The sequence below is a fragment of the Pandoraea sp. ISTKB genome (assembly GCF_001721285.1).
Taxonomy (GTDB): domain Bacteria; phylum Pseudomonadota; class Gammaproteobacteria; order Burkholderiales; family Burkholderiaceae; genus Pandoraea; species Pandoraea capi.
Window position 1 is genome coordinate 1 of sequence record NZ_MAOS01000013.1, and the last position, 56,324, is coordinate 56,324.

54 protein-coding genes (1 of these 54 running past the window's edge) are annotated in these 56,324 nt (G+C 64.6%); 26 read left to right on the forward strand and 28 right to left on the reverse strand.

The window, feature by feature from the left end; translation table 11 throughout:
• Positions 1-15: 15 nt before the first annotated feature.
• The 4 genes from A9762_RS03215 to ribBA form a co-directional block, all read right to left on the reverse strand.
• Positions 16-1,218 (reverse strand): pyridoxal phosphate-dependent aminotransferase, encoded by a 1,203-nt coding sequence (locus A9762_RS03215; RefSeq protein WP_069340617.1) that lies wholly within the window; start codon positions 1,216-1,218, stop codon positions 16-18.
• A gap of 41 nt (positions 1,219-1,259) precedes the next feature.
• Positions 1,260-1,712, reverse strand: coding sequence for a transcription antitermination factor NusB (gene nusB, locus A9762_RS03220; RefSeq protein ID WP_069340618.1), 453 nt, complete (start codon positions 1,710-1,712; stop codon positions 1,260-1,262).
• The gene (gene ribH / locus A9762_RS03225; RefSeq protein WP_069340619.1) at positions 1,712-2,227 is read right to left on the reverse strand and encodes a 6,7-dimethyl-8-ribityllumazine synthase; all 516 of its coding nucleotides are present in this window, start codon (positions 2,225-2,227) and stop codon (positions 1,712-1,714) included. The genes nusB and ribH overlap by 1 nt, the downstream gene beginning before the upstream one ends.
• 129 nt (positions 2,228-2,356) lie before the next feature.
• Entirely contained in the window at positions 2,357-3,478 is a 1,122-nt protein-coding gene (gene ribBA, locus A9762_RS03230; RefSeq protein ID WP_069340620.1) for a bifunctional 3,4-dihydroxy-2-butanone-4-phosphate synthase/GTP cyclohydrolase II, read from the reverse strand.
• Positions 3,479-3,623: 145 nt separating this feature from the next.
• On the opposite strand from ribBA, the gene A9762_RS03235 reads away from it, so the two are divergent.
• Positions 3,624-3,956, forward strand: coding sequence for a helix-turn-helix transcriptional regulator (locus tag A9762_RS03235; protein WP_069340621.1), 333 nt, complete (start codon positions 3,624-3,626; stop codon positions 3,954-3,956).
• 2 nt (positions 3,957-3,958) lie between these two features.
• Complete coding sequence (locus tag A9762_RS03240; RefSeq protein WP_069340622.1) at positions 3,959-4,465, forward strand: SRPBCC family protein; 507 nt, start codon at positions 3,959-3,961, stop codon at positions 4,463-4,465.
• A 178-nt stretch (positions 4,466-4,643) separates the two neighbouring features.
• On the opposite strand, the gene A9762_RS03245 is transcribed toward A9762_RS03240, so the two are convergent.
• The 6 genes from A9762_RS03245 to A9762_RS03270 form a co-directional block, all read right to left on the reverse strand.
• A complete protein-coding gene (locus A9762_RS03245; RefSeq protein ID WP_069340623.1) occupies positions 4,644-5,345 on the reverse strand; it encodes an ABC transporter ATP-binding protein in 702 nt (233 codons plus the stop codon).
• Positions 5,345-6,112 (reverse strand): high-affinity branched-chain amino acid ABC transporter ATP-binding protein LivG, encoded by a 768-nt coding sequence (gene livG, locus A9762_RS03250; RefSeq protein ID WP_069340624.1) that lies wholly within the window; start codon positions 6,110-6,112, stop codon positions 5,345-5,347. The genes A9762_RS03245 and livG overlap by 1 nt, the downstream gene beginning before the upstream one ends.
• Entirely contained in the window at positions 6,109-7,383 is a 1,275-nt protein-coding gene (locus A9762_RS03255) for a high-affinity branched-chain amino acid ABC transporter permease LivM (RefSeq protein WP_069340625.1), read from the reverse strand. The genes livG and A9762_RS03255 overlap by 4 nt, the downstream gene beginning before the upstream one ends.
• Positions 7,384-7,391: 8 nt before the next feature.
• The gene (gene livH / locus A9762_RS03260; RefSeq protein ID WP_042114893.1) at positions 7,392-8,315 is read right to left on the reverse strand and encodes a high-affinity branched-chain amino acid ABC transporter permease LivH; all 924 of its coding nucleotides are present in this window, start codon (positions 8,313-8,315) and stop codon (positions 7,392-7,394) included.
• A gap of 104 nt (positions 8,316-8,419) precedes the next feature.
• Positions 8,420-9,532: a branched-chain amino acid ABC transporter substrate-binding protein gene (locus A9762_RS03265; RefSeq protein WP_139133043.1), complete on the reverse strand. Its 1,113-nt coding sequence runs from the start codon at positions 9,530-9,532 to the stop codon at positions 8,420-8,422.
• A 430-nt stretch (positions 9,533-9,962) separates the two neighbouring features.
• Positions 9,963-10,868, reverse strand: coding sequence for a LysR substrate-binding domain-containing protein (locus A9762_RS03270; protein WP_069340627.1), 906 nt, complete (start codon positions 10,866-10,868; stop codon positions 9,963-9,965).
• Between the two features lie 139 nt (positions 10,869-11,007).
• On the opposite strand from A9762_RS03270, the gene A9762_RS03275 reads away from it, so the two are divergent.
• Genes A9762_RS03275 through A9762_RS03285 form a run of 3 tightly spaced genes read left to right on the forward strand, consistent with a single transcriptional unit; the run spans position 11,008 to position 12,826 of the window.
• Entirely contained in the window at positions 11,008-11,217 is a 210-nt protein-coding gene (locus A9762_RS03275) for a tautomerase family protein (RefSeq protein ID WP_042114897.1), read from the forward strand.
• Positions 11,217-12,068, forward strand: a complete 852-nt coding sequence (locus A9762_RS03280; protein WP_069340628.1) for a 2-keto-4-pentenoate hydratase — start codon at positions 11,217-11,219, stop codon at positions 12,066-12,068. The genes A9762_RS03275 and A9762_RS03280 overlap by 1 nt, the downstream gene beginning before the upstream one ends.
• Complete coding sequence (locus A9762_RS03285) at positions 12,065-12,826, forward strand: 2-keto-4-pentenoate hydratase (RefSeq protein ID WP_069340629.1); 762 nt, start codon at positions 12,065-12,067, stop codon at positions 12,824-12,826. Before A9762_RS03280 ends, A9762_RS03285 begins: the two co-directional genes overlap by 4 nt.
• A gap of 152 nt (positions 12,827-12,978) precedes the next feature.
• Here A9762_RS03285 and ribD read toward each other — a convergent pair whose 3' ends face one another.
• From ribD to hemL, 5 genes are all read right to left on the reverse strand, one after another.
• Complete coding sequence (gene ribD / locus A9762_RS03290; RefSeq protein ID WP_069340630.1) at positions 12,979-14,073, reverse strand: bifunctional diaminohydroxyphosphoribosylaminopyrimidine deaminase/5-amino-6-(5-phosphoribosylamino)uracil reductase RibD; 1,095 nt, start codon at positions 14,071-14,073, stop codon at positions 12,979-12,981.
• 14 nt (positions 14,074-14,087) lie between these two features.
• The gene (locus A9762_RS03295) at positions 14,088-14,606 is read right to left on the reverse strand and encodes a TPM domain-containing protein (protein WP_069340631.1); all 519 of its coding nucleotides are present in this window, start codon (positions 14,604-14,606) and stop codon (positions 14,088-14,090) included.
• A 35-nt stretch (positions 14,607-14,641) separates the two neighbouring features.
• Positions 14,642-15,541: a YgcG family protein gene (locus A9762_RS03300; RefSeq protein WP_083253592.1), complete on the reverse strand. Its 900-nt coding sequence runs from the start codon at positions 15,539-15,541 to the stop codon at positions 14,642-14,644.
• 10 nt (positions 15,542-15,551) lie between these two features.
• Positions 15,552-16,166 carry a LemA family protein gene (locus A9762_RS03305; protein ID WP_069340632.1) on the reverse strand — a complete coding sequence of 205 codons (615 nt, stop codon included), beginning with the start codon at positions 16,164-16,166 and terminating at the stop codon, positions 15,552-15,554.
• Positions 16,167-16,262: 96 nt separating this feature from the next.
• Positions 16,263-17,567 carry a glutamate-1-semialdehyde 2,1-aminomutase gene (gene hemL / locus A9762_RS03310; RefSeq protein ID WP_069340633.1) on the reverse strand — a complete coding sequence of 435 codons (1,305 nt, stop codon included), beginning with the start codon at positions 17,565-17,567 and terminating at the stop codon, positions 16,263-16,265.
• A 149-nt stretch (positions 17,568-17,716) separates the two neighbouring features.
• On the opposite strand from hemL, the gene rnk reads away from it, so the two are divergent.
• Entirely contained in the window at positions 17,717-18,142 is a 426-nt protein-coding gene (rnk, locus tag A9762_RS03315) for a nucleoside diphosphate kinase regulator (RefSeq protein ID WP_069340634.1), read from the forward strand.
• Between the two features lie 167 nt (positions 18,143-18,309).
• On the opposite strand, the gene A9762_RS03320 is transcribed toward rnk, so the two are convergent.
• The gene (locus tag A9762_RS03320; protein WP_069340635.1) at positions 18,310-18,912 is read right to left on the reverse strand and encodes a phosphatase PAP2 family protein; all 603 of its coding nucleotides are present in this window, start codon (positions 18,910-18,912) and stop codon (positions 18,310-18,312) included.
• Positions 18,913-19,506: 594 nt separating this feature from the next.
• Here A9762_RS03320 and A9762_RS03325 point away from each other — a divergent pair.
• Both A9762_RS03325 and mgtA read left to right on the forward strand, forming a co-directional pair.
• Complete coding sequence (locus tag A9762_RS03325) at positions 19,507-19,710, forward strand: hypothetical protein (protein ID WP_139133045.1); 204 nt, start codon at positions 19,507-19,509, stop codon at positions 19,708-19,710.
• 73 nt (positions 19,711-19,783) lie between these two features.
• Entirely contained in the window at positions 19,784-22,543 is a 2,760-nt protein-coding gene (mgtA, locus tag A9762_RS03330) for a magnesium-translocating P-type ATPase (RefSeq protein WP_069340637.1), read from the forward strand.
• A gap of 108 nt (positions 22,544-22,651) precedes the next feature.
• Here the strand turns inward: mgtA and A9762_RS03335 are convergent, their stop codons facing one another.
• The 5 genes from A9762_RS03335 to edd all read right to left on the reverse strand — a co-directional run bounded on the left by A9762_RS03335 (position 22,652) and on the right by edd (position 27,393).
• Positions 22,652-23,155 carry a hypothetical protein gene (locus A9762_RS03335; RefSeq protein WP_069340638.1) on the reverse strand — a complete coding sequence of 168 codons (504 nt, stop codon included), beginning with the start codon at positions 23,153-23,155 and terminating at the stop codon, positions 22,652-22,654.
• A gap of 149 nt (positions 23,156-23,304) precedes the next feature.
• Entirely contained in the window at positions 23,305-23,859 is a 555-nt protein-coding gene (locus tag A9762_RS03340; RefSeq protein ID WP_069340639.1) for a hypothetical protein, read from the reverse strand.
• Positions 23,860-23,932: 73 nt separating this feature from the next.
• Positions 23,933-24,814: a 4-hydroxy-tetrahydrodipicolinate synthase gene (gene dapA, locus A9762_RS03345; protein WP_069340640.1), complete on the reverse strand. Its 882-nt coding sequence runs from the start codon at positions 24,812-24,814 to the stop codon at positions 23,933-23,935.
• A gap of 96 nt (positions 24,815-24,910) precedes the next feature.
• Positions 24,911-25,390, reverse strand: coding sequence for a hypothetical protein (locus tag A9762_RS03350; RefSeq protein WP_069340641.1), 480 nt, complete (start codon positions 25,388-25,390; stop codon positions 24,911-24,913).
• Between the two features lie 155 nt (positions 25,391-25,545).
• Positions 25,546-27,393, reverse strand: a complete 1,848-nt coding sequence (gene edd / locus A9762_RS03355; RefSeq protein ID WP_170836171.1) for a phosphogluconate dehydratase — start codon at positions 27,391-27,393, stop codon at positions 25,546-25,548.
• A 137-nt stretch (positions 27,394-27,530) separates the two neighbouring features.
• On the opposite strand from edd, the gene zwf reads away from it, so the two are divergent.
• From zwf to A9762_RS03385, 6 genes are all read left to right on the forward strand, one after another.
• Positions 27,531-29,030, forward strand: a complete 1,500-nt coding sequence (gene zwf / locus A9762_RS03360; RefSeq protein WP_069340642.1) for a glucose-6-phosphate dehydrogenase — start codon at positions 27,531-27,533, stop codon at positions 29,028-29,030.
• 35 nt (positions 29,031-29,065) lie between these two features.
• On the forward strand, positions 29,066-29,743 hold the full coding sequence (gene pgl, locus A9762_RS03365) for a 6-phosphogluconolactonase (protein WP_069340643.1): 678 nt from the start codon (positions 29,066-29,068) through the stop codon (positions 29,741-29,743).
• Positions 29,721-31,592, forward strand: coding sequence for a bifunctional transcriptional regulator/glucokinase (locus A9762_RS03370; protein WP_069340644.1), 1,872 nt, complete (start codon positions 29,721-29,723; stop codon positions 31,590-31,592). The genes pgl and A9762_RS03370 overlap by 23 nt, the downstream gene beginning before the upstream one ends.
• 162 nt (positions 31,593-31,754) lie before the next feature.
• On the forward strand, positions 31,755-32,360 hold the full coding sequence (locus tag A9762_RS03375; RefSeq protein WP_069340645.1) for a MarR family winged helix-turn-helix transcriptional regulator: 606 nt from the start codon (positions 31,755-31,757) through the stop codon (positions 32,358-32,360).
• 235 nt (positions 32,361-32,595) lie between these two features.
• Complete coding sequence (locus A9762_RS03380) at positions 32,596-34,095, forward strand: AMP nucleosidase (RefSeq protein ID WP_069340646.1); 1,500 nt, start codon at positions 32,596-32,598, stop codon at positions 34,093-34,095.
• Positions 34,096-34,274: 179 nt separating this feature from the next.
• Positions 34,275-35,651, forward strand: a complete 1,377-nt coding sequence (locus A9762_RS03385; RefSeq protein ID WP_083253593.1) for a gluconate:H+ symporter — start codon at positions 34,275-34,277, stop codon at positions 35,649-35,651.
• A gap of 110 nt (positions 35,652-35,761) precedes the next feature.
• On the opposite strand, the gene A9762_RS03390 is transcribed toward A9762_RS03385, so the two are convergent.
• The 3 genes from A9762_RS03390 to A9762_RS03400 form a co-directional block, all read right to left on the reverse strand.
• Complete coding sequence (locus A9762_RS03390; RefSeq protein ID WP_069340647.1) at positions 35,762-37,015, reverse strand: Hsp70 family protein; 1,254 nt, start codon at positions 37,013-37,015, stop codon at positions 35,762-35,764.
• Between the two features lie 78 nt (positions 37,016-37,093).
• Positions 37,094-38,488 (reverse strand): MFS transporter, encoded by a 1,395-nt coding sequence (locus A9762_RS03395; protein ID WP_069340738.1) that lies wholly within the window; start codon positions 38,486-38,488, stop codon positions 37,094-37,096.
• A gap of 238 nt (positions 38,489-38,726) precedes the next feature.
• Positions 38,727-39,956, reverse strand: coding sequence for a hypothetical protein (locus A9762_RS03400; protein ID WP_069340648.1), 1,230 nt, complete (start codon positions 39,954-39,956; stop codon positions 38,727-38,729).
• Positions 39,957-40,066: 110 nt separating this feature from the next.
• On the opposite strand from A9762_RS03400, the gene A9762_RS03405 reads away from it, so the two are divergent.
• A complete protein-coding gene (locus A9762_RS03405; RefSeq protein WP_069340649.1) occupies positions 40,067-40,795 on the forward strand; it encodes a helix-turn-helix transcriptional regulator in 729 nt (242 codons plus the stop codon).
• Between the two features lie 86 nt (positions 40,796-40,881).
• On the opposite strand, the gene A9762_RS03410 is transcribed toward A9762_RS03405, so the two are convergent.
• The 4 genes from A9762_RS03410 to A9762_RS03425 all read right to left on the reverse strand — a co-directional run bounded on the left by A9762_RS03410 (position 40,882) and on the right by A9762_RS03425 (position 44,795).
• The gene (locus A9762_RS03410) at positions 40,882-41,184 is read right to left on the reverse strand and encodes a DUF4148 domain-containing protein (RefSeq protein ID WP_069340650.1); all 303 of its coding nucleotides are present in this window, start codon (positions 41,182-41,184) and stop codon (positions 40,882-40,884) included.
• A 262-nt stretch (positions 41,185-41,446) separates the two neighbouring features.
• Positions 41,447-42,442: a hypothetical protein gene (locus tag A9762_RS03415; protein WP_069340651.1), complete on the reverse strand. Its 996-nt coding sequence runs from the start codon at positions 42,440-42,442 to the stop codon at positions 41,447-41,449.
• Between the two features lie 271 nt (positions 42,443-42,713).
• Positions 42,714-43,583: an IclR family transcriptional regulator gene (locus A9762_RS03420; RefSeq protein WP_069340652.1), complete on the reverse strand. Its 870-nt coding sequence runs from the start codon at positions 43,581-43,583 to the stop codon at positions 42,714-42,716.
• 54 nt (positions 43,584-43,637) lie between these two features.
• The gene (locus A9762_RS03425; protein WP_069340653.1) at positions 43,638-44,795 is read right to left on the reverse strand and encodes an FAD-dependent monooxygenase; all 1,158 of its coding nucleotides are present in this window, start codon (positions 44,793-44,795) and stop codon (positions 43,638-43,640) included.
• Positions 44,796-45,315: 520 nt separating this feature from the next.
• Between A9762_RS03425 and A9762_RS03430 the strand changes: the two genes are divergently transcribed.
• The 11 genes from A9762_RS03430 to A9762_RS03480 all read left to right on the forward strand — a co-directional run.
• Positions 45,316-46,392 (forward strand): porin, encoded by a 1,077-nt coding sequence (locus A9762_RS03430; RefSeq protein WP_069340739.1) that lies wholly within the window; start codon positions 45,316-45,318, stop codon positions 46,390-46,392.
• Positions 46,393-46,692: 300 nt separating this feature from the next.
• Positions 46,693-47,562: an ABC transporter ATP-binding protein gene (locus A9762_RS03435; RefSeq protein WP_139133047.1), complete on the forward strand. Its 870-nt coding sequence runs from the start codon at positions 46,693-46,695 to the stop codon at positions 47,560-47,562.
• A gap of 53 nt (positions 47,563-47,615) precedes the next feature.
• Positions 47,616-48,398 (forward strand): ABC transporter permease, encoded by a 783-nt coding sequence (locus A9762_RS03440; RefSeq protein ID WP_069340654.1) that lies wholly within the window; start codon positions 47,616-47,618, stop codon positions 48,396-48,398.
• 26 nt (positions 48,399-48,424) lie between these two features.
• Positions 48,425-49,216 carry an SDR family oxidoreductase gene (locus tag A9762_RS03445; RefSeq protein ID WP_083253594.1) on the forward strand — a complete coding sequence of 264 codons (792 nt, stop codon included), beginning with the start codon at positions 48,425-48,427 and terminating at the stop codon, positions 49,214-49,216.
• Positions 49,217-49,267: 51 nt separating this feature from the next.
• Entirely contained in the window at positions 49,268-49,825 is a 558-nt protein-coding gene (locus A9762_RS03450) for a cupin domain-containing protein (RefSeq protein WP_069340655.1), read from the forward strand.
• Between the two features lie 133 nt (positions 49,826-49,958).
• Complete coding sequence (locus A9762_RS03455; RefSeq protein ID WP_069340742.1) at positions 49,959-50,840, forward strand: alpha/beta hydrolase; 882 nt, start codon at positions 49,959-49,961, stop codon at positions 50,838-50,840.
• 1 nt (position 50,841) lies between these two features.
• Positions 50,842-51,777 (forward strand): IclR family transcriptional regulator, encoded by a 936-nt coding sequence (locus A9762_RS03460; RefSeq protein WP_170836172.1) that lies wholly within the window; start codon positions 50,842-50,844, stop codon positions 51,775-51,777.
• Positions 51,774-52,580, forward strand: coding sequence for an SDR family oxidoreductase (locus A9762_RS03465; RefSeq protein WP_069340656.1), 807 nt, complete (start codon positions 51,774-51,776; stop codon positions 52,578-52,580). Before A9762_RS03460 ends, A9762_RS03465 begins: the two co-directional genes overlap by 4 nt.
• Positions 52,573-54,225 carry a thiamine pyrophosphate-binding protein gene (locus tag A9762_RS03470; protein ID WP_069340657.1) on the forward strand — a complete coding sequence of 551 codons (1,653 nt, stop codon included), beginning with the start codon at positions 52,573-52,575 and terminating at the stop codon, positions 54,223-54,225. The genes A9762_RS03465 and A9762_RS03470 overlap by 8 nt, the downstream gene beginning before the upstream one ends.
• Positions 54,218-55,036, forward strand: a complete 819-nt coding sequence (locus A9762_RS03475; protein ID WP_069340658.1) for an aspartate dehydrogenase — start codon at positions 54,218-54,220, stop codon at positions 55,034-55,036. Before A9762_RS03470 ends, A9762_RS03475 begins: the two co-directional genes overlap by 8 nt.
• Positions 55,037-55,049: 13 nt before the next feature.
• A protein-coding gene (locus A9762_RS03480; RefSeq protein WP_069340659.1) for an aldehyde dehydrogenase crosses the window boundary here: on the forward strand, positions 55,050-56,324 show its 5' portion. The gene runs 222 nt beyond the window's last position; 1,275 of the gene's 1,497 nt are visible here — the first part of the coding sequence; its start codon is at positions 55,050-55,052; the stop codon falls past the right edge of the window.

Genomic DNA, 56,324 nt, shown 5'->3' on the forward strand with positions numbered 1-56,324 from the left:
CTCGACAGCGCGGGTTCAGCCCGCCGCGAACACCTTGCCGATCCGGTCCATGGCCTCGTGCAGCTGTTCGAGCGACGTGGCGTACGACAGGCGGATGTACTGACGCGGCTCGGCAAAGCCGAAGTCGAGGCCCGGCACGAGCACGACGTCTGCCTGTTGCAGCAGCGATTGTGTCAGGCGATCGCTGTCACCGGCATCGCGGTGAGCGACGCCCGTGCAGTCGGCGTACACGTAGAACGCGCCATCCGGCATGACCGGTACCTTGAACCCGAGCTGCTCCAGCGCCGGCACCACGTAGTCGCGACGCTGACGGAACGCTTCCTTGCGCTCCTCGTAGATCGCCAGGGTTTCCGGGAGAAAACACGCCGTTGCCGCATGTTGTGCCACGGCAGACGGACAGATGAACAGGTTCTGCGCGAGCTTCTCGAACGTCGGCACCATGGCCGGCGGCACCACCAGCCAGCCCAGACGCCAGCCGGTCATGTTGAAGTACTTCGAAAAGCTGCTCACGACCAGCACGTCGTCGCCGAAGCTCAGTGCCGTGGTGGGCTTCCCGTCGTATGAGAGCCCCTGATAGATCTCGTCGACGAGCGTGAAGCCGCCGCGAGCACGTACCGTCTTGACGATACGTGCCAACTCGTCCGTCTCGATGGACGTGCCCGTCGGGTTCGACGGCGAGGCAAGCAGCACGCCCTTCGTCTTCGCACCCCAGTGCGACTCGATGCGCTCGGCCGTCAGTTGAAACCGTTCCGCGGGGCCCGACGGAATCAGCACGGGCTTGCCGTCGAACGTCGAGACGAAGTGACGATTGCACGGATAGCAGGGATCCGGCATCAGGACTTCGTCGCCGACACCCACCAGCGCCGCACAGGCCAGCACGAGCGCGGCCGATGCACCGGCCGTCACGACGATGCGCGACGGATCGACATCCACACCGTAGAAACTACGGTAGTAGCCGGAGATCGCTTCACGCAGCGCGGGAATGCCCATCGCGCCGGTGTACTGCGTCCGGCCGTCGCGCATGGCCTTCGCGGCCGCTTCGATGACGGCTTCGGGCGCCGTAAAGTCCGGCTCGCCGATCCCCATGTGAATCACCCGATGCCCGGCCTTCTCGCGTAGTGCGGCCTGCTTGGCCAGCTCCATCACGTGGAAGGGGGCGATATCGTCGACGCGTTGCGCAAGTGTCAGCGCGGGAGCGAGATTGGGCGTGCGGTCCATGGGGGGGGCGGGGCAGGGTTATATCCGGACGGAGGCTGACGTCAGGCGCTCTTGCCGCGACCGCCGTTGCGGTTGGCGGCGACTTCCACCGGGCGCACTTCCGCAGCGAACTTGTCGAGCACGCCGTTCACGAAACGGTGGCCGTCCGGGCCGCCGAACGTCTTCACGACTTCGACCGCCTCGTTGATCACCACACGGTACGGCACGTCCTGAAGATGAATCAGTTCGTACGCACCGGCGATCAGCGCGGCGTGTTCGATGGGCGACAACTGGGCTGCCGGCCGGTCCAGGTAGGGCTGGAGTTGCTGCGACAAGGCATCGGCCTCGCGGATGCTGCCGTACAGCACAGCTTCCAGGAGGACCTGATCCGCCTTGTCGTAGCCGGGGGTGGAGCGCAGGTGAGCATCGATCTCACTCGCGTGGCCGCGCGAAATCAGCCATTGATACACTCCTTGCAGCGCGAATTCGCGCGCGCGGCGCCGTGCACTCTTCATTACCGATCTTCCTCTTCTTCGTCTTCGTCTTCATCCGATCCCTCTTCGCCACTGAGCATGTCGATGGCTTCGAGCAGATTGGTCATTTCCACCGCCACGCGGGCCGCATCGCGACCCTTTTCGGCGGCGCGCACTTCGGCTTGCTCGTCGTTTTCGGTCGTCAGCACCGCGTTGGCGATGGGGATACCGAAATCGAGGCCGATGCGCGTGATGCCGGCGCCGCTTTCGTTCGACACCAGCTCAAAGTGATACGTCTCGCCGCGAATCACCGCGCCGAGTGCGATGAGTGCGTCGAACTGGCCGCATTCGGCCATCTTCTGCAGCGCCAACGGGATTTCCAGTGCGCCGGGCACCGTCACGAGCAATACGTCTTCGCCGTCGACGCCCAGGCGCTCGAGTTCGGCGACGGCCGCTTCACGCAGGGCAGCGCAAACCGCGTCGTTGAATCGCGCCTGCACGATACCGATGCGCAGACCTACACCGTCGAGTTCCGGCTGGTATTGTCCGATTTCCATAATGGGCTTCCTCAAAAAAGTACCGTCCAGGCGGTGCGGCCAACGTTGTACCGGCACACCCGAGACAGGCAATGCTCGGCAAGATGATGTCCCGCCTGCGTTGGGCGGAACATCGATAAAGGGTCTGGCTCAGGCCGCCGTGGCGCCGGGCATCGGTTGGAAACCGGTGACCTCGAGGCCATAACCTGCCATGTTGGGAATCTTGCGCGGGCTCGACAGCACACGCATTTTACCGACGCCCAGCTCGCGCAGGATCTGCGCGCCGACGCCATGCGTACGGAAGTCGACCGGGCGGCGCTTGGCGCGCGCGGCCTTCTCGGTTTCGTCGAGCGCCTCGAACTGATTGAACAGATGCTCAGGCGTTTCCACGCAGTTGAGCAGCACGACCACGCCCTTGTCGGCTTCGGCAATCGCCTGCATCGCGCCGGCGAGGGTCCACGAGTGAGTGGACACACCGGTTTCGAGCAGATCCATGACCGACAGCGGCTCGTGCACACGCACCAGCGTCTCGTCATCGGGGGACGGCGTGCCGCGCACCAGCGCGAGGTGCGGATTGCCGCTCGGCTTGTCGCGATAGAGCGTTGCCTGGAACGGGCCCCAGGCCGTCTGCATTTCGCGCGACGCCACCGTCTCGATCATCGATTCGGTGCGGCTGCGATAGTGGATCAGGTCGACGATCGTGCCGATCTTGATGTTGTGTTGCTCGGCGAACTCCAGCAACTGCGGCAGACGTGCCATCGTGCCGTCGTCGTTCATGATTTCGCAGATGACGGCAGCGGGCGTGAGGCCAGCCATGGCGGTCAGATCGCAGCCGGCTTCCGTGTGACCGGCGCGCACCAGCACACCGCCGGGCTGCGCCATGATCGGGAACACGTGACCCGGCTGAACGATGTCTTCCGGACGCGCGTCGCGCGAAATCGCGGTCTTTACGGTATGCGCACGATCGGCGGCAGAGATGCCAGTCGTCACGCCTTCGGCGGCTTCGATCGACAGCGTGAAGGCCGTGCCGTACTGCGTGCCGTTGCGATACGTCATCAGCGGCAAATTGAGCTGCTTGCAGCGGGCTTGCGTGAGCGTAAGGCAGATCAGGCCGCGCCCGTACTTCGCCATGAAGTTGATGGCTTCGGGCGTCGCAAATTCGGCTGCCATGACCAGGTCGCCTTCGTTTTCACGATCTTCCTCGTCGACGAGGACTACCATGCGGCCGGCCTTCAGCTCGGCAATGATTTCTTCTGTAGTGGCCAACGGCATAGCGGCAACGCGGGGCTGAATTTGGAAAGGCTCTATTCTACGCCAAGCCGGTGCACGCCAGCGTCCGATCTGGGGCTTTGGCCAACGGAAAAGCATCAATACAAAGGTATTGACCTAAGTAATGGTGGCGACTATAGTAAGGCGCATGGCTAACCAATCCATCCCTCTCGATCGAATCTTTCAGGCGTTGTCCGATCCCACTCGTCGTGCGGTCGTCGAGCGCCTGACATTGGGCCCGGCGTCCGTGAGCGAGCTGGCGCGTCCGTTTTCGATGGCGTTGCCGTCGTTCTCCCAGCATCTGAGCGTGCTGGAAGAGAGCGGGCTGGTCGTCTCGCGAAAAACCGGGCGTGTGCGCACGTATGCGCTGGAGACGCAGACCCTCGCGGGCGCGCAGGATTGGCTCCAGTTGCAGCGCGACAAGTGGACGCGCCGCCTCGATCAACTCGATAACTATCTATTGCAGATGAAGGAGACGTGAATATGAGCCTCGCAAAGCAAGCCACGCTTTTCTCGGTCGACCCGAAGCTGGATCTGGTGCTGGAGCGTTACGTCGACGTGCCGTGCGAGCGCGTCTGGGCAGCCTGGACGCAACCGGAGCATCTCAAGAAGTGGTTCACGCCCGCGCCGTGGCAGACGGTGGAATGCGAGATCGATCTGCGCCCCGGTGGCCGTTTCCACACCGTGATGCGCTCGCCGGAAGGGCAGCAGTTCCCGAACGTCGGCTGCTATCTGGAAGTCATCGAGAACTCGCGGCTCGTGTGGACGAACGCCGTGCTGCCCGGTTTCCGTCCGGCGCCGGCACCGGAGGCCGAGCATGGCGGTTTCCAGTTCACCGCTGCCGTGCTGATGGAAGCGCAAGGCAAGGGCACGCGCTACACGGCGATTGCGATTCACGGTAACGAAGCGACCCGCGCCCAGCACGAAGCGATGGGTTTCCACGACGGTTGGGGCAAGGCGCTGGACCAGTTGGTCGAATTGATGAAGTGACGGTTGCCGCGACACCGCGCACCGCGTCGCCGGTCAATGAAAAAGGGGATGTGCCCGAAGGCGCATCCCCTTTTTTGCATCGTCGGCACCGCGAATCTCGCATCGCCGCCATCGGCCGCACCCAGCGCAAATTGCCACTGAGTCGCCGTGTCGGCGAGATTCGTCCGATTGCTCGGACTTAAGCGCCCAGATAGGCGCGCTTGATGTCGTCGTTCGCCAGCAGGTTGTCGGCCGAATCGGCGAGCACGACGCGACCGGTTTCGAGCACGTAACCGCGATCGGCCACATGCAGTGCCTTGTTCGCGTTCTGCTCGACCAGGAACACCGTCACGCCTTCTTCGCGGATCGCACGAATGATGTCGAAGATCTGCGCGATGACGAGCGGCGCGAGGCCGAGCGTCGGCTCGTCGAGCAACAGCAGACGCGGACGGCTCATCAGCGCGCGCCCGATCGCCAGCATCTGCTGCTCACCGCCCGACATCGTGCCTGCACGCTGCTTGCCGCGTTGCGCGAGTCGCGGGAACAACTTGAAGACGTGTTCCATGCCGGCATCGATTTCATCGTTGGACGCGAAAAAGCCGCCCATCTTCAGGTTCTCGATGACGGTCAGGCTCGGAAACACACGACGCCCTTCCGGCGAAATCGCCATCCCCATGCGCATGATTTCGTGCGTGGGGCGGGCGGTGATGTCGTTGCCCTCGAACATGACACGGCCGCTCGACGCGCGAGGCGTGCCGCACACGGTCATCATCAGCGTGGTCTTGCCCGCGCCGTTGCTCCCGATGAGCGTGACGATCTCGCCCTTGTTCACTTCGATCGACACGCCGGAGAGCGCCTCGACGGCCCCGTAGTGGGTGTGGATCTGTTCCAGCTTCAGCATTATTCCTCCCCGAGGTAGGCCTTGATGACGCGCGGGTCGTTGCGCACCTCGTCGGGCTTGCCGGTCATGATCGGCTTGCCGTGTTCCATCACGAGAATGCGGTCGGAGACCCCCATCACCAGGCTCATGTCGTGCTCGATGAGCAGCACCGAAATGCCGAACTCGTGACGCAGCTTGTCGACCAGTTGCTGCAATTCGACCTTTTCCTGCGGGTTCAGACCGGCGGCCGGTTCGTCGAGCATGAGCAGGCGCGGCTCGGTGATCATGCAACGCGCGATTTCCAGGCGGCGCTGATGTCCATACGACAGCGTGCCGGCCTCGCGGTTGGCAACCGGAGTGAGGCCGAGGCGGTCGAGCCACATCTTGGCGCGCTCAAGCGCACTTCGCTCGGCGCGACGGAACGCCCCCGTCGAGAACAGCCCTTGCAGGAAACCGCTGTGCACCGTCATGTGCTGTGCGACCAGCAGGTTTTCCACGACCGTCAACTGACGGAACAGACGAATGTTCTGGAACGTACGCACCAGCCCGCGGCGCGCGACCATGTGGCTCGGCAGACCGGTGATGTTGTCGCCGTCGAGCACGATCGAGCCGCCAGTCGGACGGTAGAAGCCGCCAACGCAGTTGAACACGGTCGTCTTGCCGGCGCCGTTCGGGCCGATGATCGCGAAGACTTCGTTCTTGCGGACGTCGAATTCGACGCCATCGACGGCGAGCAGACCGCCAAAGCGCATCTGCAGGCCGGAGAGTTTCAACAGTTCTGCACTCATTGCGGCAACTCCACATGCGGGCGGGTGGCGGGCAGCAGACCTTGCGGACGCCACATCATCATCAGCACCATCACCAGACCGAAGATCAGCATGCGGTACTCGGCGAAGTCACGCGCGACTTCCGGCAGGATGGTGAGCAGGATGGCGGCGAGAATCACGCCGATCTGCGAGCCCATACCGCCGAGCACGACCACCGCGAGAATCAGCGCCGACTCGATGAAGGTGAACGATTCCGGCGTGACCAGCCCCTGACGGGCGGCGAAGAACGCACCGGCCAGTCCTGCGAACGAAGCGCCCAGCGTGAACGCCGAGAGCTTGATGCGCGTGGGGTTCAGACCCAGTGAGCGGCAGGCGATTTCGTCTTCGCGCAGCGCTTCCCAGGCACGGCCGATCGGCATGCGGATCAGGCGACTCGTGACGAACAGCGTGAAGCCGACCAGGGCGAACGCGAGCAGGTACAGGAAGATCACCATGTGCGAGCCGCTGTATTCGAGCCCGATCAGTTCATGGAACGTCTTCACGCCTTCCACGCTCGACGAGCGCGCCATCTCGAGGCCGAACACGCTGGGCTTCGGAATGCCCGACACGCCGTCCGGACCACCGGTGAGGCTGGTCAGGTTGTTGAGCAGCAGGCGAATGATTTCGCCAAAGCCCAACGTCACGATGGCCAGGTAGTCACCGCGCAGACGCAGCACGGGGAAGCCCAGCAGGAAGCCGAAGGTTGCCGACATCAGTGCTGCGAGCGGCAGGCATTCCCAGAAGGTCAGGCCGAAGTACTGATTGAGCAGCGCGTACGTGTAACCGCCCACCGCGTAGAAGCCGACGTAGCCCAGATCGAGCAGGCCGGCAAAGCCCACGACGATGTTCAGGCCGAGGCCGAGCACGCAGTAGATGAGGGCGAGCGTCGCCACGTCCACTGCGCCGCGTGAGCCGATGAACGGCCACACGAGCCCGACGGCGAGCAGTACCCACATCGCGGTCAGTTGCTGGCGGCGTCCCATCGCGGGCACGGCCGGCAGCTTCACGGCACGCTTCGTGCGCACCAGAAACGGCTTGATCAACTGGAACACGAACACTACGGCCGTCGCGATCCAGACCGGACGCCAGTGTTGTTCGAGCACGACCTTGTAACCGTCGAGCTTCAGTTGCAGGCCCAGGATAGGGGCCGTGAGGATGATCGTCATGACTGCGGCGATGACCGCACCCTTGAGCGTCTCTCCTGCCGGTGCGCCGTTGGCGGCGCCGGACTTGAGGGTGAGTTGTTGTGTCATGGTCGACCTCAGACTTTCTCGACGTCGGGCTTGCCCAGCAGGCCGGTCGGGCGGAACAGCAGCACCAGCACCAGCAGGCAGAACGCCACGATGTCCTTGTACTCGGAGGGCATGTAGCCCGAGGCGAGCGTCTCCGCCAGCCCCAGCAGCACGCCGCCCAGCATGGCGCCGGGAACGCTGCCGATACCGCCCAGCACCGCCGCCGTGAAGGCCTTGATGCCGGCGATGAAGCCGATATACGGATTGAGCTTGCCGATGGTCAGGCCGATCAGCACGCCGCCCACGGCCGCGAGCATGGCGCCGAGCACGAACGTGAACGAGATCACGCGGTTCGTATCGATGCCGAGCAGGTTGGCCATGCGCATGTCCTCGGCGCAGGCACGGCAAGCGCGGCCCATGCGCGAGTTGGCGATGAACAGCGTGAGCAGAATCATCAGTGCCACCGTCACCCCGACGATCAACATGCGGGCGTAGGGAATGGTCACGGTGAAGTCGCCCATCGGAATATCGATGGCGCCCGAGATCAGCATCGGCACGGAAACGTCACGCGCGCCCTGACCGATCTGCACGTAGTTCTGCAGGAAGATGGACATACCGATCGCGGAGATCAGCGGTCCGAGACGAGGTCCGCCGCGTAGCGGGCGATACGCCACCCGCTCGATCGCGAAGCCGTAAAGGCCCGTGATCAGCACCGAAACCAGCAGCGCTGCGCCCAGCACGAGCGGCAAGGGGTAGCCCGCCGCCGTTCCGATTGCAGTCAGTGTGACAAGCCCGACATAGGCGCCGATCATGTAGATCTCGCCGTGGGCAAAGTTGATCATACCGATGATGCCGTAGACCATTGTGTAGCCGATGGCAATCAACGCGTAGATCGCGCCCAGCGTCAGGCCATTGACCAGTTGCTGGGCAAGCTGTGGGAAAAATTCGTTCATGCGGGAAGCCTCGCGACTAGCGGGGGCCGAGCGCGAATGCGAGCCGCCCGCCGGGGTCGGCGGGCGGCTGGGGGTGATTCGCTGGCCAGTAAAGCGTCAGGGAATCAGTTGGCGGCGGTCTTGGTAGCGTCCTTGTGCCAGGTGAAGACCACGAACTTGAACGACTTCAGATCGCCGGCTGCGTCATACGCAACCTTGCCGATCGGCGTGTCGAACGTGTTGGCGTGGAGGTACTTGGCAACCTTGGCCGAGTCCGTGCTCTTGGCGCCGGCGATGCTGTCAGCGATCAGCTTCACGCCGGTGTAAGCCGGCATCTGGAACGGGCCGTTCGGGTCACGCTTGGCGTCGGCGAAAGCCTTCACCAGCTTGGCGTTGGCCGGATCAGCGGTGAAGTCGGCCGGCAGCGTCACGAGCATGCCTTCCGAGGCCGCACCGGCGATGGCCGTCACGTCCTTGTTGCCCACACCTTCCGGTCCCATGAACGTGGCCTTCACGCCTTGTTCACGTGCCTGACGCAGCAGCAGACCCATTTCCGGGTGATAGCCGCCGAAGTACACGAAGTCCACGCCTTGTGCCTTGAGCTTGGTGATCACGGCCGAGTAGTCCGAGTCACCGGCATTGATACCTTCGAACAGCACGACCGGCACCTTGGCGGCATCCAGATCCTTCTTCACCGAGGTGGCGATACCCTGACCGTACGACTGCTTGTCGTGCAGCACGGCAACCTTCTTCGGCTTGACCTTGCTGATGATGTACTGAGCAGCCGCCGGACCTTGCTGGTCGTCGCGGCCGATCGTACGGAAGATGAAGTGGCGCTTCTTGCCTTCGGTCAGTTGCGGAGCCGTGGCCGACGGCGTAATCATCACCACGCCTTCGTTTTCGTAGATGTCCGATGCCGGGATCGTCGAGCCCGAGCAGACGTGACCGATCACATACTTGATCTTCTGGCTGACGATCTTGTTGGCGACGGCGACGGCCTGCTTCGGTTCGCATGCATCGTCCATGTATACAGCTTCGAGCTTGTTGCCGTTCGCACCGCCAGCGGCATTGATCTGTTCGATAGCGGTATCCGCGCCGGCCTTCACCATGTCGCCGTACTGGGCAACCGAACCGCTGAACGGGCCGGCGATGGCGATCTTGACGGTCTCGGCGTTGGCGGCCGTTCCGAGGAGGGCGAGAGCAGCGGCAACGAACAGGGATTTGTGACGGAACTGCATTGTGGACATCTCCTTGATTTGTATTTTTTGACTACCCGGCGTTGCGGTAGTCTTAATCGACTGCTGAACCTGGTCGGTATTGGATCATTCTGGCCATGGGTGGCGCGAACGATGCGCCATAGTAGCGTAATAAGCTCATCAATAGAAACAGGTATCCTGAGTCATCCCGAAACCCTCATGGATAAAGGCTTTCAAAAGGGTCATAAGAAAAAAATAAGAGTCGTCACAGCAATACTCCGTAGTACTACGCAGATTGAAAGTGCGGCCTATGTGAAGGCAATCGACAAATCGGGGCCACGTTGAATGACGACAATGGATTACGCATCAGGACATTTTGGATACAATCCGTGCCGCATTGAAATCCAATGTCTGAGTATTTGCATCCACGCGCCGATATCTACGCAGATATATTGCGTAAGAGACCGCTTCCCTACATCGACAGGGCATGACGCTGGTTGCGCGCCTGACGCATGAGCGCGAGAAACGCGGCGAGGATCGGCGACTCGTCGTCGCGCCGGTACATGCAGTTCAGTTCGATCGAGCGCAGCCGTTGTGACTTCAACGGGCGATACACCACGCCGGGCAAACGCAGGTTGGCTGCGGATTCCGTGGTGACGCACACGCCGAAGCGGCTCGCCACGAGCGCAATCGACGTCACCACGTCTTCCACTTCCTGTTCCACACGCAGCGTCACGCCTTCCGCACGAAAGGCCGCCGTGACCTCCTCCGCGAGGCCGGGCACCGGCGCGTTCGGGTACAGAATCATCCGTTCGTTATCGAGATCGGCGAGCGTGAGCGACGCCAGTTTGCATAGCGGATGCCCCTCGTAAAGCGCGACCAGAAACGGCTCGCGGTGAATCCAGTCGACAACGATATCCGGCTCGTCAGGAATCAGGCGATTGAAGCCGATGGCGATGCGCCGCTCGCGCAACGCGGCGATCTGCTCGGTCTTGGAGAGGTTATGCAGGCCGATCTTCACCTCGGGGCGCTCGGTGTGAAAGCTCGCCAGCAGTCGCGGAATCACGTTGAGAATGCCCGAACTGAAGATACCCACGTCAAGCCGTCCGATGTAACCCTCGCCCGCGAGACGCGTCTGCTCCTCCGCCCGGCGCGTGAGCGACAGGATGTTGGGCACTTCGGCGAGCAGCGTCTGCCCGGCGGCGGTCAGCGTGGCGCCCTTGGGCGTGCGCATGAACAGGGCCGTGCCCAACTGCGCTTCGAGCGCGTGAATGTGACGGGTGAGCGGCGGCTGCGCCATGTTCAGCCGCTCGGCCGCACGTCCGAAATGGCCTTCCTGCGCCACGGCCAGGAAGTACCGCATTTGCCTGATGTCCATGAGACGTCCTCCATCTTGATACCGAAATGGTATCGGATTCTCGGAAATCGGTATTGGACGGTATCTCGTCGCGCGCGCATCATGGCCACACGGAGACCCTTGTTCAGGTCTCGTTTGGGCATTTTCAGGGGACACCAACATGCCGATCGTACATATCAATCTGGTGGAAGGTCGTGACGACGCCGCCGTGAAGGCCTGTGTGAAGGCCGTGGCACGCACGGTGCACGAGACCCTCGGCGCGCCGCTCGAATCGATTCGCGTCTATGCGACGCAGGTGCCGGCCGCGCATTGGGCCGTGGGGGAGCGCACCAAGGACGAGCCGGCCGCGCCGGCCAAGGCAGGCGCGTGATGAGCGCCGCAACGTCCAACGCACCGCACGGTGCATCGAATGACGCCGCCACGCAGGCACGCCTTCAGCAGGCGGCCGATGCGTTGCTCGAAGCCGAGCGCTCGCACCGCTTCATCGCCCCGCTGCGCGACACGTTCGCGCCTTTGAGCATCGACGACGCCTACGCGATCCAGCGCATCAACACCGAGCGCCGGCTTGCCGCAGGCCGCCGCATCGTCGGCTGCAAGATCGGCCTGACGTCGGTCGCCGTGCAGAAGCAGCTCGGCGTCGACCAGCCGGATTTCGGCATGTTGTTCGACGACATGGGCTACGGCGACGGAGAACCGATTCCCGCCTCGATCCTCACGCAACCGAAGATCGAAGCCGAGATCGCCTTCGTCATCGGCCGTGATCTGAATGTCGAAAACCCGGGCCAGCTCGATGTCCTCAACGCCATCGAGTACGCCCTGCCGGCGCTGGAAATCGTCGGTAGCCGTGTGGCCGACTGGAACATCCGCATCACCGACACGATTGCCGATAACGCATCGTCGTCGGCTTACGTGATCGGCAACACGCCGAAAAAGCTGTCCGAATTCGACGTCCGCATGTGCGGCATGGTAATGGAGCGCCGAGGCGAGCCGGTGTCCGTGGGGGCGGGCGCGGCTTGCCTCGGCAGCCCGATCAACGCCGTGGTGTGGCTTGCACGCACGATGGCGGCCGTGGGCACGCCGCTGCGGGCGGGCGATCTGGTGCTGTCCGGCGCGCTCGGGCCCATGGCCGTGGTCACGCCGGGCGACATCTTCGAGACCCGCATCAACGGCCTGGGCTCGGTCCGCGCCGTCTTTGAACCTGCCAGCGAGGCTGCACGATGAGCCACATCCACGATTACGCCAAGCTGCTCGACGATGCAGCGCATTTCGCCCACGAAGTCGAGCAGTTCGACACTGACAACCGCCTCTCGCTCGACGACGCCTACGCCATTCAGGCCGCGTCGCTGGCCCGCCGTGCCGAGCGCGGCGAGACGCGCGTCGGCGTGAAGATGGGCTTCACCAGCCGCGCCAAGATGATCCAGATGGGACTCTCGGACGTGATCTGGGGGCGTCTGACATCGGGCATGCAAGTCGAAGAGGGCACGGCCATCGACTTCAAGCGCTATGTGCATCCGCGTGTCGAGCCGGAAATCGCGTTCATCCTGAAGAAGCCGCTCGAAGGCAACGTCACGGGCCCGCAGGCGCTCGCGGCGGTGGAGGCGATTGCACCGGCCATCGAGATCATCGATTCGCGCTACAAGGACTTCAAGTTCACGTTGCCGGAGGTGATTGCGGATAACGCGTCGTCGAGCGGTTTCGTGATCGGTGCCTGGCACGACCCGCACGTCGACTTCTCGAATCTGGGACTGGCGATGACGATCGACGGCCGTACGGTGCAAGTCGGCTCGACGGCGGCGCTGCTCGGTCATCCGCTGCGTTCGCTGGTGGCGGCGGCGCGACTGTCGGCGGCGGCCGGTGAGCCGTTGCAGGCGGGCTGGATCGTGATGGCGGGCGGTGCGACGCCTGCGGAGTACATCAAGCCCGGCCAGTACGTGTCGGTCGAGATGGAGTCGCTCGGGCGCGTGGGTTTCCACGTCTGACCACGCGATCGGGTAGCGGCGTTTGCTACCCCTGCAAGACAAAACGGGGTGTGCCGGTCATGACGACCCGGCACACCCCGTTTTCATTGGATGGCGCAGACGATGACGAAACCGTGAGGTCCCGCGTCGCCGCGCACCAACGTCAGCCAACGTCAGCGCTTCACGCGGGCCATCACGCGCAGGTCGCTCTCGATCATACGAACGTCGGTGAATTCGAGGGCCAGTTTGTCGTCGAGCGACGTGAGCGCCGGCAGATTGAACATGCCCTGTGCGTCGCCGACGATGCATGGCGCGAGGTACGTGAGCAGTTCGTCCACACAGCCTTCGCGCAGCATCGAGCCGTTGAGTTTGTAGCCGGCTTCGACGTGAATCTCGTTGAACTGACGTTCCCCCAGCGTGCGCAACAGCGCGGACAATTCGACCTTGCCGTTCGCGTTCGGCAGATCGAGCACGCCCACGCCGAGATCGCGCAGACGCGACACGCGATCCGGATCGCCGTTCGCGCAGACCACGAGCGCGTTGCCGTCGGCGAGCACCTTGGCGGTCGGGGAGATGTCCAGACGCGAGTCGACGACGATGCGCAGCGGCTGACGCGTGGTTTCCACTTCACGCACCGTGAGCGACGGGTCGTCTTCGCGCACGGTGCCGATGCCGGTGAGGATGGCGCAGGCGCGTGCGCGCCATGCATGGCCATCGGCGCGCGCGGCCGGACCGGTCAGCCACTGGCTCACGCCGTTGTTCAGCGCGGTCTTGCCATCGAGACTGGCGGCGACCTTCATGCGCACCCACGGCGTGCCGCGCGTCATGCGGGCAATGAAGCCGATGTTCATCTCGCGCGCCTCCTGCTCCAGCAGGCCGCAGCGCACTTCGATACCGGCTTCGCGCAGCATGCCGAGGCCGCGTCCGGCGACGAGCGGATTCGGATCTTCCATCGCAGCGATTACGCGTTTCACGCCCGCTTCGATGAGGCCCTTGGCGCACGGCGGCGTGCGGCCATAATGACTGCACGGTTCGAGCGTGACGTAGGCGGTCGCGCCGCGCACCGATTCACCGCGCGAGCGCGCGTCTTTCATCGCCTGCACTTCGGCGTGGTCCTGTCCGGCGGGCTGCGTGAACCCTTCGCCGATGACGCGGCCGTCCTGCACGATCACACAGCCGACGCGTGGGTTCGGCGTCGTAGTAAACATCGCGCGCTCGGCCAGTGCCAGCGCGCGGCGCATGTAAGCAAAATCCTGATCGGAAAACATGAGACGTCGGATCGTCAGAGCATCAGCGGCCGGTCGGTCAAGGCATTGTCCGGTGCTGCGCCGGCTTGCGCCGGCAGGGATTCGCGCGCAATGCCGCGCAGGGTGTTCAGCGCGTCGAGCACGCTCTGGACATAACGTTCGTCACGGAAACCGGCGCTCATCTGCGCGACCACGGCGTCCCACCGGTGACTGTTCACCAGTGCATTGACGCCCTTGTCGGCAATCAGCTCGATGTCGTGATCGGCGATGTTGATGTACAGCAGTATGCCTGTGCGCGCGTCGGTGTGTGCAACCCCCAACTGATGGAACAGCGCAACGGCGCGTTGACGGCAGGTTTGCCCGTGCCAAACGGCCGCGAGCGGCATTGCCGCCTCGATTACCAGACGGATCTCGCAGCGGTGTTCGCGCTCGGAGTCGCGGATCGACGCTTCGAGCGTATCGAGGGCGTCGTCGGGAAACAGCCAGCGGGCGTGCGCGCGCCACGTTCCGGCGTGACGCAGCCAGCGCGAGACATCGTGAGGCTTCTGTGACATCGCGATTTCCTTCTCGTGTGCTGTCGTCATCACCGTCACCAGTTCCCCGAGGAGCCGCCGCCGTCGAAACCGCCGCCGCCTCCGCCGCCAAAGCCGCCCCCACCGCCGCCGCCCCCACCGAAGCCTCCGCCGTCGTTGCGTCCCCAGCCACCGCCGAGTCCGCCGCCGAGCCCGCCAGCAATACCGCCGCCGAAACCGCCGGGACCGATGCGTCCGCGTTGGCCGGTCAGCACGCGCGAGCGCGGATCGTTGGGGTTGGCGCCGGGCAATCCGGGGCCCTGAAAGCGCCGACGGCCTTCCATGATCACCACCATGGCGATGATGAAGACGATGAAGAGCAACGGCAGGAAATCGGAAAGATCGGAATGCGGCGCGCGCGTCGACGGCAGGTTGGGCGCGGGCAGCGCCTCGTTGTTCATCGCCGCCTGCACGGCGGCCACACCGGCGGCCAGTCCGCCGAAGAAGTCGCCGCTACGGAAGTAGGGTGCCATCACGTCGCGCAGAATGCGGCCCGAGATCGCGTCGGTGAGCGAACCTTGCACGCCGCGTCCGACTTCGATACGCATCTTGCGCAAGTCGTTCGGATTGTCCTTCGCGATGAGCATGATCACGCCGTCATCGATCCCCTTGCGACCTGCCTTCCACGCATCGGCCACGCGAATGCTGTACTGATCGATGGTTTCAGGCGCGGTGCTCGGCAGCATCAGAATGAAGATCTGGCTGCCGCGCTGCTGCTCGTACTGCGCGAGCTGGGTTTCGAGCGCGTTGCGCTGCTCGGGCGTGAGCGTGTTGGTCAGGTCGGTCACGCGGGCCGTGAGGGCGGGCACCGCGACCAGCGCTTCGGCGCTGGCCGGCAACGCCAGCCAGCACAGGGTGGCCAGCGTCAGTGCCCACAACGTCCACAACAAACGCTTCGGCTGAGTCGTAGCCGCCATGGCCGGATCCTCAGAACTTGACGGCCGGCGCCGTGGAAATGGCCTTCTCGTTATCCACGGTGAAGTTCGGCTTGGTGGCGTAACCGAACACCTTGGCGGTCAGGTTGTTCGGGAACTGACGCACGTACACGTTGTAGTCGTGCACCGACTGAATGTAGCGATTGCGCGCCACCGTGATGCGGTTTTCCGTGCCTTCCAACTGCGATTGCAGATCGCGGAAAAGACCGTCGGCCTTCAGATTCGGGTAGTTCTCCGAGACGGCCATCAGACGCGAGAGTGCACCGGACAACTCCCCTTGTGCTTGTTGAAAGCGCTTGAAGGCTTCCGGATCGTTCAGCGTCTCCGGCGTGACCGTAATGCTCGTCGCCTTGGCGCGGGCATTGATCACTTCGGTGAGCGTTGCCTGCTCGTGCGACGCGTACCCCTTCACGGTATTCACCAGATTCGGCACCAGATCGGCGCGGCGCTGGTACTGGTTGACGACCTCGCTCCAGGACGCCTTGACCGCTTCGTCCTTGACCTGAATCTCGTTGTATCCGCAGGCGGAGAGCAACGACGCGAGCAGCCCCAGCGTGAGCCAGCGCAGGAACGATTGACGGAGCTTGATCGGCAGCAGCATTTGCATGATGTTTCCCCTTGTTATGGCCGGACGGACATCCGGCGGACTACGCAATACGTGGAAAGCGCCACAGTGCAAATGGTAGTGAGCGCCTCGCGGCACTCACACGAGCGTCCCAAACGCGTCGCGCGCGGCGTCGATGGTCGCATCGATGATCGCGTCGTCGTGCGTGGCGGAGACGAAGCCGGCTTCGAACGCGCTCGGTGCGAGGTAGACGCCGCGATCGAGCATGGCGTGGAAAAACTTGTTGAAGCGCGCAACGTCCGACGTCGTGACTTCGGCGAAGCTCTGCGGCACGCTGGCGCGGAAGTACAGACCGAACATGCCGCCGACGCTGTCACCCGAGAACGGCACACCTGCCGCTTGTGCGGCATCGACGAGCCCGTTCACGAGTTTCGACGTGCGCTTGGCCAGGTCTTCATAGAAGCCCGGCGCCTGAATCAGCTTGAGCGTGGCAAGGCCGGCGGCCACGGCGAGCGGGTTGCCCGAGAGCGTGCCGGCCTGATAGACGCCGCCGAGCGGCGCCAGATGCGACATGATGTCGCGGCGTCCGCCGAAGGCCGCCGCAGGCATGCCGCCGCCGATGACCTTGCCCAGGCACGTGAGGTCGGCGGTGATGCCGTAAAGCGCCTGCGCGCCGCCCAGACCGACGCGGAAGCCACACATCACTTCGTCGAAAATCAGCACGGCGCCGTGCGCGGTGCAAAGTTCGCGCAGCGTCTGGAGGAAATGACGCGAGCCGCGCACGAGGTTCATGTTGCCGGCGACCGGTTCGACGATCACGGCCGCAATTTCGCTGCCCTGACCGGCGAACAGCTCACGAAGCTGGTCGACGTTGTTGTACTCGAGCACGAGCGTGTCGCGCGTGACTTCCGGCGGCACACCGGCGGACGAGGGGGCGTTGCGCGTCGAATCGGCGAACGTCAGCAGGCCGGAACCGGCTTTGACCAGCAGGCTGTCGGCGTGCCCGTGATAGCAGCCTTCGAACTTGACGATCTTGTTGCGGCCCGTGAAGCCGCGTGCCAGACGCAGCGCGCTCATCGTCGCTTCCGTGCCCGAGGACACCAGACGCACTTGCTCGATGGACGGCACGAGGCGGCAGATTTCTTCGGCCATCACCACTTCGGCCTGCGTCGGCGCACCGAAACTGAAGCCTTGCGACATGGCGGTCTGAACGGCGGCAACGACCTCCGGATGCAGGTGACCGACGATCATCGGGCCCCACGAACCGATGTAGTCGATGTAGCGCACGCCTTCGGCGTCCCACATGTAGGGGCCTTGTGCGCGGGCGATGAAGCGCGGCGTGCCGCCGACCGAGCGGAAGGCGCGCACGGGCGAGTTCACGCCACCGGGGATGGTTTGCTGGGCGCGCTCGAACAGCGCGGCATTCGTAGTGTTTTCGGACATGACTTCTGCTTTGCGGCGCGGGGCCTATTCACCTTAATGCGTCGATTCTAGCGGATGGCGCCCCGGTCCGGGACTTCTCCCCGCGCGGGGCTTCTGTTAGATTGAAGGCACCTTTACTCAACGCCCAAGGAAATTCAAGGCCCGTCGACATGTCCACCGTCAACTCGCAACGTCCTTCGATCACTGTCTCGTCTCTCGACCTCGATCGTCTTTATTCGGTCATCGAGAATGCGCCGCGCACGGCATTGCCGTATGTGGAGGCACTCGAAACAGAGCTCGCCCGTGCGAGCGTCGTCGAACCGGAGCAAATGCCGGCCGACGTCGCCACGATGAATTCGGTGGTGCGCTATCGTGATCTCGCCACGCAGCAGGAGCATCGCGTAACGCTCGTGTATCCGCAGCATCTCGCGGCCACGGAAAACGGTATTTCGGTGCTGGCGCCGGTTGGCAGCGCGCTGCTGGGGCTGCGTATCGGCCAGTCGATTCACTGGCAAGTGCCGGGGGGTCACCTGATCGAGCTGGAACTGCTCGGCCTCGATTACCAGCCGGAAGCCGCTGGCGAATACCACCGCTGATTCACGTCTCCGCAGCACCATTGGGAGATTCGGATCTCCCGAGTCTCCCAAGCATCTCCCTCGCTGTCGCGTCTTTCCCGCAGTCCCGCAGTCCCGCAAGTTCCTCAAGCCTTTTCAGTCTCTTCAGTCCCCGCAGTCCCGCCGTGCTTACGTCTTGAGTGTTGTGTTCAGCGACGCAGCCAGCCGCGTGCTATCGGCCATGCCATCAGTCGACGGTAGACGCCTTCGAGAATGGCGGAGACGATGCGGCTCGTCTCGCGCGCACTCGCGGTGCGCATGATAAGCGCCACGACGATCGATACGACCAGCGCACCGAACATATCGACCGGCCAGTGCACGCCGAGATAGACGCGCGCCCAGCACACGGGCAGCGCACAAATCAGAAGGAGCTTGCCGAGCAGACGCGGCGTGCGTGCGACCGTGCCCATCAGCACGAAGGCCGACGTGAACATGATCGCGCCGTGATTGCTTGGGAATGCACTCGTCGGCGCGTGCGGGAGCAGGTTCGTGCCGAGGCCGACGACGAACGGACGCGGCTCGAACCACGCAAAACCGATCACAGCGTTCACGAGTAGCACGAGGCCCACGCCCAGCAGCCCATGCACCGCGCCTTCGCGATCCCGTCCGCCGGCCAGCCACAGCGTGGCGAGCCCGATCGGCAGCAGCAGGATCAGATACTTGGCGAGGAAGACGGCGAGCGCCAGTTCGCCTTCGCTGACATTGGGGGAGGCATTGATGGCCAGGAAGAGGGCGCGGTTGAGCGAATCCATGAAGTCCGGGGGGATCGAGTGCGTGCCGGGTGCTCGGGCGGCTGTCGGGGGGACGGATGACCGTCGCCGCAGCGGGCCGTCGGCCGCCGGCGGGCGGTTTGTGACGATTGGATGACAGATTCTGGCCGAGCCGCCGCCCGGAGGAAAGGGCTTTTGTCATCATTTTGTAACACGTTGAATTGTCACTTTTCTTTCGACGCACTCGGGGGTAAAATCGCGCCGTCATAGCTCTCAGGAGGTCCTTCCGTGGACAGTAGTTCTAGTGGTAGTTGCCGGTCGACCGAAGTCGACACCACCACCGCGAGTTAGTCCCCGGGATCTTCCCAGCCGCTAACTCGCATTGTCGGGTTGGCGCGCACCTCAGATGTTCCTTTCGATGGTCTGCCCCCTCTAGCCGCAGCGTTTGTGCGACGAGGGGTTTCGTTGGGCCGTATCGATAGCGTCCGTCTTTCGTAGCACGCTCCCTTATTGGTTTTACGTCTGCCGCTCGGGCTGTCCCGTCGTGCGCGTGCGTTCGTGTGTTTCCCTGAACCGGGGACAGACGCGAGCGATACGCCTGTGACGGACCGCTGCCGTGTGGCCGGGAGATTCATCGTGTTCCGTTACTCCATGACCCTTCGCTCGGGCAATCCGCAAGCGCTCATGCTGCCGTCCCAGTGCCTGCATCACTATCACGTCGATCCGCACCCGGATGCCGCCGAGGCCCATGACTCGGCCACACGCACCGGGGCGCTGACTCGTGCCGGGCAGTGGCTGCGGTCGTTCGTTCGCGGCCACGGGCAAGCCAGACGCGACTGATTTCGCGCTTCGTTGTTTTTCACGGGGCGCCGCGTTTGTCGGGCGCCCCATCCGTATTTTCAGGATGTATCCGATGCAACAAGCTCTCACGCTCAGCGAGCGACTGATTGCGGTGCTTGGCGCGCGCCTCGGCCTGCGCTTCTTCCGTCGCCGCGACATGCTCGAAACCCTCGACGCGCCCGCGCACGGGCACGAGGCACCGCCAGGTTTGCTCGACGCCGCCCGCGACACCGGGCCGGACCTGCTCGCGCGTCTGCGCTCGACACGCGAGGGGTTGTCCGACGACGAAGCCGCCACGGTGCGCGCGCACGTCGGCCCGAACGAAGTCGCGCATGAAAAGCCGCTGCCCTGGTGGCGACATCTGTTTAACTGCTATCGCAACCCGTTCAACCTGTTGCTCACTGCACTGGCCGCTGTGTCTTATGCGACCGACGACACCGAGGGAACGATCATCATCGCGTCGATGGTGATCATTTCCACGGTGTTGCGATTTGTGCAGGAAGCACGCTCGAACAAGGCGGCGGAAAAGCTCAAGGCCATGGTGAGCACCACGGCCACGGTGCTGCGCCGCGAAGCGCCGGGCGACGGCGTGACCGACACCGACAAGGTGCGACATATCGGCCGTATTGGCCGCATGGGCCGGGAGGTCGCGCTCGCCGAACTGGTGCCGGGCGACATCGTGCTGCTCGCGGCGGGCGACATGATCCCGGCGGACGTGCGTATCCTGGCCGCCAAAGACCTGTTCGTGTCGCAATCGGCGCTCACCGGCGAGGCCCTGCCCGTGGAGAAGTTCGCGCACGCGGCACAGACCGGCGGCAGCAACCCGCTCGCATACGACAACCTCGCCTTTATGGGGACGAACGTCGTGAGCGGCTCGGCCACCGCCGTCGTGGTGGCGACCGGCGCCCGCACGTTCTTCGGCTCGCTCGCGCAACGCGTGACGGCGCAGCAGCCGACCGTCACCTCGTTCCAGCAAGGCGTGAACCGCGTGTCGTGGGTGCTCATCCGCTTCATGCTGGTCATGGCCCCGATCGTGCTGCTCATCAACGGCTTCACGAAGCACGACTGGCTCGAAGCGTCGCTTTTCGCGCTGTCCGTGGCCGTGGGCCTCACGCCTGAAATGCTGCCGATGATCGTGACGGCCACGCTCGCCAAGGGCGCGGTGGTGCTCTCGCGCAAGAAGGTGATCGTCAAGCGGCTCGACGCGATCCAGAACTTCGGCGCGATGGACGTGCTCTGCACCGACAAGACCGGCACGCTGACGCAGGACAAGATCTGTCTGGAGCGTCACACCGACGTGTGGGGCAACGTCTCCGAAGACGTGCTCGAATACGCCTACCTCAACAGCTTCTATCAGACCGGCCTGAAGAACCTGCTCGACGTGGCGGTGCTCGATCACGCCGAGTTGCATCAGCGGCTGGACGTGGTCAACCGCTACCGCAAGATCGACGAAATCCCGTTCGACTTCCAGCGTCGCCGCATGTCGGTGGTCGTGAGTGAGATCAGCGAGAGCGGCGATCACCACGAGCTGATCTGCAAGGGCGCGGTGGAGGAGGTGATGGCCGTGTGCAGCCGCGTGCAGCATGGCGCGAACATCGAACCGCTCACCCCCGACGTGCTGGCGCGTCTGCGTCGCGTGACGGCGGACCTGAACGCCGAGGGTCTGCGTGTGGTGGCCGTGGCGTCGCGTCATCTGCCGCCGGTGCGCGAAAGCTACGGCATCGCGGATGAGAGCGACCTCGTGCTCGTGGGCTACATCGCGTTCCTCGATCCGCCCAAGGAGTCGACGGCCCCGGCCCTCAAGGCGCTGGCCGCCTCGGGCGTCGACGTCAAGGTGCTCACCGGCGACAACGATCTCGTGACCGCAAAGGTCTGCCGCGAAGTCGGACTGACGGTGACCGGCTGCGTGCTGGGCGACGACATCGAGTCGATGAGCGACGCCGAACTCGCGCAGACGGTCGAGCGTGCGAACGTCTTCGCGAAGCTCACGCCGGCGCACAAGGAGCGACTGGTGCGCATGTTGCGCGCGAACGGTCACGTGGTCGGCTTCATGGGCGATGGCATCAACGACGCGCCCGCATTGCGCGCGGCCGACATCGGCATCTCGGTCGACACGGCGGTGGATATCGCCAAGGAAGCCGCCGATCTGATCCTGCTCGAAAAGAGCCTGATGGTGCTGGAGCAGGGCGTGATCGAAGGGCGTCGCACGTTCGCGAACATGCTCAAGTACATCAAGATGACGGCCAGCTCGAACTTCGGCAACGTCTTCTCGGTGCTGATCGCGAGCGCTTTCCTGCCGTTCCTGCCGATGTTGCCGCTGCAGTTGCTCACGCAGAACCTGCTCTACGATCTGTCGCAGACGACGATCCCGTTCGACAACGTCGACAGCGAACAACTCACGCAGCCGCAGCGCTGGAATCCGGCGGATCTGTCGCGCTTCATGGTGTTCTTCGGCCCGATCAGCTCGATCTTCGACGTGCTGACGTTCGTCGCGATGTGGCACCTGTTCGGCGCGAACAGCGCGGCGCATCAGACGCTGTTCCAGTCCGGCTGGTTCGTCGAAGGACTGCTCTCGCAGACGCTCATCGTGCACCTGATCCGCACGCGCCGTCTGCCGTTCATCCAGAGCCGTGCGGCGTGGCCGTTGCTGCTGATGACGGGCGCGGTGATGCTGATCGGCATCATGCTGCCGATGTCGCCGTTCGCCGAGACGTTCCGGATGCAGGCACTGCCGCTCGCCTACTTCCCGATGCTCGCCGCGATCCTGCTGGCGTACGCGGTGCTCACGCAGTTGATGAAGGGCATGTTCGCGCGCCGCTTCGGATGGCAGTGACGAAGCGGCCGTCGTAGTCGGCAGCAAGGAAGCAAGGCAGCAAAGCCAGCGGTGAATCGTTCTCCGCTGGCTTTTTTCATTGCACGAGCACCAACGTCAGCCAGCGGCTCAATCGTCGACCCAACGCCCGGACGGACGGTCGAAGTGCTGCGGGCGAGGGGCGAAGACGTCGCGTGCGTCGTCGAGTTCCAGCGTGACATCGAGCGCGCCGTCGTTGTCGCGCTTGGCGCTGTCGAGCGGATCGTTGCAGCACAGCCAGAGCGATACGTCCTTCGGCATGCCGTCTACGCGGAACGATTTGTGATTGCCGACGAGAAACGGTTCGCCGCTCTCGCCGAAGCGTCCGATGAGTTGCCCCATCAGGGCGTCGCCGCCGTGGTACGGATACTCCTTGTCGCCGGAGACCTTGTGCAGATACGTCGCGCCCGAGTTCGGCGTGCGGCCGTTGGCGTCGCGGCGTCCGAACTTGCGGTCGTCGGTGCGCGTGCACCATTCGCCTTCGGCCCGCAGAATGACCTTCGGTGCGTCCTGTGCGCCGACCCGGTAGCCCGTGTCCTGCCAGCCGTCTGTGGCGGATACCTTCAGGCGCTTGTTGATGCGGTTTGTCGTCATGACACGCTCCATAGTTGACGGGGGGCCAAAGATGGATCGCCGCGCGGCATCCAGCCGAAGCCAGATGCCGGATGTCGTTACGCGGCATGCGTTGCGCCGGGGAAAGTCAGGGGAAGTCGGGCATGCCGGCGGCGCTACGTAGATTACGGTCAGTTCGAGTGTAGCCGCACCGTCGTGCGAGTCGAAGGATATGGACGGAGGTCGGCCTCCAAACGGTCGGGATGATCGTGAGGGTCCGAGCGTCGCCGGGGCGAGACGGCGATGCCGAGTTCGGCGTACAACTCGTCGAGCGCTTCGCGCGTGCCGACGAGCAGCGCCGTCGTTTGTCCGGTGATGTCGGTGATCACACTCACCAGTGTGTGTCCCTGGCACGTCTCGCGTGCGGCCACGAACTGCGTCGAGGTCAGCGCCGCGAGGGTGGCGAAGCGCTCGGCCTGCACCAGCCCGTTGATCTGGAAAACCGGTTGCGCGGCCCCCGTGGCGCGATGCGCGAAGCGCACGTTCACGCCGTCGCTGCGCACGCCGAGCGCGGCAAACAGCTTGTCGCGCCCCTGCGGCCCGAGCGCACAGGGATCGCCATGCACCCATCGCGAGATCGTATTGCCCGTAATGCCGGTGGCATACGCCAGCCGTGCCAGCGTGGTGCCCGAGAGCTTGATCAGCAGACGGGCGACGGTGCGGTGACGCTGTTCGATGTCATCCATGACGAGTGTCCTGACGTGAGAGCGGAGGAAGTCGTGTGGCGAGGGCGCTGGCGCATGCGCTCGACGTGGCGAATCAGAAGGCCATCGTCACTTCGAGTTGCGCGTCGATATCCTTGCGCAGCGCAGCGGAGCAGGGCATGAGCGGGCGGCGCACCGTCTCCGTACACAGGCCGAGCGAGGTGAGCGCAGCTTTGATCGCGACCGGATTCGGCTCGGAGAACAGACGTCGGATCAATGGCTTCATGCCGTTGAACAACTTGGTCGCGTGATCCATGTCGCCTTCGCGTACATAGCGGATCAGCTTCAGATACAGATCGGGACGGATATGCGCCGCTGCGGAGATGCATCCGACCGCACCCGCTTGCAGCGCGGGCAGGATCTGCATGTCGTCGCCGCACAGCACGCGCATGGTCACTTGCGACGGCAGGTGCGTGAGCGGATGCGCGTCGCATTCCTTGATCGCGGCAAACGCTTCATGTGAGGCCAGTTCGCGAATCGTCTCCACGCCGAGCGTCACGCCCGTGCGTAGCGGCACGTTGTAGAGCACCAGCGGTTTGCGCGTGCCGGCGGCGAGCGTTCGGTAATGCCAGAGAATGCCTTCCTGTGACGGACGCAGGTAATACGGCGGCGGCACCAGATAACCGGCGAGCGGCAGGTCGTCGAGATGGCGGATCTGACGCGCGGCGTTCGACGTATCGGAGGCACCCACCCCCGCGAGCACCGGCGCATGGCCGTGAGCGAGGTGGCAGGCCGTCTCGGCGAGCCAGCGACGCTCGTCGTCATTGAGCAGGGTGCCTTCCCCGGTGGTGCCGGCCACGACCAGACCGTTCACGCCGGCAGCGAGGTAATAGTCGACCAGACGCGCGAAGGCGTTGTGATCGATCTGGGCGCCATTGGCGCCGGTCATTGGCGTGACGAGGGGAACCCACACGCCTTGGAAGATGGCTGTGTTCATAACCGGAAGATGCGGTATTTGACGAATGGCGCCGGCGCATTGCCCGACGCCGCTCGTTCGGACGATTCGGACGATTCGATGATGCGGTCTATGGCATCAAGCCGACGGACGCAGGCGCAGTGCCCCGAATTCCGCTTCGGGCAGCGACTGCATGACGACGTCCATCGCACGGGACGCTTCGACGCGCGGCAGGGCAATCGACACGACGGCAGCCGTGTCGCGGCGGATCGGACGAATCGTCTCGACGCGCCAGGGCAGCGGCAGGCTCATCGCCAGCGTGACGGCGAGCGAGGAGACGGCGGCACGGCTGAGCGTGATGTCGAGCGTGGCGTCGAGGCGCGCACGCGGGTTGTATCGATTGCGTTGCCGCGCAGCAGAGAAGGCGTCGGTGGACGGTGCGGCGGCGGTGCTGGCTGGCGTAGCAGCGGCGATAGGGCTGGCCGTGGTGACCGAGGCGCGTGCAGCAGCGGGCGACGTCTGCGTTGCGCTGTAAGCACGGAGCGCGTCGGCGGACGGGAGGGAAGCGGTATTCGCACCGGGGGGTTCAAGGCTGGCGCGTTGAGCGATAGCAGGCATGGCAACGTGTCGTTTAACGACTGAAGTGACAACGAGGCCAGTCTAGGGACGCACAGGTAAAAAAGGCGTCAAGATTTTGACGCCTTTCTTTACGGTCCCGTCTGAATTCCCTTTATTGCTTTATCTCTCTCAGCGCGCCCAGTGCCGTCGCGCGATCACGCCTGCTTCGGATAGTCGGTGTCGTTGAACAGCACACACGCGCCGTGCGGCGCCGCGCCGACGTTGTTGCGGAACAGACCGAACAGGTTGCGCCATGGATCGAACGGCCGCAGGGGCACGGGCGCCGGCGTACGGGCGGCGAGCGTGGCGTCATCGACTTCGCAGTGAAGCGTGTTCGTCGCGCAGTCGATGGAGATGATGTCGCCATCCTGCACGCGGGCGAGCATGCCGCCCTGTTCGGCTTCGGGGGAGAGATGAATCGCGGCAGGTACCTTGCCGGACGCCCCCGACATCCGCCCGTCCGTGACGAGCGCCACGTGATGCCCTTCGTCCTGCAACAGGCCGAGCATCGGCATGAGCTTGTGCAACTCGGGCATGCCGTTCGCGCGTGGCCCCTGAAAGCGAACCACGACGATGACGTCGCGCGTCAGTTCGCCTGCCTTGAACGCCGCTTGCGCCGACTCCTGATCGGAGAACACGCGTGCCGGGGCGCGCACCGTCTGGTGCTCGGGTTTGACGGCGGAGGACTTGATGACGGCGCGGCCGAGATTGCCCGCGAGCATGCGCAGCCCGCCTTCCGGTGCGAATGGTCGCGACGCCGGGCGCACGATGTTTTCGTCGAGACTTTCGGTCGGCGCTTCCTGCCACGACAGCACGTCGTCGCGCAGGAAAGCTTCCTGCGTGTAGGCGCGCAGTCCGTGCCCCATGACGGTGGTCACATCGTTGTGCAGGAAACCGGCATCGAGCAGCTCGCGAATCAGGAAGCTCAGGCCGCCTGCCGCGTGGAACTGGTTCACATCGGCCTTGCCGCTCGGGTAGACATGGGCGAGCAGCGGCGTGACGTCCGACAGTTCGGCGAAGTCCTGCCAGTCGAGCAGAATGCCGCCCGCATGCGCCATCGCCACGAGGTGCAGCGTGTGGTTCGTCGACCCGCCGGTGGCGAGCAACCCGACCACGCCGTTGATGAACGCGCGCTCGTCCAGAATCTGCGATGTGTTGATGCCCGACTTCGCCAGGGCGATTGCGCGGGCGGTCGCGGCCTGCGTCAACGCATGCCGCAGTGGCGTGTGCGGATTGACGAACGACGAGCCCGGCAGATGCAGGCCCATGAACTCCATGAGCATCTGATTACTGTTGGCCGTGCCGTAGAAGGTGCAGGTGCCTTCGGTGTGATACGCGGCGAGTTCCGAATCGAGCAGCGCGGCGCGCGTAACGCGTCCTGCCGCGTATTCCTGCCGGATGCGCGACTTCTCGTCGTTCGGCAAGCCCGACGGCATCGGTCCGGCGGGGCTGAATACGGCGGGCAGATGGCCGAACGCCTGCGCGGCGATCACCAGACCCGGCACGATCTTGTCACACACGCCGAGGAACATGGCGGCATCGAACATCTGGTGCGAGAGCGCGACGACCGACGCCATGGCGATCACGTCGCGCGAGAACAGCGACAGCTCCATGCCCGCATAGCCTTGCGTCACGCCGTCGCACATGGCCGGGACACCGCCGGCCACCTGCGCACTTGCGCCATGCGCGCGGGCAGCGGATTTGATGACATCGGGGAATTCGACGAAGGGCGCGTGCGCCGAGAGCATGTCGTTGTAAGCGGTGACGATGCCGATGTTGGGCGTGCGTTCGGAGCGGATCTTGAGACGGTCGTCGGCGGGCGCGGCGGCCAGCGCGTGGGCCAGATTGGCGCAGCCGATCTTCTCTCGGCCGGGCTGGCCCTCGGTGGCGCGCGCCACGCCGTCGAGATACGCCTGACGCGACGCCCGGCTACGCTCGATCAGGCGCTCGGTCACGCGTTTTACCACCGGATGCAGGGACACATTGTGCGAAGACTGGGTCATGGTGATTCCGGGATGGGGGACGGGGAACGGGACTATTCGATGTAGTCAAAGCACGAGATTTTGTTGATTTGCAGTGTAGTTAAACTACAATGCAGTGTCAAAGTTGCGCTCTCCCAGTGACACGTGGACGTCTTGTCATGAACACGCCTTCACCCTATACCTTTGTGTTGTTCGGCGCTACCGGCGATTTGTCGCTGCGCAAAGTGCTGCCGTCGTTGTTCCGCGCCTTTCGTACCGGGCAGCTCGGGCCGGAGCCGGCAGGCGGCGCCGGTCACGATAGCGGTCTCGATACCGGCCGCATTCTGGCCATCGCGCGCAAGCCGATGGACGCGGCGGAATATCACGCGTGGTGCGAAGAACACGTGCGCAAGCACATCAAACCGGATGTCTGGGACGAAGACGCGTGGCGGCGCTTTCTCGCCACCATCGACTACATGCCGCTCGATCTCGGCCGCGAAGCCGAATTCGGCGTGCTGGCCGATCGGCTCTCGAAGCGCCCCGGCGTGCGCATCTTCTATCTCGCGACCGGCCCGTCGCTGTTCATCCCCATTTGTGAAGGCTTGCGCAGCGCCAAGCTCAACGAGAACAGCCGCATCGTGCTCGAAAAGCCGCTGGGGCACGATCTGGCCTCGTCGGAGGCGATCAACGATGCCGTCGGTGCGATCTTCCGCGAGGATCAGATCTACCGGATCGACCACTACCTCGGCAAAGAGGCGGTGCAGAACCTGCTGGCGCTGCGCTTCGGCAACGCGATTTTCGAGCCGCTGTGGCGGCGCGAGCTGATCGACAGCATTCAGATCACGATTGCCGAGGAGATCGGTGTCGAAGGGCGAGGCGAGTTCTACGAACAGACCGGCGCGCTGCGCGACATGGTGCAGAACCATTTGCTGCAACTGCTCGCCATCGTGGCCATGGAGCCGCCGCTGTCGATGGATGCCGATGCCGTGCGCGACGAAAAGATGCGGGTGTTGCGTTCGCTGCGTCATCTGGACGACGAGAGCGTCGCGCGCAATGTCGTGCGCGGGCAGTACGGCGGCGGCGCGATCGGCAAGTCGGCGGTGCCGGCTTATGTCGACGAGCCGGGCGTGCCGTCCGACAGTCAGACGGAGACGTTCGTGGCGCTGAAGGCCGATATCGACAACTGGCGCTGGGCGGGCGTGCCGTTCTTCCTGCGCACCGGCAAGCGGCTCGGCGAGCGTGTGGCGGAGATCGTCGTGAACTATCGCGCGACGCCGTACCCACTGCTTGGCGATGTGACCGCGCAGCCCGGTGTGAACCGTCTCGTGATTCGCCTGCAACCGAACGAATCGATTCGTCTCTACTGTCTGGCGAAGCAGCCGGGCGAGGGCATGAACCTGCAATCGGTGCACCTCGATCTGGCATTCGACCAGTTCTTCAAGGGGCACCGGATGGATGCCTACGAGCGCTTGCTGCTCGACGTCATCAACGGCCGTCTCGCGCTCTTCGTGCGACGCGACGAGCAAGAGCAGGCGTGGCGCTGGGTGGCGCCGATTCAGGCGTACTGGTCTCGTCAGCACAAGGGACCGAAGCGATACGCCGCCGGGACATGGGGGCCGCCCGCCGCGAGCGCGCTGCTCACGCAGTACGGCACGAGTTGGGTGGAAGAAGACAACTGATAACGTCCACCCCCAGGGAACGGAGGCAGACACGCATGATCCACTGGCGCACCTTTCCGACGCGCGATGCCCAGGCGCACGCTCTCGCGAACGCCGTCGTCGCGGGCATCGACGAAGCGCTAACGATTCGTCCGCGCGCGTTGCTCGCTGTGTCCGGCGGCACGAGCCCCCGGGCGTTTCTCTCGCAGCTTGCGCGCTTGCCGGTCGCGTGGCGCAACGTCGACATCACACTGGTCGACGATCGCTGGCTGCCGCCCGATCACGCCGACAGCAACGCGCGTCTGCTGTCGGAGACGTTGCTGCCCGGTGCGACGGGCGCGCGCTGGCTGCCGCTCGTCGATACCGCAACGGCCGCTGACTTGCAGGTGCGCACGCTCAACGACACGTGGACGCACGGCGTGCCGCAGGTCTGCGTGCTCGGCATGGGCGAGGATGGGCATACGGCATCGCTGTTTGCCGATGCCCCTCAATGGCACGACGCCATCACCACCCACGACAAGTTCGTTCTCGTGCAGCCGCAACGCGCGCCGTATCAACGCGTGTCGTGGTCGCTCGCCGCGCTCGCGGCCTGCGATCGGCTCATCCTGCAAATTCAGGGGCACGCCAAGCGCGCCGTGCTTGAAGCCGCACAGGCAGACGAACAGGACAACGCCATCTCCCGGCTGATCCACCGCGAAGGAGTCAAGATCGATGTCTTCTGGAGTGAGGAATAATCCGCCGCATCTGAGCGGCCCGCGCCTGCTGGCCGATATCGGCGGCACCAACGCCCGCTTCGCGCTGGAGATTGCGCCGGGCGATCTCGTCGAGATCCGCGATTACGCCTGCGACGGCTACGCCGGTGTGCCGGAAGTCATCCGCGCCTATCTCGACGAAGCTGATCACGCCGAACCGGTACAACACGCCGCCATTGCCATCGCCAATCCGATCGAAGGCGATGAGATCCGCATGACCAATCGCGACTGGCACTTCTCCATCGAGGCGACGCGCCGCGCGCTGCGCTTCGAGACGTTGCTGGTCGTCAACGATTTCACGGCACTGGCGATGGCGCTGCCCTACCTGACGGATGCGCAGAAGCATCCGGTCGGTGGTGGCGAGCCGCGTCCGAACGGTGTGCTGGGTCTGTTGGGGCCGGGCACCGGTGTGGGCGTATCGGGCCTGATTCCGGCCGGCGACCGGTGGATCGCGCTCGGCAGCGAAGGCGGTCACACCACGTTCGCGCCGGCGGACGAGCGCGAAATCGATGTCCTGCGCTACGCATGGAAGCACTTTCCGCACGTGTCGTTCGAACGCCTCGTCGCGGGCCCCGGTATGGCACTTGTCTATCAGGCGCTGGCCGAGCGTGCGGCGCAACGTGTCGAATCGCTGGAGACGCCGGCCATCGTCAAGCTCGCGCAGTCGGGCGATGAACTGGCGCGCGAGACCGTCGACTGTTTCTGCGCGATGCTCGGCACGCTCGCGGGCAATGTCGCGGTGTCGCTCGGCGCGGTCGGTGGCGTGTACCTCGGCGGTGGCGTGATTCCGAAGCTCGGCAAGTTGTTCGAGGATTCGCCGTTCCGTGAGCGTTTCGAAGCCAAGGGACGTTTCGAGGCCTATCTGAAGAAGATACCGACGTACGTCATCACGGCCGATCATCCGGCGTTTCTCGGCACGTCCGCGATCCTTGCCGAGCAACTCGGCACACACGCGGCCGGCGCGGGCGCGCTGATCGACCGTCTGCATCGTCTGCGCGATCGTCTGAGTCCGGCGGAACAACGTGTGGCCGAACTGACGCTCAAACAGCCGCGTGCGCTGCTCGCCGAACCGGTCGCAGAGATCGCGCGTCTGGCGCGCGTGAGTCAGCCTACGGTCATTCGCTTCTGTCGCAAGCTGGGCTGTCAGGGACTATCGGACTTCAAGCTCAAGCTCGCGAGTGCACTGACGGGCACGCTGCCGGTGCGTCACGGGCAGGTGCACGTGGGTGACACGGCGGCAGAGTTCAGCGCCAAGGTGCTCGACAACACCGTGTCGTCGATTCTGCAAATGCGCGAGCATCTCGACGCCCGCACCGTGGAAGCGGCGGTGACGCTGCTCGACGGCGCGCGCCGTATCGAGTTCTACGGGCTGGGCAACTCGGGCGTGATTGCGCAAGACGCCCACTACAAGTTCTTCCGTTTCGGCAAACCGACCATTGCCTATGGGGACCCCTATCTGCTGCAAGCGTCCGCGGGGTTGCTCGGTGAGGGAGACGTGGTCGTGGCGATCTCGGCTTCGGGGCGCTCGGCGGATCTGAACCGCGCCGTCGACATCGCCCTTACGCGCGGTGCGAAGGTCATCGCGCTGACCGCACGCAATTCACCGCTCGCGCGCAAGGCGACGCTGGTGTTGCCGAACGATCACGTCGAGACGATGGGGGCACACGTCACCATGATCGCGCGCATTCTGCATCTCGCTGCCATCGACGTGCTGGCTGTGGGCGTTGCCATTCGACGGGCGGGGCCGGGGGCGGAAACCGCCGGTGAGGGCGCGCTCGACTGGCTCGGTCACGGCAGCCGTCAGGATTCGGGAACGCCCGCCGCAGCGTGATGCCTTGCCGTGTGCATCGGCGGATCGTATCCGATCTCGCCGAATACCGTATTTAGGGACGGATCGCCGCGTTGGTCATGTTGGGAAACACGCAGGCAATGCTGCGGATGCCGAATCTTCGCCGCCTTGATATCCCTAAACATGTTCAGCATAATGCGGCATATGAAAGTGACCGATTCCGCCCAACGTTTCGGCTTTCTCGTGGCAGACATCCAACGTCTGTTCGGGCGCCGCTTCGAGCAGTTTGCACAGCGCACGCTGCCGATGACACGTGCCCAATGTCGTTTGCTGGCCTATCTCTCCGTCAATCGCGGCGTGAGTCAGACGGTGCTCGCCGACATCCTCGAAACCCCGCCGCAGACGCTCGCCCGTACGCTGGAACGTATGGAAGAGGCGGGCTGGGTGCGTCGCCGTGCGGATGCGCGCGATCCGCGTATCGAACGTCTGTTCGTCACGCGCGCGGCCGTCGCACAGCTACAGATCGCCCGCAAGCTCTCCGACGACGTTCGCGACGAGGCGCTGCATGGCCTGACCGCTTTCGAGGCGGTGCAGCTCACGCAGTTGCTGCAAAAAGTGCGACGCAATCTCAACAACGTCGTGCCCACGCCGCTCGACACGGTCGTGCCCGCCATGTTGCGTCGTGATCCGGGGGATGCGAGTGGGGCAACGCGCACGAACGACAGTGCCGACGTGACGTCCACACGGCTCGACGCCGCCGAATCGACCGACGACGGTTTGTCGGGGTTCACTGACTTGCGGCCGCAGTAGTCCGCGCCTGGCTTCCTGATATCCCGGTCGGGATGGCCGCGAGAACTGCGTGTTTTCCCGGCCGTCGTTCCTCCGAAGTCCTTCAGCAATGTCCCCCATCGTCCTTGTACGCTCCTGCGTTTTCGTCGCCCCGGTAAATGGGAATCGACGGGCTTCAATACCCCGCAGATGTCGTACAGTCGTGTCACAATAGGCGCATACTCCAGATCATGAAAAAGACAGAAGAGGTTTGCGCATGTCCGAACAAGAGCCGGTCCATGCCACCCGATCGATCGCAGATCCGGTGGAAGCCGTCGCCTACCTGAAGACGATTTACGACGCCAACACGGCGTATCTTCGCGCCGCCTTCGAGCGCTTCTCAAAGCAGAAAGATCAGGCGCGTCGCGTGAGCGCGCATTACCCGTTCATCCGCATCACCACGGAAGACATCACCCAGCTCGACAAGCGCCTCTCCTACGGTTTCGTGTCGGGCCCGGGCAGCTACCAGACAACCGTCACCCGCCCCGATCTGTTCGAGAACTACTACATCGAGCAGCTTCGACGTCTTGCCCATAACCACGGCGTGGCGTTCGAAGTCGGTGTCTCCGACGAGCCGATCCCGGTGCACTTCGCCTATCAGGACGGCGTGTATCTCGAGGGCGATCTCGATCAGACGCATCTGCGCGCCATGCGCACGGTGTTCGACGTGCCCGATCTGGCGAAGATGGACGACAGCATCGTCAACGGCACGCGCGATCCGCTGCCCGGCGAGATTCTGCCGCTGGCGCTGTTCACGGCGCCGCGCGTCGATTACTCGCTGCATCGCCTGCGTCATTACACGGCCACCTCGCCCGAGAATTTCCAGAATTACGTGCTCTTCACCAACTACCAGTTCTATATCGACGAGTTCGTCGAACTGGGTCGCGAGTTGATGAGCGCCACCGACGATCCCGCGCTGCGCGAATACCGCAGTCAGTACACGGCGTTCGTCGAGCCGGGCAACGTCACGCACTGGAATCAGAACCTCGACGCGCGAGCGGAGGAGGGTATGTCCCCGCCGCGTCTGCCGCAGATGCCGGCATATCACCTGGTGCGTCCCGACAATACGGGCATCACGATGGTGAACATCGGCGTCGGGCCGTCGAACGCGAAGACCATCACCGATCACATCGCGGTGCTGCGCCCGCACGCGTGGGTGATGCTGGGACACTGCGCGGGGCTGCGCAATTCTCAGCGTCTGGGAGACTACTGCCTCGCGCATGGGTATGTGCGGGAGGACCACGTGCTCGACGACGATCTGCCGCTGTGGGTGCCCGTGCCGCCGCTGGCCGAGGTGCAGGTCGCGCTGGAGCGCGCCGTGGCCGACGTCACGCAACTGGACGACTTCGAACTCAAGCGTGTGATGCGCACGGGCACGGTGGTGACCGTCGATAACCGCAACTGGGAGTTGCGCGATCACCGCGAGCCGGTACAGCGCATGAGCCAGAGCCGCGCGATTGCGCTCGACATGGAGAGCGCGACGATTGCCGCCAACGGGTTCCGTTTCCGTGTGCCGTACGGCACGTTGCTGTGCGTGAGCGACAAGCCGCTGCATGGCGAGCTGAAGTTGCCGGGCATGGCCGACCGGTTCTATCGCGAGCGCGTCGATCAGCATCTGAAGATCGGCGTCAAGGCGATGGAACTGCTGCGCGACAACGGTCTGGACCGGCTGCACAGTCGCAAGCTGCGCAGTTTCAACGAAGTCGCGTTCCAGTAACGCGACCCGGCGGCCGCGATGTTTCGTCGACTGAAACTCGCCGCCGCACCCCGCCTGCCCCGTATCACGGGGCGTTGCGGCCCGTGCGTGCACGCGGCCGACTCCGGTAGCACAATCCCCTCACACACCGGCTGCGCGCTGCGCACCGGTGTTTTCGTTTCTCGTCATCAAGGATCATCGTGGAGATAGTCAACCACGTCGTGCCTTGGGCAGCGCACGACACTCGCCTTCTGCTGTCCTGTCTCGTCGGCCTCGTGGCCATCATCGTTTTCATTAGCGCGCTGAAGCTCTCGCCGTTCCTGTCGATTCTCATCGGCACGTTCATCGCAGGGCTAGGGGCAGGCTTGCCGCTCGAAGCGGTGGCGAGTTCGTTCAGCAAGGGCGCGGGGAGCCTGCTCGGCGACGCCGGCATGATCATCGCGCTCGGGGCCATGCTCGGCGCGTTGATGGCCGACACCGGGGCGGCAGACCGGATCGTGACCGTGTTGCTCAAGTTCGCCAAAGGGTCGGCGTTGCCGTGGATGATGGCGCTCGTCGCCATGATCATCGGCCTGCCGCTCTTCTTCGAAGTGGGCCTCGTCATGATGGTGCCGATCATCTTCGTGATGGCGCGTCGTGCGAATACGCCGATTCTGCGTGTCGCGATCCCCGCGCTGGCGGGTATGACGACGCTGCATGCGCTGGTGCCGCCGCACCCGGGTCCGCTGATCGCCGTGTCGGCGCTGCATGCCGATCTGGGCATGACGATGGGCCTCGGTCTGCTGATCGCCATCCCGGCGGTGATTCTCGCCGGGCCGTTGTATGGCATGTGGCTCGCACCGCGTCTGCACGTGGAGGCGCCGCAGCAACTCGGCGATCTGTTCACCAAGCGCGACGACGACGTCGCCCCGCCGCCGTTCGCGGCGGCGCTGCTGGTGATTCTGATGCCGGTGGTGCTGATGCTGGGCCGCACGCTCGCGAAGGTGGCGCTCACGCCGGAAACCCCGGTGTTCGACGCGCTCAACTTCCTGGGCGAGCCGATCATCGCGCTGGCGCTCACGGTCGTCGTCGCGATTGTGGTGCTGGGATGGGGGCGTGGTTTGCCGCGTGCCCGTGTGGGCGAGACGCTGCGTCGCGCGTTGCCGCCGATTGCCGGGCTGCTGCTCACCATCGGTGCAGGTGGCGGTCTGAAGCAGGCACTGGTGACGGCAGGCATTGCCACGACCATCGGCAAGGTGGCCGTCGGCACGCATATGCCGCTGATTCTGCTGGCATGGCTGATCGCTGTGGCGCTGCGTCAGGCGACCGGTTCGGCGACGGTGGCTACCACGACCACGGCGGGCATCGTCGCGCCGCTGGTGATGCATCTGCCGCCGGTGCAGGGCTCGCTCATCGCCTTGGCGATCGGTGCGGGCTCGGTGTTCTTCTGCCACGTCAACGACGCGGGCTTCTGGATGGTGCGCGAGTACTTCGGCTTGAAGCTCAAGGAGACGCTGTGGGTCTGGTCCGTCTTGCAGACCATTGTGTCCGTCGTCGGTCTGGTGATGACGTTGCTGCTCTGGCAATTGCTGGTGTAACTTGCATCGCCTGACGGCATAAAAAAGCGCGCTGACCTTTCGGTCGCGCGCTTTTTCGTTGGTGGCAGCGACGGTCTGGTGGATCGTCCGCCCGATGCGTTGGGATGTGCTCAGGAAAACACGCGTTTGGCGTGAATGCCGAGGCCGAGCGCCACGCTGGCGAGGCGGTCGCCGAAGACCGGCGTAGCCTTCGGGAAGGCGGCGCACATCGCGCCGGACAGGCAGCGCAGGCCGGTCGAGCCGCCGGTGAAGTACAGCGCATCCACGTCTTCCGGACGCAGCCCGGCGAGCGATGCCGTATGCACGGCACCGGCCGTGATGCTCGCGATCTCGTCGCTGACCGCGTCGACCAGCGCCGTTTCCGAGAACGCGACACTCAGTTCACGCTCGATCACCGAGAGGTCGATGCGGGTCTCGCCACCGGCGGACACGTCGATCTTGGCGTCTTCCGCATGGCCCACGAGCGCGTGTCCAAGGCGTTGCTCGACGGTGCGCATGAGGCGACGATGGTGCGCCGCGTCCGCATAAAGATGGGCCGTGAGCGCCAGCTCGCCGACACGCTTGGGCGTGTAGACGGTGTTGATCAAGTGCCACGTGGCCAGATCGAAATAGATGCGGTTCGGCACTTCCTTGCCATCCGGGCCGAGTGCCTTGTAGCCGAGTTCGCGCAGGATCGTCGCCAGTTCGATACGGCGGTCGAAGTCCGTCCCCGCGATGTGCACGCCGTGGTGCGCGAGCACGTCGTCCTTGCGATCCAGATGACGGGCACGGTCCGGGCCGACACGCACCAGCGAGAAGTCCGAGGTACCGCCGCCGATGTCGATGACCAGCACTTGCTGCTCTTGCGTGAGACGCGACTCGTAATCGAAGGCGGCCGCGATCGGCTCGAACTGGAACTGAACGTCCTTGAAGCCCACGTCGCGCGCGCTTTGCTCAAGCGAGCGTTGTGCAGCGGCATCGGCCTTGGGGTCGTCGTCGACGAAGAACACCGGGCGTCCCATGACCACATGACGCAGTTCGCCGCCGTCGACCTTGAGGGCGTGCGTGCGCAGATGACGCAGGAATGTGGCGATGATGTCGATGTAGCGCATCGCCGAACCGTTACCGAGGTCGGTGGTGCTTTCGATCAGGGAGGAGCCGAGCAGGCTTTTGAGCGAGCGCATGAGGCGCCCGTCGTAACCATCGATATAGTCGGAGACGGCTTGACGGCCGAACGACGCCCGGCCGCCCTCGTCGGCGTTGAAGAACACGGCCGTGGGCAGTGTCCCGTAGCCGGCTTCCAGTTCGACCAGACGCATGGCGCCGCCGCTTTGCACGGCGACGGCAGAATTCGAAGTGCCGAAATCGATGGCGCAGAAACTCATGGCATTTGCGGCCCGCGCGGGCGAGCCGTAAAAGGTCGGCAGTGTAGCACGGCCGGACGGTCGGCCGGATGAATGCGCTTAGACCGACGATTCCGACGATTTCGCATCGGGCTGGGCCGAGGGCAGCGTGCGCAGGCTGCTGACGACGGCGGCGACGGCCGCGAACGCTGCGGCCACATACAGCGAGGCTCGCGTGCCGTAGCCCTGCGGCGCCACGCTGAACACCAGCGCGACCAGTGCAGCACCGGTCGTCTGTCCGGTCAGGCGTGCGGTGCCGAGCATGCCGCTCGCGCCACCGGTGCGATGTTTCGGCGCGGACATAAGCATCGCGTAGTTGTTCGGCGACTGGAACAGACCGAAGCCGAAGCCGCACAACGCCATGCGCCAGACGATATCGAGCGAGGTCGGTTGCGCAGGCAGCAAGCCGAGCGCGAGCAGCCCCAGCGCGAACGCGGCCAGCCCGATCGCACCGAGTAGCCCCGGCTTGTAGTGCTCAAGCAGACGCCCGGCCAATGGGGCGACGACCACGATGGTGAGCGGCCACGCCGTCATCAGCAGGCCGGTCTGCACGTGATCGAAGCCGAGCGTGTCCTGAAGGAAGAACGGCAGTGAGACGAAGGCGAGCATCTGCGCGCAGAACGAGGCCATCGACGTACAGATCGAAAGCCCGAAAATCGGAATGCGCAGCAGATCGACGGGCAGCAGCGGCACGGGCTGGCTGAGTTGGCGTCGCACGAACACCGTGCCGATGACCACGGCGGCCACGAGTTCGACCGCCACGAGCCAGCGTTCCTGTCCGTGACCGAAGGAATCGATCCCGGAGATGAGCAGCCCGAACGTCAGCGCGCTCAACAAGGCGCCTGTCCAGTCGAACGGATGCGAGGCGCGCGCGCTGTCAGGTAGCGAGCGCACGGCGATGACGAACGCGACGATGCCCAGCGGGACGTTGATCGCGAAAAGCCAAGGCCAGTGGGCGATGGACAGTACGCCGGCGGCGATCGTCGGCCCGGCAGCGGACGAGAACGCCACGATCAGCGAGTTGAGCGCGACGCCGCGTCCGAGCCAGCGTGACGGATAGATGGCCTTCACGAGCGCGGTGTTCACGCTCATGATCCCGGCGGCGCCGAAGCCTTGTGCCACGCGCGCCAGCGTCAGGGTGACGAGCGAATCCGACAGTGCGCAGGCCAGCGAGGCGACGGTGAACAGTGCGAGGCCCACGGTGTACACGCGCCGGTAGCTCACGATTTCGCCCAGCGCGGCGAGCGGCAGCAGGGAGATGGTGATCGCGAGTTGGTACGCGTTGACAATCCAGATCGACGTGGCGGGACTGGCGTTCAGGTCGCGCGCGATGGTCGGCAGCGCAACGTTGGCGATGGCGCTGTCGAGGACCGAAAGTGAGATCGCGAGCATGACGGTCGCAACGGCCCAGAGCCGTGCGGGCATCGGCATGCCGTCGGTAAGTGTGTCGGACATGAGTGTGGCGCAGGAGACGGTCGCGCATTCATCGCGCGTCGGAATGGCGCGATGACGATGGGCGAGGGGGAAAGCGCCATCCTGCCCGAATTCCCGGAACCCCGATGCGATCCCCTGCAAAGCCTTGTGTTTACAAGGTTTTCGAATTTGAGGATTTGTTTTATCTGATGGAATTTAAGTTTCATCAAATAAAACAAGTGAAATTCGCGCTGGCGATGCCGTTCCGACGCGCTAGCCGCTACGCGGAAAACTTCGCGATACGCGCATTCGCCAGCGAGTGGTAAGCCGAGCCATCGGCGACGGTGGCCAGATCGACCCCGCTGTCTAGAATTGCCTGCACGCCGACAGCAGCGATCGTGCTGGCGGGGGAGCGTCCCGGGCACCCGTGGGCACCGAGCCCAAAGGTCCAGGCGACGTCGTCGGACGCCGGGCCTGACGGCGCGGATGCCAGCACGACGAGAATGACGTCTCCCATGGAGAGCTTGTGCCCGTTGATGACCGCGGGCGCATGCAGGAACCGGCGTGTGTTCTGCACGGGCGGATCGAACCGGATGACGTCGCCCACGATCTGGATAGCGTGGCGCATACCGGGGGAAAACGAACCTGTCGAGTTGCCTGTCGATGCGCCGGTCGCGGTGTCCGTCGGCGCAGTGCGGGCAAGCCGTCGAATGCCATTGGCGACGAGCCCGGCGCAAGCGTCGTGCGTCTGCGTGAACAGACCGACGAGGTTCGCGTTCAACACGCCGAAGTCGATGCCGTCGTCGCGCGCTGCGCTGCGGGCTGTGTCGCGCAGCCATGAACCGGGCGCGGCGTCGTTGTCGAGCCAGCGCGTGGCGCGTTGGCGAAGTGCCGTGGCGGCATGGTGCCCGTGAGCCAGCACGTCGGCGTTCGGCGAGGGTTTGCCGGAATCGGCCATCGCGGCAACCAGTCGATGGACGTCTTCGTAAACCTCGGTCCACTGCGCAGCGGGGACACCCAGCCACGCGGCGAGTCCATAGACCGGCTGCCGGAAGACGAAGTCGTCGAGACGCGCGGCGGGCGCTTCTCCCTGAGCGAGGTAGGCATCGGCACAGGCGGCCTGTGCGGCGTCTTGCAGTCGGGCGAGTGCGTCCCGGTCGGTGCGCAGCGCAGCGAGCCGCGTGGCCAGCCACGGCTTCATCGCACCATGGGCGGCGCCGTCGTTCATGCGCACGAGCGCACCGAACCAGTTTCCGGCGGGACCGTCTGCCAACGCCGGCGGGACCACCTTACCTGCGGGACGCACCCCGCACGCCGGGTGCCGCAGCACTTCAGCAAGCGCTTCGGGACCGGCTGCCACCCACATGCCGAGCGAGGCGTCGAAACCGAACGGACGTCGCTCGGCCAGCGTCGCGTAGTAGGGGTAAGGGTCGGAATGGACGACGGCGTCGATGGGATTCGCGGGCGCGGAGAGGGACGGTGAAGCGGCGTTGGCAAGAGCGAAGGACATGGCGAGGACCGGAGGAACGAGTGTCGATGGTGCCTAGCATGCGCTCTGGCGCGACCGGCACGTTTCATCACGTGCTGAAGTGTTGAACGCATGGCCGGGCCTATACTGCGATGCATGTTCTTCAATGGAGTCCTGCCGTGGACACCGCACGTGATCCGACCCCGGGCGTTAGCTCCCTGGCCGCGCTTCTGGCCGACGCTGGTCGCATGACCATGCTCTGGGCGTTGATGGACGGCTCGGCGCGTCCGGCGGGGGAGCTGGCGCTCGTCGCTGGGCTTTCTCCTTCCAGCGCCAGCGGGCATCTGGCTCGCCTCGTCGATGGTGGCGTGCTCGCGCAGGAGTCGCGCGGACGCCATCGTTATTTCCGCATCGCTACACCTGAGACGGCGGCCGCCATCGAGGCGCTGGCCAGTGCGGTGCTTGCTACGCGAGAGCTTCGGCCGCGTGCGGTGCCGGTAAGTCGTGCGACACCGGTGCCGCTGCGTCATGCCCGCACCTGCTACGACCATCTCGCCGGGGAAATCGCCGTCGATCTTTTCTCCCGGATGCACGACAGCCGCTGGATCCGGATCGACGGAAGCGACGTTGCGCTGACCGACGAGGGCGTGGGCGGGCTGACGGCTCTGGGCGTCGATCTCGACACCGCTCGCGCCCGCCGCCGCCGTTTCGCCTGCACCTGCCCCGACTGGAGCGAGCGCAAGCCGCATCTCGGCGGCGCTTTGGGCGCAGCGCTTCTCAACACCTGTCTCAACGCGAAATGGCTCGAACCGACACGTGAGGCGCGCGCGTTGCGCGTCACGCCGCTGGGCGAGCGGAAGCTGTCCGCCATCGCCGTCTGATCCATCGACGCGCAACAAATCCCGTCGCCAAAAAGAAACACCCCGCCGAGATGGGCGGGGTGCGAATGCCTTACCGGACGTTCAGATCAATTGCCCCGATAAGTCGAGTTCATCAATTCGGTCGAGCCTTGCACGTGGCCGCTGACCGGGGTGCCGTAGGTCTTGAGCACCGGATACTGGCTATCGGTCTGGGTGAGCGAGCCTTGTGCGTCGATCAGTTCCTGACGCACCTGAGCGCGCGGCACGACCAGCTTTTGGCTATACACGCCCGATTGCCAGAAGAAGTTTTCGCTCGGATAACCGTTGCCGCCAGTGCCTGCGAAAGCGGCCGGAACAGCGGCCAGCCCAAGGGTTGCGGCGATCATCAGATGGGAAAGGGTGCGGGTCATGATTTTTCTCCTGTCATTGCTTTTTCTTGGTGGTCGGCCAGCTCATCTTTGAGTCCGGCACCGCCTACGCCTCTAAGGTAGGACGACCACGTCGCAGGAGTAACCACATGCGGCGCAACAATGCATTGCGAAGAACGAAAAGCCTCGAAACCCGCTTAAAGCAAGGGTTTCAAGGCTGTCAGAGCGAGACGGTGAAATTGAGAGAAAACTCTAATGAAGATATTAATAAACAGGAGTGCGACAGGATGACGCAGCCTCCCGTTCAGAACTTGTACCCAACCCCCGCCAGGAAGATATCGCTGTCGCGGTCATAGCCGGTGACGACCCGGTTCCATGACACGCGTCCGACCCAGTGATCGGCGAAGCGGTATGCCATGCTCATCGTCAGCAGCCCGGCAACGACGTTCTGCGCACCGCCCGCCGCGCGATTTTCCTTGTACTTGTTCCACGTCACATACGGCCCGAAACCCAGACCGAGGCTGAACCGGTCGTTGAAGAAATCGTCCTTGACCCAGACCTGCGCCGCCGCGCCCTGACGGCTGCCGATATCGCTATGCCCCTCGTTGATCAACGACACCGTGCCGTCAAACCAGGGCCCGAAGCCGTGACGATATTCGATGGCCTCCGCCGCCGCATTCTGCGAGTCGAGACTGTTGACGACCGACAACCCCGCCATTACGGAGAGCACGTCTCCCGTCGGCACGCCCGGCTTCGAATTGCCAGAGAGCGGCCCCGGCGACGAGGGCTTTTCCAACTGATAACCGACGCCAAGTAGATACGTGACGGTGTTGATGCTCGACGGCGATTGCACGTAATTGACCCGGGCTTGCAGATACCAGCGGCTTTCGAAATACCACGTGGTTGCTACCGAGAACATCGCGCCCCAGCCGTGATCGTCTTCATAGCGACGTCCGCGACTGCCGGCGACCGTGTCGTAATAGTGATACGGACCCACGCCGACCGCGACGTCGAAACGCCGGTCGAACAACGGTTGGTGTGCCCACATCTGCATCGCGAAACCGTCACGGTGATGGTCCGGCACGTGGCCTTCGTTCATCCACGTGAAGCTCGTGGCGAAATGCTCGCTCAGCGCCTGACGGTAGTCGAATCCCCACGCGTAGGTGTGGGCATTGTCATCGTTGCGCGCGTTCATGCCGCCCGCGAAAACGGTTGCTTCCTGTGCCTGCGCAAACGCTGAGGCACCACAAAGCACGCCGGCCATCGCCACGTGCTGCCACCACGGAAAATTGTTCTTCATTGGACTCGCCACTAAGCGGACATCCGCACGCCGACGACACATCTGTCGTTGGTACGGTGCCTCTGTCCGGTGGGAAAATCCTAGCAAGCGATCGCGACGCCCGGGGGCGCCGAGAGGGGAACGTAAGGCGAAATCGGCGTTACGGCATGTTACGCAGCGGGCCGTTTCGGTGCGTGTAATCGACACATCCGTGTCGCTTCGCCGTGATGACGAGGGGGCTCCCCCAGCCTGAATGTCCCGCAAGCCAAGGCATCGCGCCCGTTGGTACGCTTCAGGCGCGCTCTGCGGCGGCGACGAAAGCTGGCGCGTCTGTCAGTAATACGGCGAGATCGGCCGCCCCCGACTTGACGACGCGGGCCGTGCGCTCGCGCGTCGCGGCATCGGTGCCGACCAGCGTGCGAGGTCCGGCAACGCTCAGGGCTGCCAATGGCCTGCCGTGAGGATCGAGCACGGCGGCAGCGCAGGCGTCGATGCCCGCCTCGAAGCCGTCCTGACTCCATGCGCATCCGGCTTCACGATCACGGGCCAATTGGGCGTCGAGTGCGGCGTAGGTGCGCGCGCTTTGCGCCGTGGCGGCCGCAAGCGGTTCGGCGCCGAGGAGGGCGCGACGGCGCTCGGTGCTCAGATGCGCCAGCAACGCGCGACCCGGCGCTGTCAGATGGGCGGTCACCCGGCTGCCCGCACGAATGTTGCTGACCAGCGGCAGGGCTGGGGTTTCGCACAACAGGTAGCGGACCTGCGCGCCGTCGAGCACCGTCAGATAGCTCGACAGGCCGGTTTCTCCCGTCACCCGGGTGAGCACGCGGCGTGCCGTTGCCAGATGATCTTCACCGGCCAGCGCGCTGGCGGCGAGTGTCAGAAAGCCGAGGCCGAGACGGTGACCGCCGTGTGGCAGGGGTTCGAGCACCCCCTCGACCTGTAACGTCTCGATCAGACGCATGACCGTCACCCGGTTCACCCCGATACGCCGGCCGACGTCGCTCATGTTGGCCGTCGAGCCGCCGTCGGCCACGTAACGCAGCAACTTCAGCGCGCGCATGACCGGCGTCACGAGACCGGTCGGCGCAGTGTCCTGTGCGCCGATGCCGGACGTGTCGGAAGTGCCGGTGGTGAGTGCGTCAGCGGGCGATGCTTTCGTCATGCGTTCGATTCCATTCGTTTGGCGTCGGGCCGGAGAGAGACGGCCCGCGAGACCTCAAGCCGCGAGCGGCACTTGCCATGCGTCGTATTCGTAGACCCAGTCGGCGTTGCCGCCTTCCTTGAGCCACTGATTGCCGCGCGAGCCGATCTGCACGCGGGCCGTGCGCTCGCGGCGCGCTGCTTCGTACTTGGCTAGTGCGCCAGCGAGCGTTGCGGCGTCTGCCGTCGGACCGGCTTGCGTCAGGTGGCGAGACAGTACCACAGCATCTTCGATCGCCATGCCCGCCCCCTGCGCCATGAACGGCATCATCGGATGACACGCGTCGCCCAGCAGCGACACCCGGTCACGCGACCATTGCGGCAGCGGATCGCGCACATACAACGCCGACTTGAGCACGCTGTCGCAGGCGTCGAGCAATGCGCGAGCTTGCGCGTGATAGTCGGCGTACATGGCGCGCAGCTCGTGCACATCGCCCGGCGCAGTCCACGATTCGAGCGTCCAGCTATCTTGCGGGGTGGTGGCAAACACGAAGATGTCGCGGCCGAGATTGAGCGGGAACGTCACGATCTGGCTCGATGGCGTGGGGCCCCACCACTTCGTGAACGCGCCGAGATTCGGCACGCCGCTCAGTTTGTCGGCCGGCACCACCGCACGATAGGCCACCACGCCCGTGAACTCCGGCGATTCCTTGCCGAACAGGCCTGTGCGCACCACGGAGTGAATGCCATCCGCGCCGATGAGCACGTCGACGTCGTCGTGCGTGCCGTCGGCAAACGTCAGGCGGATGCTGCCGGTCTGACCTTCGCCCGGCGCTTCGAACGACACAAGCCTCTTGCCCAGCGCGATCGATTCGGCCGGCACCGCCTGCTCCAGCGCTTGCAGCAGGTCCGCGCGGTGCATCGTGAGTTGCGGCGCGCCGTACTTCGTTTGCGCCGTCTGCGCCATCTCGAGACGCGACGTCTCCTCGCCCGAGTCCCATGTGCGGCTGATGCGATGGCTCGGCTGTGCAGCCGTCTTGCGCAGTTCGTCGCCGACGCCGAGACCGTCGAGCGCGCGCACGGCGTTCGGCGTCAGGTTGATGTCCGCACCGACCCGGGCGAACTGTGCCGCCTGCTCGTACACGCGCACACGAAACCCTGCGCGCAGCAGACCGATGGCAGCGGCCAGACCGCCGATGCCGGCACCGTTGATGCCGATGAGGGGAGCTTGCATGGGGACATCCTTTTACGAAATTTAACGAAAGAGACGATGAATCGAAAAAATATAACGTTCAAATATGAACATGATGTTCAAATATTATTGTTTTTGATTCAATGGACTGCAACCCCTCCTCGGGTAAATCCTGACCGTCGACACGCCACGCGCAACGCCCGTCGTTCGGGACTTCCGGCAACGCGAATGGGACGCCCGGTGCCCCGAAAACACCTTAACGACGGTTCACCTGTGGTTTGAAGTCCGCGCGTTATCACGCCAATTTCCGATCATCAATTCGTGTATCTCCGCTGCGAGTGTCGCGCGTCTCCTGGCCTAAGCTCCGCATAGTTGGTTTCATAAGTAATCCAACGTTTCACAGGTGGAACGTAAGTGGGCGGGCGCGTATGGGGGTGTGACCGGCTGGGCTTGGCCGGTCGATGCGCCATGCCGGACGTATCCATCGTCTTCGAATCATGGAACATCAATGAACGACGGGAGTACACAGATGAAGCGGTTTCCGATGGGGCGGATCCCGGGCATGACGAAGCTGGCGGCGCTCATGCTGCTGGCCGCGGGCGTGCCGGTCGCAGCGCACGCGCAGAGCAACGTCACGCTGTACGGCAGCATGGATGCCGGGGTGGCATTCGTGAACAACCAGGGCGGCAGTTCGAACTGGATCGCGCAACAAGGCGGTTCACAACCGGATCGCTGGGGCTTGCGCGGCGTGGAGGATCTCGGCGGCGGCAATCGCGCCATCTTCCTGCTGGAAAACGGCTTCTCGACGCTCACGGGGAACACCCTCAAGGCCGGCGCGATGTTCAACCGCCAGTCGTGGGTCGGCTTGCAGTCGGACAAGATGGGGACCGTCACCATCGGTCACATGACCTCGTTCAACTTCGACTGGCTGGGCCCGTTCAGCACGGCCTATCTGGGCATGAACTGGTACATGTTCCACCCGGGTAACCTCGATGAACTCGCCAACACGTCTGTGGTGCAGACCGACAACTCGGTGCGCTACGTCACGCCGGACTTCAAGGGGTTCAAGGCCGGCGCGATGATCTCGTTCGGCAACACCACGAACTTCGCCACCGGGCGCAAGTGGAGTGTGGCGGCGAACTACACGAACGGCGGCTTCAAGGCGTCTGCGGTGTACTCGAACGAAAACGACCGCACGCCGAACGTCGCCGTGCTCGGCGGCGCCACGTTCCAGGGGCAGCCTGTCGCGACTTACGCGGCGCAGAACGTCGAAAACATGGGCGCCGGGGTCTCGTATGGCTTCGGGCCGTGGCTGCTGCACGCGTTGTACACGCGCGTGAAACTCCAGTCGCCGGGCGGCAGCGACACGTATCAGGCCTTCGACGGTGGCGTGAACTATGCGACGAGCGTCGCCAACACGATCACCTTTGGTGCGGCCACGACCAACATGTCCGGCAAGCGCTGGACGCAGGTCAGTCTCGGCGATGTCTACGCGTTCTCGAAGCGCACGCAGGTGTACGTGAGCGGCGCCTATCAACACGCCAGCGGCAATGGCGCGGTCACGGCGATCAACACGATCAGCCCGTCGTCGACGTCCAACCAGCTTGTGATCATGTCGGGCGTGCATCACTCGTTCTGACATCCATCGATTCACCCAGTGGTCTCTCTTGACGCGCCGGCCGGGCTATCGCTCGCCGGCGTTTTTTTATCGCCGAGCCCTCGAACGATCCCGCTTTACCCCTCCGAATTCGGGTTTCCCCTAGGCAAAAAACAATTTTGACTGCGCTTGCCACTCCCTATAATTGATCCATAAGTAAATCAACGTTTCACCAATGAAACGTGATGCGAAAGAGAAAGACAGGCTGGCAAGTCGTGCACGTGAACAGACGTCGCAGGCTGCCCGAAGCAAGTTGAACATCCAGAAACACGGTGGTTTCCCATGCTCAGGTCGATTCAGTTGAAGGACGCAAACGTAGCCGAGGCTTATGCCGACGCACGTCAGGCGCAGCCGGCGGCAATGCCGTTGCCGTTCGCTATCGAGTACCGCGGCGTCACGCGTCGGTTCAAAAATCGCCAGGGCAAGGGCGAGATGACGGCCGTCTCGAACGTGTCCATCGGCATCAAGGCCGGTGAGTTCGTCTCGCTGATCGGCCCGAGCGGCTGTGGCAAGAGCACGCTGCTGAACATGGGCGCCGGCCTCTACGCCCCGAGCGACGGTCAGGTGACGCTTGCCGGCAAGCCGGTGCGCGGCCCGTCGCAACAAGTCGCGTTCATGCTGCAAAAGGATTTGCTCATGCCGTGGCGCTCGATTCAGAAGAACGTCGAGCTGGGCATGCAGATCCGCGGCCGCAGCAAGGCCGAGCGCGCAGAGGTCGCCAAGGCGCTGCTCGCGCGCTGCCATCTCAAGGGTTTCGAGAATCACTATCCGCACCAGTTGTCGGGCGGCATGCGCCAACGTGCGGCGCTCGCACGCACGCTGGCCGTCGAGCCGGACGTGCTGCTCATGGACGAGCCGTTTTCCGCGCTCGACGCGCAGACCAAGATGGTGCTCCAGCAGGACCTCGCGCAGATGCTCGCTTCCGAGGGCAAGACCGCGCTGATGATTACCCACGACCTCGCCGAGGCGATAGCGCTGTCGGATCGCGTGTTCGTGATGAGCGAACGTCCGGGCACGATCATCGAAGAGATCACCGTCGATCTGCCGCATCGCGACAACCCCATCGAACGTCGCAAGCAGGCCGGGATGAACGAGTACGTCGCGCATCTGATGGAACTGCTCAAGGTCGGTCGCGACGATCACCTCGGTTGATCGCACCGTCGCCCGCACCTGCGAACCACGCACAAGACACTGGAATCTCCGCTATGAAATCCCTCTCCAAAACGCAATTGACCGCCGGCAGCGTCTTGCTGCTGCTGATCTTCGCGGCCGTATGGCAATGGGGCCCGACGGCGTTCGGCGTACCCGAATTCGTGCTGCCGAAGCTCTCGTCGACCCTGGTCGAAGGCGTGCGCATGTTCGAGGTCGAAAACCTCTGGCTGCACATCGGCGTGACGGCGCTCGAAGTGATCGCAGGCTTTGTGATCGGTTCGGCGCTCGGCGTGCTGATCGGCGTGATTCTCGGCCTCTCGCCCTCGACCGAAGCCATGCTCTCGCCGTACATCCTCGCGTTGCAGATCGCGCCGAAGGTGGCCTTCGCGCCGCTGTTCGTGATGTGGATGGGCTACACCATCTACCCGAAGATCCTCGTCGCCGTGCTGATCGTCTTCTTCCCCGTGATGATCAACGTGCTGGGCGCGGTGCGCTCGGTCGATCCGGACATGGTCAATCTGGTGCGTGCGCTGTGCGGCCGTCGCTGGCAGATCTTCCGCTTCGTCGAATTTCCGTCGGCCATGCAGGCGCTCTTTGCCGGCCTTCGCATCGCCTCGACGCTGGCCGTGATCGGCGTGACTGTCGGCGAACTCGTCGGCGGCGACCGTGGCCTGGGCTACCTGCTCGTGTACGGCGAAGGGCAGGGCAATACCGCGATGGTGTTCGTCGCCATCGCCGGGCTGACCGTCATCGGTATCGCCGCCTACGCGGCCGTGGTCTGGCTGGAACGTCGCGCACTGCATTACGTGCCGCGCGCCGCCATGAACATCGCGTAAGCGCACGACGTCATAAGGAATGCATCGTGAACGAACTGCCCATCCTTGCGCTTGACACTGCCACGCTTGCGCCGCTCGACGGCAAGAAGCTGCTGATCACCGGCGGCGCTCGCGGACTCGGCGAAGGCTTCGTGCGTGCGGCTGTCGCGCGCGGCGCACAAGTGACGATCGCCGATATCGCTGTGGAGGCGGGTGAAGCGCTCGCCGCCGAATTGCGCGATGCCGGTCATGCCGTGTCGTTCGTACGTGTCGATCTGTCGGAACCAGCGTCGGTGGAATCTGCCGCGCAGGCTGCCGCCCAACGCATGGACGGTGTCGACGGCCTCGTCAACAACGGCGCCATCACCAACTCGGGCGGCAAGATGGCCACCGAGTTGAGCATCGAGACGTGGGACGCCGTGATGAACGTCAACGTGCGCGGCACTTGGCTCATGACGATGGCGGCGCTGCCGTTTCTGCGCGCATCGACGCAGGGGCGTGTCGTGAACATCGCCTCGGACACCGCGCTTTGGGGCGCGCCGCGTCTGCTCGCCTACACCGCCAGCAAGGGCGCTGTGATGTCGATGACGCGCTCGCTCGCCCGCGAACTCGGACCGGACGGCATCACCGTCAACGCCATCGCGCCGGGTCTCGTCGAAGTCGAAGCCACGGCGTACGTGCCGGCCGAGCGTCATCGCCACTATCTGGAAGGTCGTGCGTTGCCGCGTGCGCAAGTGCCCGACGACGTGATCGGCCCGGTGCTGTTCCTGCTCTCCGACGCCTCCCGTTTCGTGACCGGTCAGGTTCTGCCGGTCAACGGCGGCTTCGTCATGCCCTGACGAGCCACTCTCACTCCGATCTCATTGGTAATGCCTTCAAGGAGTTACACCATGGCGCAAGCCGAAGCAAAAAACACCGCGACGGCGCAGGCCGTCGAAAGCTGGGCACAGGCCGACGGCCAGACGTTCGGCGAATGGTTGGACACCCGCGTGGCGCGTTTCTCGACGCGCAAGTACGACTGGGACGCCCTCAAGTTCCAGGCGGACTACGACCCGAAGTACCGCCGTGCGCAAATGCGTTATGTCGGCACGGGCGGCACGGGTGTGGCCAAGGACATCAACACGGTGCCCGCCGGTCACTTCACGTTCTCCACGATGGTGATTCCGGCCGGCAACATCGGCCCGAGCCACATCCACATGGATGTCGAGGAAATCTTCTTCGTGATGCGCGGAAAGATGAAGGTGATCTGCGAGCGCGACGGGCAGACGTGGGAAGCCATTCTCGGCGAGCGCGACCTGATTTCGGTCCCGCCGGGCGTGTACCGCACGGAAATCAACATCGGTGACGAAGACGCGCTGATGTGCGTGATGCTCGGCTCGCAAAAACCGGTCACGCCGACGTACCCGCCGGATTCCCCGCTCGCGAAGATCAAGCGCGAAGCGAAGTAAGCCCGGCATAAGTCCGGTGCGACGTGTGCGAAGCGGGATCACGCCGCGCACGCCGCACCGGCAGGAATTCACCAAGCCAGACGTTCAGCCAGAAGCCATGCAAGTCGAAGCCATTCAGTCCGAAGTGTCAGAGATGCCAGAGGATGCCGCCGTCGCCGCACTGCGCGCGCGACTCGACGCCTTTGCGTACCGCACCGTCGCCACGCGCACGGGTACCGTCGGCTATCGCTGCGCGGGCGTCGCGAACGACACTGGCCTGCCGGTCGTGATGCTGCACGGCATCGGCTCGGGCGCCGCGTCGTGGGTCGCACAACTGGACGCCACGGGATTGGGCGCCGCCCTGTACGCATGGGATGCCCCGGGTTACGGCCAGACGTCGAACGTCGCCGATGCCGAACCGCACGCCGATGCTTATGCCGATGCACTCGAAGCCTGGCTCGACGCGCTGGGGCTGGATCGCGTCGCACTGGTTGGTCATTCGCTGGGCGCGATCATGGCGACGAAGTTCGCGAGCCAGTCGCCGCAGCGTGTGCGTGGACTCTTTCTCTGCTCGCCGGCCAACGGCTACGGGCGTGCGGACGTGCAGGTGCGGGCATCGAAGCGCGACAGCCGGCTGGCGATGCTCGACAAGCTCGGTCCCGCAGGCATGGCGCGCGAGCGCAGTGACAACCTCGTCGCACCGGACGCCGCCGATCTGCCGCGCGCCTGGGTGAAGTGGAACATGGCCCGCGTGCTGCCCGACGGCTACCGTCAGGCGACGCACCTGCTCTCGAACGGCGACGTCGCTGGCGACCTCGCGCAGTACGTCGCTGCCCACGCCGGTCCGGTGGCCGTCGCCGTGGGGGCGCACGACGGCATCACGCCGCCTGCGGCCTGTGAGGCCATCGCTGAAGTAGCGGGCGTGCCGCTGCAAATTATCGACGGCGCGGGACACGCGTCGTATATCGAAACGCCGGACGTTCTGAACGCTGCGCTAGCCGCGTGGCTCGGACGTGTCTCGGCAGGAGCGCGTTGAGATGGCACCGGTGACACCGAAGCGCGAAGCGCATATGGAAGACGAAACCTTGCTCGCATCGTCGACGCTGGTCGATGGCGAGGAAGCCGCCGAGGGCAATGAAGGTGCCCCCGCCGAGTCCCGCTATCTCGTGCCGGGGCTGGAGCGTGGCCTGCGCATCCTGACGGAGTTCTCGCCGCGCGAGCCGGTGTTCAGCGCGCCGGAGTTGTCGCAGCGTCTGGGGATTCCGCGCACGACCGTCTTCCGCCTGTTGCAGACGCTCGAAGCCATGGGCTTTCTTGAGCGCGCAGGTGGCGAAAAGAATTTCCGTCTGGGCGTGGCCGTGCTGCGTCTGGGCTTCGAGTACCTCAGTTCGCTGGAACTGACGGATCTCGGCATTCCCATCATCGAACGGCTGCGCGACGCCACGCAACTGACCTCGCACATCGTGATTCGCGACGGTCGGGACATCGTGTTCGTGGCGAAGGCGCAAAGCGTGGCGGGCGTTTTCAACTCGATCAAGGTGAACGTCGGCACCCGTCTGCCGGCGCACGCCACGGTGCACGGTCACGTGCTGATGGGCGACCTGACGCTGTCCGAACTGCGCGCGCTGTATCCGGAAAAGACGCTGGAGAAGTTCACGCCGCAAACGCCCGAAACGCTCACCGAATTGTTCGAACGCGTGCGTGAAGACGCCGAACGTGGTTACGCGGTCTCCGCTTCGTCGTTCGAGCGCGGCATCAGCGTGGTGAGCGCGCCGGTGCGTAACGACGCCGGTCGCATCTGCGCCGCCATCACGGTCACGATTCCGCGCGCCAACATCGATGCGTCGATGCTCGACGCAGGCCTGATCGGGCAGGTGCGCGAAGCCGCCGATGCGCTCTCGCACCGTCTGAATTATCGGCCGGGCAGCGACGGCCAGACCGCCCCTTACATGAAGTCACTGGGATTGAAATGATCAAGATCGACCTTTCCTCACGCGCGGCACTGGTGACGGGTGGCACATCCGGCATCGGGCTCGCCACCGCCGAGCGTCTGCTCGACGCGGGCGCGGCCGTCGCGATTTGCGGCCGTAACACCGAGCGTCTGGCGCAAGCCGAAGCGCATTTGCGCGAGCGTCACCCCGACGCGCGCCTCATCGCTGCCCAATGCAACGTGCTCGACGAGAGCGACGTGGCCGCGCTGGCCGAGCGTATCCGTGGCGAGTTCGGCCGTCTCGACATGCTGGTCAACAACGCCGGTCAGGGCCGTGTCTCGACGTTCGCCGACACGACCGACGATGCCTGGCGCGAAGAGCTCGAACTGAAGTACTTCAGCGTGATCCGGACCACGCGGGCGTGCCTGCCGATGTTGCGCGACGCCGCGCGCGAGACGGGCGACGCCGCCATCGTCTGCGTCAATTCGCTGCTCGCGCTGCAACCGGAGCCACATATGGTGGCGACCTCGTCGGCGCGCGCCGGCGTGCAGAACCTCGTGCGCTCGATGGCGAGCGAATTCGCCCCCGACAGCGTGCGCGTCAACTCGATCCTGATCGGTCTGGTGGAGTCGGGCCAGTGGCGTCGACGCTTTGCCGCGCAAGGCGAAGGCAAGACGTGGGAAGCGTGGACCGGCGAGCTTGCGCGCAAGAAGCAAATCCAGTTGCAACGTCTGGGCAAGCCTGAAGAGGCGGCCGCAGCGATCTTTTTCCTGGCAAGCCCGCAATCGTCCTATACGACGGGCAGCCACATCGATGTTTCCGGAGGCTTGGCAAGACATGTCTAACAAAACCACCGTCGGCGAAGTCATCGCGGCGTTTCTCGAACAGTGCGGTGTGAAGACCGCATTCGGCGTGATCTCGATTCACAACATGCCGATCCTCGACGCCATCGCGCGTCGCGAAAAGATCCGTTACGTCGGCGCACGCGGCGAAGCCGGCGCCCTGAACATGGCCGATGGCCTGTCGCGGGTGTCCGGTGGTCTGGGCGTGGCGTTCACGAGCACGGGCACTGCCGCAGGCAACGCGGCCGGGGCGATGGTCGAAGCGCTTACGGCCGGCACGCCGGTGCTGCACATCACGGGTCAGATCGAAACCGAATTCCTCGACCGCGATCTCGCCTACATCCACGAAGCGCCGGATCAGCTGAGCATGCTCAACTCGATTTCGAAGGCCGCTTACCGGGTGCGTTGCGTCGACACGGCGCTCTCGACCGTGCGTGAGGCCGTGCGCGCAGCACTCACCGCACCGACCGGTCCGGTCAGCGTCGAGATTCCCATCGACATTCAAGCCGCCGAAATCGACTGGCCGGCCGATCTCGCCGCGCCGCACATCCCGGTGCCGACGCATGACGACGCCCGCGTGGCTGCACTGGCCGACAAGCTGGCATCGGCCCATCGTCCGCTGCTGTGGCTGGGCGGTGGTGCACGCGGTGCCGAGGGCGCGGTCAAGCGTCTGGTCGAGATGGGCTTCGGTGTCGTGACGAGCGTGCAGGGTCGCGGCATCGTGCCGGAAGACCACGCCGCGACGCTCGGTGCGTTCAACATCCACCCGACGGTCGAGAAGTTCTACAAGACGTGCGACGCCATCGTGGTGGTCGGCTCGCGTCTGCGCGGCAACGAAACGCTCAAGTACAAGCTGGCGCTGCCGCGTCCGCTGTATCGCGTCGACGCCGATGGTCTTGCCGACAACCGTGGGTACCGCAACGACCTGTTCGTTCAGGGCGACGCCGCCGCCGTACTGAACGCGCTGGCCGACCGCCTGCAAGGTCGTCTGTCGGTCGATCCGGCGTTTCACGCCGATCTCGCCGCCGCTCGCGACGCTGCCGTCAAGCAGGTCGCCGAAGGCCTCGGTCCGTATCGCCAGCTCGTGGCGGCCCTGCAAGGCGCGCTCGGTCGCGACTTCAACTGGGTGCGCGACGTCACGATCTCGAACAGCACGTGGGGCAACCGTCTGCTGAAGATCTTCTCGCCGCGTGCCGGTGTGCACGCGCTGGGAGGCGGCATCGGCCAGGGCATGCAGATGGGCATCGGCGCGGCACTCGCAGGCAATGCGAAGAAGACCGTTGCGCTGTGCGGCGACGGTGGCCTGATGGTGAACGTCGGCGAACTTGCCACGGCAGTGCAGGAAAAGGCGCCGGTCGTGATTCTGCTGATGAACGACCAGTGCTACGGCGTGATCCGCAACATTCAGGACGCGCAGTACGGCGGTCGTCGTCACTACGTCCAACTGCATCAGCCGGACTTCGCCGCGTTCTGCGCCAGCCTGCAACTCAAGCACGAGCGCATCACGGCGATCGATCAGGCGGAAGGTGCGGTCGCCCGCGCCGTTGCGCACGACGGTCCGGTGCTGCTCGAAGTCGACATGCTGTCGGTCGGCAACTTCGCCTCGCATTTTGCCGGCCCGCCGGTACGGGAGCCTGCGAATGCATGAACTGAACCATCGTCCCGTGGATGTGGCGCTGATCGGTTTCGGCGCGATCGGCTCGAAGGTCTACGAGGCGTGCGCGAGTGATCCGTATCTGCGCGTGGGCCACGTGATCGTGCCGGAAGACGCCGCCGAGCGCGTGCGCAGCAGCGTGCGCCAGGGCACTGAAGTGGTGTCGTCGGCGCAGGCGCTGACGAGCCGTCCCGACTTCGTACTGGAGTGCGCGGGGCATAGCGCACTGTCGGGCCATGTCGTGCCGCTGCTCAAGTCGGGGGTGGACTGCGCGGTGGCATCGATCGGTGCGCTCTCGGATTCGGAATTACTCGCCGCGCTTGAACAGGCAGCGAAGGACGGCGCGTCCACCGTCACGCTGCTCTCGGGCGCCATCGGCGGGATCGACGCCATTGCCGCCGCCCGCGAAGGCGGTCTGGACGAAGTGCTGTACACCGGCCGCAAGCCGCCGATGGGCTGGCAGGGCACGCCCGCCGAACAGGTCTGCGATCTCGCGTCGCTCACCACGGCCACGGTGATCTTCGAAGGCAGCGCGCGCGACGCCGCGCGGCTGTACCCGAAGAACGCCAACGTGGCGGCCACCGTCGCCATCGCCGGTCTGGGCCTCGATGCGACGCGCGTGCGGTTGATCGCCGACCCGGCGACCACGCGCAACGTGCATCACATCGCGGCGCGTGGCGCGTTCGGCGAGATGTCGCTGGAGATGTGCGGCAAGCCGTTGCCGGATAACCCCAAGACCTCTGCGCTGACGGCCTATTCGGCCATTCGCGCGCTGCGCAACCGCGTGGCGAACTGTGTGATCTAGCAGGAAAAGCCTCATGAGCCATCAAGATTTGCTGCAAGGGTTTTCGAGCGACATTCTGGTCGGCGGCGAATGGCGTGCCGGTACCGGCAAGCGCTATCAGAGCCTGTATCCGGCGGACGAAAGCGTCAACGCCGAGATCGCCGCCGCTGGTGCTGACGACGCCGTCGAAGCCGTCGAAGCCGCGGACGCCGCCTGGCGTCGCGCCGACTGGGCCGGTCTCAAGCCGCATCAGCGTGCAGCCGTGTTGCATCGCGTGGCCGACGGCATCACGCAACGCGCCGAAGCGCTCGCACATCTGCAACGGCGCGACAACGGCAAGCCGATCAGCGAGACGCGTGCCCTCGTGGCGAGCGCGGCGGGTACGTTCCGCTACTTCGCTTCGTGCCTGGAGACGCTGGAAGAGACGCTGACGCCGTCGCGCGGCGACTTCCTGACGATGAGCGTGCACGAGCCGCTGGGCGTGGTTGCGGCCATCACGCCGTGGAACTCGCCGATTGCCTCCGACGCACAAAAGCTTGCCCCGGCGCTGGCTGCCGGCAATGCCGTCGTACTCAAGCCGGCGGAAGTCACGCCGCTCGCGTCGCTCGAACTCGGCCGCATCTGCGAGGCTGCCGGTGTGCCGCGTGGCGTGCTGTCGGTGCTGCCGGGCAAGGGTTCGGTCATCGGCGACATTCTGGTGCGTCACCCGAAAGTGAAGAAGGTGGCGTTCACGGGCGGTACCGAAGTCGGTCGCGGCATTGCCCGTCTGGCGGCGGAAAAGCTCATGCCGGTGTCGCTGGAGCTGGGCGGCAAGTCGCCGACCATCGTGTTCGAAGACGCCGACATCGACCATGCCGTGGCCGGTGTGCTGTACGGCATCTTCAGTTCGTCGGGCGAGTCGTGCATCGCCGGCTCACGTCTGTTCGTCCACAAGACAATTTTCGACACGTTCGTCGAACGTCTCGTCGCCGGGGCGAAGCAGTTGCGCGTGGGTGATCCGCTGCGCGAAGACACGCAGATGGGACCGCTGGTCACGTCGGCGCATCGCGAATCCATCGAACGTTATGTCGCGATCGGTCTGGAAGAGGGCGGGCGTTTGCTGTGTGGCGGGGAGCGTCCGGTGGGCGATCGTCGCGAGCAGGGTTATTTCTATGCGCCGACCATCATCGCGGGGCTGACGAATCAGGCGCGCATGGTGCAGGAAGAAATCTTCGGGCCGGTGCTGGCCGTGTTGCCGTTCGAGAACGAAGACGATCTGCTGCGCGAAGCCAACGACAGCGTCTACGGGCTGGCCGCAGGTATCTGGACG

Excerpts from the sequence above, each read along its gene's own strand:
- A9762_RS03215 (WP_069340617.1), bottom strand. The coding sequence starts at position 1,218 with ATGGACCGCACGCCCAATCTCGCTCCCGCGCTGACACTTGCGCAACGC.
- nusB (WP_069340618.1), bottom strand. The coding sequence starts at position 1,712 with ATGAAGAGTGCACGGCGCCGCGCGCGCGAATTCGCGCTGCAAGGAGTG.
- ribH (WP_069340619.1), bottom strand. The coding sequence starts at position 2,227 with ATGGAAATCGGACAATACCAGCCGGAACTCGACGGTGTAGGTCTGCGC.
- ribBA (WP_069340620.1), bottom strand. The coding sequence starts at position 3,478 with ATGCCGTTGGCCACTACAGAAGAAATCATTGCCGAGCTGAAGGCCGGC.
- A9762_RS03235 (WP_069340621.1), top strand. The coding sequence starts at position 3,624 with ATGGCTAACCAATCCATCCCTCTCGATCGAATCTTTCAGGCGTTGTCC.
- A9762_RS03240 (WP_069340622.1), top strand. The coding sequence starts at position 3,959 with ATGAGCCTCGCAAAGCAAGCCACGCTTTTCTCGGTCGACCCGAAGCTG.
- A9762_RS03245 (WP_069340623.1), bottom strand. The coding sequence starts at position 5,345 with ATGCTGAAGCTGGAACAGATCCACACCCACTACGGGGCCGTCGAGGCG.
- livG (WP_069340624.1), bottom strand. The coding sequence starts at position 6,112 with ATGAGTGCAGAACTGTTGAAACTCTCCGGCCTGCAGATGCGCTTTGGC.
- A9762_RS03255 (WP_069340625.1), bottom strand. The coding sequence starts at position 7,383 with ATGACACAACAACTCACCCTCAAGTCCGGCGCCGCCAACGGCGCACCG.
- livH (WP_042114893.1), bottom strand. The coding sequence starts at position 8,315 with ATGAACGAATTTTTCCCACAGCTTGCCCAGCAACTGGTCAATGGCCTG.
- A9762_RS03265 (WP_139133043.1), bottom strand. The coding sequence starts at position 9,532 with ATGCAGTTCCGTCACAAATCCCTGTTCGTTGCCGCTGCTCTCGCCCTC.
- A9762_RS03270 (WP_069340627.1), bottom strand. The coding sequence starts at position 10,868 with ATGGACATCAGGCAAATGCGGTACTTCCTGGCCGTGGCGCAGGAAGGC.
- A9762_RS03275 (WP_042114897.1), top strand. The coding sequence starts at position 11,008 with ATGCCGATCGTACATATCAATCTGGTGGAAGGTCGTGACGACGCCGCC.
- A9762_RS03280 (WP_069340628.1), top strand. The coding sequence starts at position 11,217 with ATGAGCGCCGCAACGTCCAACGCACCGCACGGTGCATCGAATGACGCC.
- A9762_RS03285 (WP_069340629.1), top strand. The coding sequence starts at position 12,065 with ATGAGCCACATCCACGATTACGCCAAGCTGCTCGACGATGCAGCGCAT.
- ribD (WP_069340630.1), bottom strand. The coding sequence starts at position 14,073 with ATGTTTTCCGATCAGGATTTTGCTTACATGCGCCGCGCGCTGGCACTG.
- A9762_RS03295 (WP_069340631.1), bottom strand. The coding sequence starts at position 14,606 with ATGTCACAGAAGCCTCACGATGTCTCGCGCTGGCTGCGTCACGCCGGA.
- A9762_RS03300 (WP_083253592.1), bottom strand. The coding sequence starts at position 15,541 with ATGGCGGCTACGACTCAGCCGAAGCGTTTGTTGTGGACGTTGTGGGCA.
- A9762_RS03305 (WP_069340632.1), bottom strand. The coding sequence starts at position 16,166 with ATGCAAATGCTGCTGCCGATCAAGCTCCGTCAATCGTTCCTGCGCTGG.
- hemL (WP_069340633.1), bottom strand. The coding sequence starts at position 17,567 with ATGTCCGAAAACACTACGAATGCCGCGCTGTTCGAGCGCGCCCAGCAA.
- rnk (WP_069340634.1), top strand. The coding sequence starts at position 17,717 with ATGTCCACCGTCAACTCGCAACGTCCTTCGATCACTGTCTCGTCTCTC.
- A9762_RS03320 (WP_069340635.1), bottom strand. The coding sequence starts at position 18,912 with ATGGATTCGCTCAACCGCGCCCTCTTCCTGGCCATCAATGCCTCCCCC.
- mgtA (WP_069340637.1), top strand. The coding sequence starts at position 19,784 with ATGCAACAAGCTCTCACGCTCAGCGAGCGACTGATTGCGGTGCTTGGC.
- A9762_RS03335 (WP_069340638.1), bottom strand. The coding sequence starts at position 23,155 with ATGACGACAAACCGCATCAACAAGCGCCTGAAGGTATCCGCCACAGAC.
- A9762_RS03340 (WP_069340639.1), bottom strand. The coding sequence starts at position 23,859 with ATGGATGACATCGAACAGCGTCACCGCACCGTCGCCCGTCTGCTGATC.
- dapA (WP_069340640.1), bottom strand. The coding sequence starts at position 24,814 with ATGAACACAGCCATCTTCCAAGGCGTGTGGGTTCCCCTCGTCACGCCA.
- A9762_RS03350 (WP_069340641.1), bottom strand. The coding sequence starts at position 25,390 with ATGCCTGCTATCGCTCAACGCGCCAGCCTTGAACCCCCCGGTGCGAAT.
- edd (WP_170836171.1), bottom strand. The coding sequence starts at position 27,393 with ATGACCCAGTCTTCGCACAATGTGTCCCTGCATCCGGTGGTAAAACGC.
- zwf (WP_069340642.1), top strand. The coding sequence starts at position 27,531 with ATGAACACGCCTTCACCCTATACCTTTGTGTTGTTCGGCGCTACCGGC.
- pgl (WP_069340643.1), top strand. The coding sequence starts at position 29,066 with ATGATCCACTGGCGCACCTTTCCGACGCGCGATGCCCAGGCGCACGCT.
- A9762_RS03370 (WP_069340644.1), top strand. The coding sequence starts at position 29,721 with ATGTCTTCTGGAGTGAGGAATAATCCGCCGCATCTGAGCGGCCCGCGC.
- A9762_RS03375 (WP_069340645.1), top strand. The coding sequence starts at position 31,755 with ATGAAAGTGACCGATTCCGCCCAACGTTTCGGCTTTCTCGTGGCAGAC.
- A9762_RS03380 (WP_069340646.1), top strand. The coding sequence starts at position 32,596 with ATGTCCGAACAAGAGCCGGTCCATGCCACCCGATCGATCGCAGATCCG.
- A9762_RS03390 (WP_069340647.1), bottom strand. The coding sequence starts at position 37,015 with ATGAGTTTCTGCGCCATCGATTTCGGCACTTCGAATTCTGCCGTCGCC.
- A9762_RS03395 (WP_069340738.1), bottom strand. The coding sequence starts at position 38,488 with ATGTCCGACACACTTACCGACGGCATGCCGATGCCCGCACGGCTCTGG.
- A9762_RS03400 (WP_069340648.1), bottom strand. The coding sequence starts at position 39,956 with ATGTCCTTCGCTCTTGCCAACGCCGCTTCACCGTCCCTCTCCGCGCCC.
- A9762_RS03405 (WP_069340649.1), top strand. The coding sequence starts at position 40,067 with ATGCATGTTCTTCAATGGAGTCCTGCCGTGGACACCGCACGTGATCCG.
- A9762_RS03410 (WP_069340650.1), bottom strand. The coding sequence starts at position 41,184 with ATGACCCGCACCCTTTCCCATCTGATGATCGCCGCAACCCTTGGGCTG.
- A9762_RS03415 (WP_069340651.1), bottom strand. The coding sequence starts at position 42,442 with ATGAAGAACAATTTTCCGTGGTGGCAGCACGTGGCGATGGCCGGCGTG.
- A9762_RS03420 (WP_069340652.1), bottom strand. The coding sequence starts at position 43,583 with ATGACGAAAGCATCGCCCGCTGACGCACTCACCACCGGCACTTCCGAC.
- A9762_RS03425 (WP_069340653.1), bottom strand. The coding sequence starts at position 44,795 with ATGCAAGCTCCCCTCATCGGCATCAACGGTGCCGGCATCGGCGGTCTG.
- A9762_RS03430 (WP_069340739.1), top strand. The coding sequence starts at position 45,316 with ATGACGAAGCTGGCGGCGCTCATGCTGCTGGCCGCGGGCGTGCCGGTC.
- A9762_RS03435 (WP_139133047.1), top strand. The coding sequence starts at position 46,693 with ATGCTCAGGTCGATTCAGTTGAAGGACGCAAACGTAGCCGAGGCTTAT.
- A9762_RS03440 (WP_069340654.1), top strand. The coding sequence starts at position 47,616 with ATGAAATCCCTCTCCAAAACGCAATTGACCGCCGGCAGCGTCTTGCTG.
- A9762_RS03450 (WP_069340655.1), top strand. The coding sequence starts at position 49,268 with ATGGCGCAAGCCGAAGCAAAAAACACCGCGACGGCGCAGGCCGTCGAA.
- A9762_RS03455 (WP_069340742.1), top strand. The coding sequence starts at position 49,959 with ATGCCAGAGGATGCCGCCGTCGCCGCACTGCGCGCGCGACTCGACGCC.
- A9762_RS03460 (WP_170836172.1), top strand. The coding sequence starts at position 50,842 with ATGGCACCGGTGACACCGAAGCGCGAAGCGCATATGGAAGACGAAACC.
- A9762_RS03465 (WP_069340656.1), top strand. The coding sequence starts at position 51,774 with ATGATCAAGATCGACCTTTCCTCACGCGCGGCACTGGTGACGGGTGGC.
- A9762_RS03470 (WP_069340657.1), top strand. The coding sequence starts at position 52,573 with ATGTCTAACAAAACCACCGTCGGCGAAGTCATCGCGGCGTTTCTCGAA.
- A9762_RS03475 (WP_069340658.1), top strand. The coding sequence starts at position 54,218 with ATGCATGAACTGAACCATCGTCCCGTGGATGTGGCGCTGATCGGTTTC.